The organism is Ruegeria sp. HKCCSP346, from assembly GCF_017872595.1.
GTDB lineage: Bacteria > Pseudomonadota > Alphaproteobacteria > Rhodobacterales > Rhodobacteraceae > Ruegeria.
The window spans coordinates 1,131,381-1,187,071 of the sequence record NZ_JAEDOT010000001.1 but is presented as its reverse complement, the minus strand read 5'-3'; the positions used below and the strand labels follow the sequence as shown (position 1 = coordinate 1,187,071).

General features: G+C 58.7%; 57 protein-coding genes (2 of these 57 cut by a window edge). 30 read left to right on the top strand and 27 right to left on the bottom strand.

Translation table 11 applies throughout. The features are described 5' to 3' along the window. Together ppk2 and I9185_RS05955 are read left to right on the top strand one after the other, a co-directional pair. Positions 1-670, top strand: partial view of a polyphosphate kinase 2 gene (ppk2, locus tag I9185_RS05960; protein ID WP_210092560.1) — the 3' portion only. Its footprint begins 254 nt before the window's first position; only the last 670 of its 924 coding nucleotides appear in the window; its start codon lies off the left edge, out of view; its stop codon occupies positions 668-670. Positions 671-789: 119 nt separating this feature from the next. Then, positions 790-2,148: an MATE family efflux transporter gene (locus I9185_RS05955; RefSeq protein ID WP_348539499.1), complete on the top strand. Its 1,359-nt coding sequence runs from the start codon at positions 790-792 to the stop codon at positions 2,146-2,148. On the opposite strand, the gene I9185_RS05950 is transcribed toward I9185_RS05955, so the two are convergent. Then, positions 2,145-2,546 carry a hypothetical protein gene (locus tag I9185_RS05950; protein WP_171631253.1) on the bottom strand — a complete coding sequence of 134 codons (402 nt, stop codon included), beginning with the start codon at positions 2,544-2,546 and terminating at the stop codon, positions 2,145-2,147. The two genes, I9185_RS05955 and I9185_RS05950, sit on opposite strands and share 4 nt — an antisense overlap. Before the next feature lie 2 nt (positions 2,547-2,548). Further along, positions 2,549-3,751: a pyridoxal phosphate-dependent aminotransferase gene (locus I9185_RS05945; protein WP_210092559.1), complete on the bottom strand. Its 1,203-nt coding sequence runs from the start codon at positions 3,749-3,751 to the stop codon at positions 2,549-2,551. A 92-nt stretch (positions 3,752-3,843) separates the two neighbouring features. On the opposite strand from I9185_RS05945, the gene I9185_RS05940 reads away from it, so the two are divergent. From I9185_RS05940 to I9185_RS05930, 3 genes are all read left to right on the top strand, one after another. Then, a complete protein-coding gene (locus I9185_RS05940) occupies positions 3,844-4,236 on the top strand; it encodes a helix-turn-helix transcriptional regulator (RefSeq protein WP_171631257.1) in 393 nt (130 codons plus the stop codon). Further along, entirely contained in the window at positions 4,233-4,490 is a 258-nt protein-coding gene (locus I9185_RS05935) for a succinate dehydrogenase assembly factor 2 (protein WP_224853117.1), read from the top strand. The genes I9185_RS05940 and I9185_RS05935 overlap by 4 nt, the downstream gene beginning before the upstream one ends. Positions 4,491-4,567: 77 nt before the next feature. Continuing rightward, positions 4,568-5,065, top strand: a complete 498-nt coding sequence (locus I9185_RS05930; RefSeq protein WP_209832653.1) for a winged helix DNA-binding protein — start codon at positions 4,568-4,570, stop codon at positions 5,063-5,065. Positions 5,066-5,182: 117 nt separating this feature from the next. Here the strand turns inward: I9185_RS05930 and I9185_RS05925 are convergent, their stop codons facing one another. Both I9185_RS05925 and I9185_RS05920 read right to left on the bottom strand, forming a co-directional pair. Then, entirely contained in the window at positions 5,183-5,884 is a 702-nt protein-coding gene (locus I9185_RS05925) for a DUF1194 domain-containing protein (protein ID WP_210092558.1), read from the bottom strand. Then, positions 5,881-6,309, bottom strand: coding sequence for a VOC family protein (locus tag I9185_RS05920; protein WP_171631261.1), 429 nt, complete (start codon positions 6,307-6,309; stop codon positions 5,881-5,883). The genes I9185_RS05925 and I9185_RS05920 overlap by 4 nt, the downstream gene beginning before the upstream one ends. Positions 6,310-6,484: 175 nt before the next feature. Between I9185_RS05920 and thyX the strand changes: the two genes are divergently transcribed. Beyond that, on the top strand, positions 6,485-7,393 hold the full coding sequence (thyX, locus tag I9185_RS05915; protein WP_152458489.1) for an FAD-dependent thymidylate synthase: 909 nt from the start codon (positions 6,485-6,487) through the stop codon (positions 7,391-7,393). A 364-nt stretch (positions 7,394-7,757) separates the two neighbouring features. On the opposite strand, the gene I9185_RS05910 is transcribed toward thyX, so the two are convergent. Further along, entirely contained in the window at positions 7,758-7,964 is a 207-nt protein-coding gene (locus tag I9185_RS05910) for a cold-shock protein (protein WP_152458488.1), read from the bottom strand. A gap of 214 nt (positions 7,965-8,178) precedes the next feature. On the opposite strand from I9185_RS05910, the gene I9185_RS05905 reads away from it, so the two are divergent. Then, entirely contained in the window at positions 8,179-8,496 is a 318-nt protein-coding gene (locus tag I9185_RS05905) for an ArsC/Spx/MgsR family protein (RefSeq protein WP_171631264.1), read from the top strand. 40 nt (positions 8,497-8,536) lie between these two features. Next, positions 8,537-8,905 carry a hypothetical protein gene (locus I9185_RS05900; RefSeq protein WP_171631266.1) on the top strand — a complete coding sequence of 123 codons (369 nt, stop codon included), beginning with the start codon at positions 8,537-8,539 and terminating at the stop codon, positions 8,903-8,905. A gap of 1 nt (position 8,906) precedes the next feature. Here I9185_RS05900 and I9185_RS05895 read toward each other — a convergent pair whose 3' ends face one another. From I9185_RS05895 to thrS, 5 genes are all read right to left on the bottom strand, one after another. Beyond that, positions 8,907-9,425 carry a DoxX family membrane protein gene (locus tag I9185_RS05895; protein WP_171631268.1) on the bottom strand — a complete coding sequence of 173 codons (519 nt, stop codon included), beginning with the start codon at positions 9,423-9,425 and terminating at the stop codon, positions 8,907-8,909. Then, a complete protein-coding gene (locus I9185_RS05890; RefSeq protein WP_210092557.1) occupies positions 9,422-10,183 on the bottom strand; it encodes a DNA-binding domain-containing protein in 762 nt (253 codons plus the stop codon). Before I9185_RS05890 ends, I9185_RS05895 begins: the two co-directional genes overlap by 4 nt. Next, positions 10,180-11,037, bottom strand: a complete 858-nt coding sequence (locus I9185_RS05885) for a DUF692 domain-containing protein (RefSeq protein WP_210092556.1) — start codon at positions 11,035-11,037, stop codon at positions 10,180-10,182. Before I9185_RS05885 ends, I9185_RS05890 begins: the two co-directional genes overlap by 4 nt. A gap of 71 nt (positions 11,038-11,108) precedes the next feature. Beyond that, complete coding sequence (locus I9185_RS05880; RefSeq protein ID WP_171631275.1) at positions 11,109-11,411, bottom strand: DUF2282 domain-containing protein; 303 nt, start codon at positions 11,409-11,411, stop codon at positions 11,109-11,111. 221 nt (positions 11,412-11,632) lie between these two features. Beyond that, the gene (gene thrS, locus I9185_RS05875; RefSeq protein ID WP_210092555.1) at positions 11,633-13,591 is read right to left on the bottom strand and encodes a threonine--tRNA ligase; all 1,959 of its coding nucleotides are present in this window, start codon (positions 13,589-13,591) and stop codon (positions 11,633-11,635) included. 211 nt (positions 13,592-13,802) lie between these two features. Here thrS and I9185_RS05870 point away from each other — a divergent pair, with 211 nt between their 5' ends. The 4 genes from I9185_RS05870 (at position 13,803) to I9185_RS05855 (ending at position 16,999) form a co-directional block, all read left to right on the top strand. Then, positions 13,803-14,552 (top strand): alpha/beta hydrolase, encoded by a 750-nt coding sequence (locus I9185_RS05870; protein ID WP_210092554.1) that lies wholly within the window; start codon positions 13,803-13,805, stop codon positions 14,550-14,552. Then, positions 14,552-15,544: an alpha/beta hydrolase gene (locus I9185_RS05865; RefSeq protein WP_210092553.1), complete on the top strand. Its 993-nt coding sequence runs from the start codon at positions 14,552-14,554 to the stop codon at positions 15,542-15,544. Before I9185_RS05870 ends, I9185_RS05865 begins: the two co-directional genes overlap by 1 nt. A gap of 44 nt (positions 15,545-15,588) precedes the next feature. Continuing rightward, positions 15,589-16,203, top strand: coding sequence for a hypothetical protein (locus tag I9185_RS05860; RefSeq protein WP_171633777.1), 615 nt, complete (start codon positions 15,589-15,591; stop codon positions 16,201-16,203). Positions 16,204-16,288: 85 nt separating this feature from the next. Next, positions 16,289-16,999 carry an alpha/beta fold hydrolase gene (locus I9185_RS05855; RefSeq protein ID WP_210092552.1) on the top strand — a complete coding sequence of 237 codons (711 nt, stop codon included), beginning with the start codon at positions 16,289-16,291 and terminating at the stop codon, positions 16,997-16,999. Here I9185_RS05855 and I9185_RS05850 read toward each other — a convergent pair. Both I9185_RS05850 and phaZ read right to left on the bottom strand, forming a co-directional pair. Beyond that, the gene (locus tag I9185_RS05850; RefSeq protein WP_245223417.1) at positions 16,996-17,589 is read right to left on the bottom strand and encodes a DUF6151 family protein; all 594 of its coding nucleotides are present in this window, start codon (positions 17,587-17,589) and stop codon (positions 16,996-16,998) included. The two genes, I9185_RS05855 and I9185_RS05850, sit on opposite strands and share 4 nt — an antisense overlap. After that, positions 17,589-18,860, bottom strand: a complete 1,272-nt coding sequence (phaZ, locus tag I9185_RS05845; RefSeq protein ID WP_171631288.1) for a polyhydroxyalkanoate depolymerase — start codon at positions 18,858-18,860, stop codon at positions 17,589-17,591. Before phaZ ends, I9185_RS05850 begins: the two co-directional genes overlap by 1 nt. A 111-nt stretch (positions 18,861-18,971) precedes the next feature. Here phaZ and phaC point away from each other — a divergent pair, with 111 nt between their 5' ends. The 3 genes from phaC to phaR all read left to right on the top strand — a co-directional run bounded on the left by phaC (position 18,972) and on the right by phaR (position 22,038). Next, entirely contained in the window at positions 18,972-20,774 is a 1,803-nt protein-coding gene (phaC, locus tag I9185_RS05840) for a class I poly(R)-hydroxyalkanoic acid synthase (RefSeq protein WP_210092551.1), read from the top strand. 130 nt (positions 20,775-20,904) lie between these two features. After that, positions 20,905-21,351: a phasin family protein gene (locus tag I9185_RS05835; RefSeq protein ID WP_171228035.1), complete on the top strand. Its 447-nt coding sequence runs from the start codon at positions 20,905-20,907 to the stop codon at positions 21,349-21,351. Positions 21,352-21,486: 135 nt separating this feature from the next. Next, the gene (phaR, locus tag I9185_RS05830; RefSeq protein ID WP_171631294.1) at positions 21,487-22,038 is read left to right on the top strand and encodes a polyhydroxyalkanoate synthesis repressor PhaR; all 552 of its coding nucleotides are present in this window, start codon (positions 21,487-21,489) and stop codon (positions 22,036-22,038) included. A 64-nt stretch (positions 22,039-22,102) separates the two neighbouring features. Here the strand turns inward: phaR and I9185_RS05825 are convergent, their stop codons facing one another. The 7 genes from I9185_RS05825 to I9185_RS05795 all read right to left on the bottom strand — a co-directional run bounded on the left by I9185_RS05825 (position 22,103) and on the right by I9185_RS05795 (position 30,948). Then, positions 22,103-23,317 (bottom strand): aminotransferase class I/II-fold pyridoxal phosphate-dependent enzyme, encoded by a 1,215-nt coding sequence (locus I9185_RS05825; protein WP_210092550.1) that lies wholly within the window; start codon positions 23,315-23,317, stop codon positions 22,103-22,105. Positions 23,318-23,430: 113 nt separating this feature from the next. Further along, complete coding sequence (locus I9185_RS05820) at positions 23,431-24,735, bottom strand: FAD-binding oxidoreductase (RefSeq protein WP_210092549.1); 1,305 nt, start codon at positions 24,733-24,735, stop codon at positions 23,431-23,433. A gap of 8 nt (positions 24,736-24,743) precedes the next feature. Further along, entirely contained in the window at positions 24,744-26,102 is a 1,359-nt protein-coding gene (locus tag I9185_RS05815) for a glutamine synthetase family protein (protein ID WP_152458471.1), read from the bottom strand. Then, entirely contained in the window at positions 26,102-26,782 is a 681-nt protein-coding gene (locus I9185_RS05810; RefSeq protein WP_171723001.1) for a type 1 glutamine amidotransferase, read from the bottom strand. The genes I9185_RS05815 and I9185_RS05810 overlap by 1 nt, the downstream gene beginning before the upstream one ends. A 58-nt stretch (positions 26,783-26,840) precedes the next feature. Continuing rightward, a complete protein-coding gene (locus tag I9185_RS05805; protein ID WP_171631306.1) occupies positions 26,841-28,160 on the bottom strand; it encodes a glutamine synthetase family protein in 1,320 nt (439 codons plus the stop codon). 133 nt (positions 28,161-28,293) lie between these two features. Further along, a complete protein-coding gene (locus tag I9185_RS05800) occupies positions 28,294-30,480 on the bottom strand; it encodes a xanthine dehydrogenase family protein molybdopterin-binding subunit (protein ID WP_210092548.1) in 2,187 nt (728 codons plus the stop codon). A 3-nt stretch (positions 30,481-30,483) separates the two neighbouring features. Next, a complete protein-coding gene (locus I9185_RS05795) occupies positions 30,484-30,948 on the bottom strand; it encodes a (2Fe-2S)-binding protein (RefSeq protein ID WP_210092547.1) in 465 nt (154 codons plus the stop codon). 141 nt (positions 30,949-31,089) lie between these two features. Here I9185_RS05795 and I9185_RS05790 point away from each other — a divergent pair, with 141 nt between their 5' ends. The 5 genes from I9185_RS05790 (at position 31,090) to I9185_RS05770 (ending at position 35,210) form a co-directional block, all read left to right on the top strand. Beyond that, positions 31,090-31,692, top strand: coding sequence for a TetR/AcrR family transcriptional regulator (locus I9185_RS05790; RefSeq protein WP_171723003.1), 603 nt, complete (start codon positions 31,090-31,092; stop codon positions 31,690-31,692). A 138-nt stretch (positions 31,693-31,830) separates the two neighbouring features. Beyond that, on the top strand, positions 31,831-32,826 hold the full coding sequence (dusA, locus tag I9185_RS05785) for a tRNA dihydrouridine(20/20a) synthase DusA (protein WP_348539715.1): 996 nt from the start codon (positions 31,831-31,833) through the stop codon (positions 32,824-32,826). Positions 32,827-32,841: 15 nt separating this feature from the next. After that, positions 32,842-33,666: a sulfite exporter TauE/SafE family protein gene (locus tag I9185_RS05780; protein ID WP_171723005.1), complete on the top strand. Its 825-nt coding sequence runs from the start codon at positions 32,842-32,844 to the stop codon at positions 33,664-33,666. After that, the gene (locus I9185_RS05775) at positions 33,663-34,445 is read left to right on the top strand and encodes a hypothetical protein (protein WP_210092545.1); all 783 of its coding nucleotides are present in this window, start codon (positions 33,663-33,665) and stop codon (positions 34,443-34,445) included. The genes I9185_RS05780 and I9185_RS05775 overlap by 4 nt, the downstream gene beginning before the upstream one ends. Before the next feature lie 36 nt (positions 34,446-34,481). Beyond that, on the top strand, positions 34,482-35,210 hold the full coding sequence (locus tag I9185_RS05770) for an STAS/SEC14 domain-containing protein (protein ID WP_171631323.1): 729 nt from the start codon (positions 34,482-34,484) through the stop codon (positions 35,208-35,210). Between the two features lie 653 nt (positions 35,211-35,863). Here the strand turns inward: I9185_RS05770 and I9185_RS05765 are convergent. From I9185_RS05765 to ccmI, 3 genes are read right to left on the bottom strand one after another with little or no spacing between them, the layout of a single operon-like run. Next, a complete protein-coding gene (locus tag I9185_RS05765) occupies positions 35,864-36,097 on the bottom strand; it encodes a DUF1289 domain-containing protein (protein ID WP_210092544.1) in 234 nt (77 codons plus the stop codon). A 17-nt stretch (positions 36,098-36,114) separates the two neighbouring features. Then, positions 36,115-36,579, bottom strand: coding sequence for a Holliday junction resolvase RuvX (gene ruvX, locus I9185_RS05760; protein WP_210092543.1), 465 nt, complete (start codon positions 36,577-36,579; stop codon positions 36,115-36,117). Beyond that, the gene (ccmI, locus tag I9185_RS05755) at positions 36,576-37,796 is read right to left on the bottom strand and encodes a c-type cytochrome biogenesis protein CcmI (RefSeq protein WP_210092542.1); all 1,221 of its coding nucleotides are present in this window, start codon (positions 37,794-37,796) and stop codon (positions 36,576-36,578) included. The genes ruvX and ccmI overlap by 4 nt, the downstream gene beginning before the upstream one ends. Positions 37,797-37,972: 176 nt before the next feature. Here ccmI and I9185_RS05750 point away from each other — a divergent pair, with 176 nt between their 5' ends. The 4 genes from I9185_RS05750 to I9185_RS05735 all read left to right on the top strand — a co-directional run bounded on the left by I9185_RS05750 (position 37,973) and on the right by I9185_RS05735 (position 43,263). Then, on the top strand, positions 37,973-39,217 hold the full coding sequence (locus tag I9185_RS05750; protein ID WP_171723009.1) for a sarcosine oxidase subunit beta family protein: 1,245 nt from the start codon (positions 37,973-37,975) through the stop codon (positions 39,215-39,217). A gap of 75 nt (positions 39,218-39,292) precedes the next feature. Then, a complete protein-coding gene (locus I9185_RS05745; RefSeq protein WP_171631333.1) occupies positions 39,293-39,622 on the top strand; it encodes a sarcosine oxidase subunit delta in 330 nt (109 codons plus the stop codon). Between the two features lie 67 nt (positions 39,623-39,689). Then, positions 39,690-42,704 (top strand): sarcosine oxidase subunit alpha family protein, encoded by a 3,015-nt coding sequence (locus tag I9185_RS05740; protein WP_210092541.1) that lies wholly within the window; start codon positions 39,690-39,692, stop codon positions 42,702-42,704. Then, positions 42,697-43,263 carry a sarcosine oxidase subunit gamma family protein gene (locus I9185_RS05735; protein ID WP_210092540.1) on the top strand — a complete coding sequence of 189 codons (567 nt, stop codon included), beginning with the start codon at positions 42,697-42,699 and terminating at the stop codon, positions 43,261-43,263. Before I9185_RS05740 ends, I9185_RS05735 begins: the two co-directional genes overlap by 8 nt. Before the next feature lie 34 nt (positions 43,264-43,297). On the opposite strand, the gene I9185_RS05730 is transcribed toward I9185_RS05735, so the two are convergent. After that, positions 43,298-43,729: a hypothetical protein gene (locus I9185_RS05730; RefSeq protein ID WP_210092539.1), complete on the bottom strand. Its 432-nt coding sequence runs from the start codon at positions 43,727-43,729 to the stop codon at positions 43,298-43,300. Positions 43,730-43,792: 63 nt separating this feature from the next. Beyond that, positions 43,793-44,611: an FkbM family methyltransferase gene (locus tag I9185_RS05725; protein ID WP_245223415.1), complete on the bottom strand. Its 819-nt coding sequence runs from the start codon at positions 44,609-44,611 to the stop codon at positions 43,793-43,795. A 43-nt stretch (positions 44,612-44,654) separates the two neighbouring features. On the opposite strand from I9185_RS05725, the gene I9185_RS05720 reads away from it, so the two are divergent. The 3 genes from I9185_RS05720 to I9185_RS05710 all read left to right on the top strand — a co-directional run bounded on the left by I9185_RS05720 (position 44,655) and on the right by I9185_RS05710 (position 46,817). Further along, positions 44,655-45,254, top strand: a complete 600-nt coding sequence (locus tag I9185_RS05720) for a superoxide dismutase (RefSeq protein WP_171228054.1) — start codon at positions 44,655-44,657, stop codon at positions 45,252-45,254. A gap of 4 nt (positions 45,255-45,258) precedes the next feature. Beyond that, a complete protein-coding gene (locus I9185_RS05715; RefSeq protein ID WP_210092538.1) occupies positions 45,259-46,137 on the top strand; it encodes a metallophosphoesterase in 879 nt (292 codons plus the stop codon). A gap of 218 nt (positions 46,138-46,355) precedes the next feature. Then, positions 46,356-46,817 carry a host attachment family protein gene (locus tag I9185_RS05710; RefSeq protein WP_171631353.1) on the top strand — a complete coding sequence of 154 codons (462 nt, stop codon included), beginning with the start codon at positions 46,356-46,358 and terminating at the stop codon, positions 46,815-46,817. 43 nt (positions 46,818-46,860) lie between these two features. On the opposite strand, the gene I9185_RS05705 is transcribed toward I9185_RS05710, so the two are convergent. Then, positions 46,861-47,412 (bottom strand): TIGR00730 family Rossman fold protein, encoded by a 552-nt coding sequence (locus I9185_RS05705; RefSeq protein WP_210092537.1) that lies wholly within the window; start codon positions 47,410-47,412, stop codon positions 46,861-46,863. Between the two features lie 127 nt (positions 47,413-47,539). On the opposite strand from I9185_RS05705, the gene I9185_RS05700 reads away from it, so the two are divergent. From I9185_RS05700 to I9185_RS05690, 3 genes are read left to right on the top strand one after another with little or no spacing between them, the layout of a single operon-like run. Further along, a complete protein-coding gene (locus I9185_RS05700; RefSeq protein ID WP_210092536.1) occupies positions 47,540-48,913 on the top strand; it encodes a LysM peptidoglycan-binding domain-containing protein in 1,374 nt (457 codons plus the stop codon). A 58-nt stretch (positions 48,914-48,971) separates the two neighbouring features. Further along, positions 48,972-50,795 carry an ABC transporter ATP-binding protein/permease gene (locus tag I9185_RS05695; protein ID WP_210092535.1) on the top strand — a complete coding sequence of 608 codons (1,824 nt, stop codon included), beginning with the start codon at positions 48,972-48,974 and terminating at the stop codon, positions 50,793-50,795. Between the two features lie 60 nt (positions 50,796-50,855). Next, complete coding sequence (locus tag I9185_RS05690; RefSeq protein WP_171723017.1) at positions 50,856-51,254, top strand: DUF2147 domain-containing protein; 399 nt, start codon at positions 50,856-50,858, stop codon at positions 51,252-51,254. Positions 51,255-51,298: 44 nt separating this feature from the next. Here the strand turns inward: I9185_RS05690 and I9185_RS05685 are convergent, their stop codons facing one another. Then, complete coding sequence (locus I9185_RS05685) at positions 51,299-55,087, bottom strand: efflux RND transporter permease subunit (protein WP_210092534.1); 3,789 nt, start codon at positions 55,085-55,087, stop codon at positions 51,299-51,301. Continuing rightward, positions 55,084-55,691: the 3' end of an efflux RND transporter periplasmic adaptor subunit gene (locus tag I9185_RS05680; RefSeq protein WP_210092533.1), read on the bottom strand. 619 nt of this gene lie beyond the right edge of the window; the window shows 608 of its 1,227 coding nt (coding positions 620-1,227); its start codon lies beyond the right edge, outside the window; its stop codon occupies positions 55,084-55,086. The genes I9185_RS05685 and I9185_RS05680 overlap by 4 nt, the downstream gene beginning before the upstream one ends.

Below are 55,691 nucleotides of genomic sequence, written 5' to 3'. Positions count from 1 at the left end.
TGCTGCCGGCAAGGGCGGTACGATAAAGCGCTTCATGGAGCACCTCAATCCGCGTCAGGCCAGGGTCGTGGCCTTGAATAAACCCACTTGGGAGGAAAAGGGGCAATGGTATTACCAGCGCTATATTCAGGAACTGCCAACAGTTGGCGAAATGGTGTTCTACGACCGGTCCTGGTACAACCGCGCGGGTGTCGAGCGGGTGATGGGCTTCTGCTCTCCCAATGAATATCTGGAGTTCATGCGGCAGACGCCAGAGTTGGAGCGGATGCTGGTACGTTCGGGCATCCAGCTTTACAAATACTGGTTCTCGGTCACGCAGGAAGAACAGCAGCGTCGTTTCAAAAGTCGCGAGACGGATCCTCTGAAACAGTGGAAATTGTCACCGATTGACAAGGCCAGCCTCACCAAGTGGGACGATTACACCGAAGCTAAAGAGGCCATGTTCTTTTACACCGATACCGCGGACGCGCCGTGGACGATCATCAAGTCGAATGACAAAAAACGCGCGCGGCTGAATTGTATGCGCCATTTCCTGTCGACGCTGGACTATCCGGGCAAGGATCACGACATTGTGGGTGAACCCGATCCGTTGATCGTGGGGCAGGCGCATCACGTGATTCACCGCTCCGAGCATATTCTGGGTACGACACTGCATCCGGACGCTCGTTAATCACGCCGGTGCCCGCCTGGACCGTGCAAGCGGGAACCGAGGTATCATGTTGACATTTTAGCGATCATCTCTTGTCTCGCGCCAAGCCCGCGCATATGGCTGGTGCGATGACAAAAGTGATGACATATCCGGCCCACTTTCGGGCAATTGCCGTGCTTGGCCTGCCGTTGATCGGTGGCCATCTGGCGCAGTTTGCCATCGGCCTGACCGACACCGTCATGCTGGGCTGGTACGGGGTCGAGGCGCTGGCAGCGGTTACCCTGGCCAGCAGCTATTATTTCGTTCTGTTTTTGTTTGGTGCGGGGTTTGGCTGGGCCGTCATGCCGATGGTTGCCACCGCAGCGGCAGAAGGGGACGAAACCAGCATTCGCCGCTCGACCCGCATGGGGCTGTGGTTGTCACTGCTATACGCTGCGGTGGTCATGCCGTTGTTGTGGTGGTCCTATCCGATCCTGATCGCCATGAAACAAGAGCCGCATATCGCCGAAACCGCGTCGGAATATTTGCGCATTGCCGGTTGGGGATTGTTTCCGGCTCTCATCGTTATGGTGTTGAAATCCTACCTTGCGGCCCTGGAGCGAACCCAGATCGTGCTGTGGATCACGGTTACGGCGGCGGTTGTGAACGGGTTTACCAACTATGCGCTGATCTTTGGCAACTGGGGCGCGCCGGAACTGGGTGTGATGGGCGCTGCGATCGCTTCGATCGCGACACAGGTCGTTTCACTGGTCGCGGTTGTCGTCTATGTCGTCCGGACCTTGCCGGAACACAGCCTGTTCCAGCGCTTCTGGCGTCCAGATTGGGAAATGTTCATCAGCGTGTGGAAACTGGGCGTGCCCATTGGCCTGACAACCCTGGCCGAGGTGTCGCTGTTTGCAACATCCGCCGTGATGATGGGCTGGCTGGGTCAGGTCCCGCTAGCCGCGCACGGGATCGCCCTGAATTTGGCGTCGGCCACATTCATGGTGCATCTGGGGCTGTCAAATGCGGCCACCATCCGGGCCGGCAACGCGTTGGGCCGCCGTGACAAGGCGCATCTGGAGAAAGGTGCGATTGCCGTGACAGGCATGTCGCTGGTCATGTCCGTCGTGACCGTCATCCTGTTCCTGACATATGCCGAGCCGCTGATTTCCCTGTTCATGGAGGCCGATGATCCGCAGCGCGGGCAAATTCTGGCTATCGGGACAGGATTGCTGGCCATGGCTGCCCTGTTCCAACTGGTCGACGGTGCGCAGGTGATTGCGCTGGGACTGCTGCGTGGTTTGCAGGATGCCAAGATACCGATGGTTATGGCGGCGCTCAGCTATTGGGTGGTGGGAATTCCGGCGTCCTACTATTTCGGCTTCGTCCGTCAGATGGACGGCATCGGTGTCTGGCTGGGGCTGGTGCTTGGCCTGGCTTTCGCGGCGGTGCTGCTGATGGCCCGGTTCTGGATGCATTCGGTGCGGCAGATGCAGGCGCCGGCGGAACCGGCCTAGTCTTTGCTCAACCGGTCGGCCTTTTTCCGAACCAGAACCGTGCGCAGATCGTGCATCGCCATCAGCAATCTGTCGGTTACATCCTCAAGCTGTTCGTCGCTTGCCTTGGACTGCGCCCATTGCGTTGTCAGGTTCAAATAGTCGACAGCGCGGTGAATGTCGTCAATGTCGCGCTGGGCCAATATGGCCCGGCGCTCGTCCATCCATTGGGCGATCTCTGCCTGATCCCGTTCGGACAAAACCCGTTGCCCGTGTGGCTTGACCTCACCGTTGCGGATGTTGATAACGGCGATCTGGTCCATCTCGATCCGGCGCTGGCGGTTTTCCGTATCGATCCGAAACACCGCGGCCCCGTTTTCACGGATGCGAAAATAGTATTCGGGCAGGTCGGCAGACATGTTTACCTCAGCGATGCACAAAAGCGCTGTATACGAGCGCAGGCTTCGGTCAGGGCTGCGTCGGACGTCGCGTAGCTGACCCGGAAGTTGGGTGACAGGCCGAAGGCCGCGCCAAACACGACGGCGACATCCGCCTCTTCCAGTAGGGCCGTGGCAAAGGCTTCATCGTTTTCGATGACGGTTCCCGCGGGTGTTGTTTTGCCAATCAGCCCGGCGATCGAGGGGTAGACATAAAACGCGCCCTCGGGTGTCGGGCAGGTTATGCCGTCAATCTCGTCCAACATCCGCACCACCAGATCACGGCGGCGTTTGAACGTTTCATTGTTCGGGGCCAGAAAATCCTGTGTTCCGTTCAGCGCTTCCACTGCCGCCCACTGGCTTATCGAGCAGGGGTTCGAGGTGGATTGCGACTGGATCTTGCGCATCGCCGAGATGAGTTCGACCGGACCGGCCGCATAACCGATGCGCCAGCCGGTCATGGCGTAGGCTTTCGAAACACCGTTGCAGGTGAGCGTCCTGTCATACAGGCCGGGCTCCACCTCGGCAGGCGTGCAGAATTCAAACCCATCATAAGCCAGGTGTTCATACATGTCGTCCGACATGATCCAGACATGCGGATGGCGCATCAGAACATCGGTGAGGGCCTTGAGCTCATCCCGGCTGTACCCTGCGCCTGTCGGGTTCGAGGGCGAGTTGAAGATGAACCACTTTGTCCTTGGGGTGATGGCGGCTTCCAGTTGTTCTGCCGTCAGCTTGAAGTTGTTGGCCAGCGTCGTTTCAACAACAACCGGCGTCCCGCCTGCCAGCAAAACCATGTCGGGGTAACTTACCCAATATGGCGCGGGGATGATCACCTCGTCACCGTCATTCATTGTTGCCATCAAGGCGTTGTACAACGTCTGCTTGCCGCCCGTTCCAACCGAGATCTGCGCGGGCGTGTAGTCAAGCCCATGATCGCGCTTCATCTTGGCGCAAACCGCCTGCTTCAGTTCCGGAATGCCGTCCGGTGCGGTGTACTTGGTTTTTCCGGCTGCAATCGCTGCAACAGCGGCGTCCTTGATGTTTTGCGGGGTGTCGAAATCCGGCTCACCCGCGCTCAGGCCGATCACGTCGCGCCCGGCAACTTTCAACTCGGCGGCCTTGGCTGTCATGGCGATCGTGGGCGATGGTTTGACGCGTGACAGTGTCGCAGACAGGAAACTCATGGATGGCCTCGGTTTGTATGTTCAACCCGACTGTCATAGGGTGCGCCGGAATGACGATCAAGCCGTATGGACAAAGTGAATTGGAGACCCCGATGAATGATGAAAATGACTGGTATGGACCTGAGTCTGCGACATTCGGGGACCGTTTGGCAGGCGCGCGCGAAGCGGCCGGAATGACCCAGGCAGAGCTGGCGCGCCGCCTTGGCGTCAAGAAGACGACGATTGTCGATTGGGAAAACGATCTGTCCGAGCCGCGTGCGAACCGGTTGTCGATGATGGCGGGGCTGGTCAATGTCTCGATCATGTGGCTGCTGACCGGTGAGGGCGAAGGCATGGATGCCCCGGTGGAAGAGGGCGAAGGTGGAATGGAACTGTCGACCGCGGTGGCCGAATTGCGCGCCATCCGAGGAGAGATGCGGGTTTGCGCTGAACGTGCGGCGCGACTGGAAAAGAAAATGCGTCTGATGCTGGAGCAGAAGAATTGAGTGAACCCCGGGACGTACGCATCAAGCGAATGAAAATGCGATCCATGCGGCGCGGGATCAAAGAGATGGACATCATCCTTTCCGCTTATGCCGATCGCAACCTGGCCGATATGGATGCCGCCGGGCTGGATGTCTTTGACGCGCTGCTGCACGAAAACGATCAGGACCTGTATCAATGGGTCACAGGTCAGGTGCAGCCGCCGGCGCAGTTTGCCAGTTTGATTTCAAACATCGCGCAGACCTTTCAGAAATAAGACAATACCGGCTTAACCGATTTTTCGGACTTTCAGGTCATCGTGTCTCAAACAGCACGACTGAATCGGAGGGTCGGATGAGTATCGAAATGCAGGTCTCCGGGCTGGGAGCCAAGGGGTTCATGACCAGCTATCTTGAGGCGCTGGCCCTGGTGGAGCGGCTGCACCGGTTGCTGCTGGACGTCATCAAGGATGAATTCGAGCGCGTCGGCGTGCTGGAAATCAACGCGGTACAGGCGTTGCTGCTGTTCAATATCGGCGATCACGAAGTGACGGCGGGTGAGCTGAAAAGCCGCGGCTACTATCAGGGCAGCAATGTCAGCTACAACCTCAAGAAGCTGGTTGAGATGGGGTATATGCACCACCAGAGATGCGAGATTGACCGCCGCTCTGTCCGCGTGCGTCTGACTCCACGAGGCGGGGAAATCCGCAATATCGTGTCCGACCTGTTTGCGCGTCACGCCGAAGGATTGCAAAGCAGAGGCGTGTTGGAGTTGGAAGGTATCGAAGACATCACCACGTCGCTGCGCCGGGTGGAGCGATATTGGACCGACCAGATCCGATACATCTACTGACCGCAGCTGTGCGTCGCGCAGAACCAAATCCGTCCTGCACTGATGCACAGGCCTGGCGGCCTTGTTCAAATGCGGGTCCAGAAAGCAGGCCCGCAAAAGCAGCACTCAGGCGCGGATTTATTGCGGGTCTTCATCAAGCGCACCAATCTGCAAACCGCTCAATTCCCGTTTCAGCTTTTTCCGCATGGCCCGTTCGAAATCTTCGAACCCCTGAGCGACCTCCAAAAAGGCACCGGGACCATGCAGGACGTTGTTTTCAAAAAACGGGATCAGAAAAAGTTCGCCTTCAAAATCCGCCGCGTTGATTACGAGGCCATTGACCACCACATTCTGAAAAGCGAAGTGCCGATAGGCTATCCGTGGTCCGTAGCCATCATTGTTGGAACCATCTCCGGACAGGTCAATCGTTTGAAACAAGCAGTCGGGTGCCTGGTTCATCAAGGTTGACCCGTAAGCCAGGGCATAGCCCATGGCGGTCGCTGATCCGGTATCTGATCTCACAGAGGCACTTATCTGACCGGAGGCGAAAAGCAGGTCGGCAACATCTTCTATCAGCATCCAATTCAAAATGACGTGCTGGGTGGAACGACCGCTCCATTCGTAAACAGCCAAAGCAACCGGCATGGGAGAGGAAAAAAAGGCCTCCTGCACTTCGGGTGCGATCAGCGCAGCCGCCAAACCCTGCCGTTGCAGCACGTCCTCGGCCTCATCGACCGACACTGAAATGTCCATGGCCAATGCAAGGGCCAAACGACACGTTTCGGCCTTGATCGGGCTGGCCAGCGCGGCCAGCCCAAGCGTTATGACCCACCGGATCACCAGTGGCCAACGCTTTCCATGCTGGCCCAGGGTTCCTTCGGCTCCAGAGCATCGCCGTTTTGCAAAAGCTCGATCGAGATATTGTCGGGTGAGCGTACAAATGCCATGCGACCGTCACGCGGAGGGCGATTGATCGTGACGCCATTGTCCTGAAGGTGCTGGCAAACCTCGTAGATGTTGTCGACGCCGTATGCGAGGTGACCGAAATGGCGGCTGTCGCTGGGAAGGCCGTCATCACCGTCCCAGTTGTAGGTCAGCTCGATCGGCGCATCCTCCTGCCCCGGAGGGGCCATGAAAATCAGTGAAAACCGCCCGGCGTCGCTGTCATAGCGGCGTGTTTCCTTCAGTCCCAGAAGCTTGTAAAACGCCATGGATTTTTCCAGATCCTTCACGCGGACCATGGTGTGAAGATATGTCAGCGCCATTTTGGCCATCCTTTTCGACTCAGTTTGCATTGAGCTTAGCGCGCCGACCTAATGTGTCGAGACCGCCGGGTCTGGCGAATTGAAATTTGCGTGGGTTGCGGCATATATCGCGGTTTCGATGTTGCGGCTGGCGAGATATAGTAGGGGGCGACTCATTGCCAGAAAGGAAAACCTGATGCCGCTGTCCGCTGACCAACAGGCCGAGATCGAAGCGCAACGTGCGCAATCGCATCCCACTCGTCGCGTCGTTTCAGCGGGAATGGAAGATCACCTGTACACCGCGCATCAGGTTCTGGATCACGGCTTTGTCCGCGTGATTGATTACATGGGCGATGATGCGGCCATCTGTCAGGCCGCGCGTGTGTCCTACGGCAAAGGAACCAAATCGGTTCAGAATGACGAAGGTCTGATCCGGTACCTGATGCGGCACTGGCATTCGACCCCTTTCGAAATGTGCGAGGTCAAACTGCATGTAAAGCTGCCGGTCTTCGTGGCGCGGCAGTGGATTCGGCACCGTACGGCCAATGTGAATGAATACTCGGCGCGATATTCGATTCTGGATCGTGAATTCTATATTCCCGCACCCGAACATGTGGCCGCCCAATCAGAGGTGAACAATCAAGGCCGTGGCTCTGCTCTGGAAGGTGAAGAGGCCGCGCGTGTTCTGGACATCCTCAAGGCTGACAGCGCCCGGTGCTATGACAATTACGAGTCGATGATCAGCCAGGACGGGCAACAGGGGCTGGCACGAGAATTGGCCCGGATGAACCTGCCCGCAAACATCTATACGCAGTGGTATTGGAAGGTCGACCTGCACAACCTGTTCCATTTTCTGCGGCTGCGCGCTGACCCTCATGCTCAATATGAGATCCGCGTCTACGCTGATACGATGTGCAAGATCGTCGCCGACTGGGTGCCCTTTGCCTATAAAGCCTTCGAGGATTACCGTCTTGGGGCCGTCAACCTGTCGGCTCAGATGGTTGAAAGCCTGCGCCGCATGCTGGCGGGTGAGGACGTCACGCAGGAAAGCTCGGGCATGACGGCTCGGGAGTGGCGTGAGTTCGAAGAGATCATTCGCAAATAGAATTCGAATTACCGGGCGCCTATTTTTTTCGGATTGTCATGCCAAGCGATCCATCGCCTAAGCAGAGTGTGGGCTTTTGCACGCATGCACGATGACCTGAAACCGGAACGAAGGGCGTCGCAACGTGCCAGCGTCGCCCCGAGCGCACAATGAAAGCCTGGGAAATCCGGTTTGCGGGCGGGGCTGGGATCTGGTTGCGGGAAACCGGGGTATCCGACACCACTGCAACGGATATACACCATTGACGCCGCGCAAATGAACAATCCGCGCGCGGGTAATGGAACAGGCCCGGTAGGGGGTGGTTGACGGCCGGAAATTGGCCGCCAACCTTAATGGATTCATCCCGCAATCAGCGGGGATGTCGTTACAACGGCTTCAATTCCGCAGCCATTTGTCGGCCGTCGCGCCCGTCCTGCAACTCGTACGAGACTTTCTGATTGTCTGCGAGTCCGGTGAGGCCGGACCGTTCTACGGCCGAGATATGTACAAACACATCTTTGCCCCCTTCATCAGGGGCAATAAAACCATAACCTTTAGTGGTATTGAACCATTTCACGGTGCCGGTTGGCATGTCCCGTGTCTCCTTCTACTTGCGCATTGTCCCACAAATTGGTGGGGGCTGTGGTCAGCGTCGCCACAAAAAAGACTGTTTGGCACTTTCTGAACAGTCCGTTTCGTGTGTTTCGCCTTTTTCAACATTGCACGGTGAAGTAAAAAATCAAGAATAACCGCCGGAAACTGGCAAGTTTGCCTAAAATGCAATCAAATGCAGGAGCAGTAAAAACATGCGCCTTTATGGATTGAAAACCTGTGACACCTGTCGCAAAGCATTGAAAACGTTACCAGACGCAGAGTTTGTGGATGTCCGCAGTGATGGCGTGCCGGATGCTGTGCTGTCGCAGGCTCTTGCTGGCTTCGGCGAGGCTTTGCTCAACACCAGGTCAACGACATGGCGCGGATTGGATGACAACCAGCGCGCGAAAGCACCTTTAGAGCTTTTGAAACAGCATCCCACCCTGATGAAGCGCCCGTTGATCGAGAAAGACGGAGAGCTGTTTCTTGGCTGGACCGCGGAAACTCGCACGCAGCTTGGTATTTCTTGAGAAATGCTTATGTGCCTGCAAGCAACAGTGAGGACGTTCAATGCGTAATGCCGCCATGATCTTGGGCGTGATTGCCGGGCTGATCGGGATGATCGTCGGTTTTTTCGGGTATGCGAAGGTGGTCGTGATCGATCACGTCGGCGAGATAGACGGCGTTCTGAGGCAGGTAGACAACCCTGATCTGATTCAGGCTGTGTCGATCATTGCGCCTTTGTTGGCCATTGCCGGGGGGGCGATGGCGCCCGCGCGCGCTCTTGTTGCGGGGATCCTGCTGCTGATTTCGGCGGGGGCGATGTATTATGCATTTGGATTCGGTGTGTTCACCATGTTCCCGATCGCGTTTGCCGGGGTTGCCGGGGTGCTTGGGCTGGCAGCAGGTAAACCGGACCAGCCCAAAGCGCATTTCTAGGTCACTTCAGGCGCAGGATCCGATCAAGTGAGATGGGCCCCGCACCGTTGATTACGATCACCAGCATCAGGAACGTCCACATCGTGCGCTGATCCATAATGGATGGCGCCGCGTCGAACAGGCTGCCCAGTTTCACGCCATGGCCGGTGACATCGACCAGGGTCTGCACCCAGATGAAACCGATCATGCCCAAGGCAGCCAGGCGGGTGAACAGACCGACCAGCAGCAGCGCAGGCAGGACGAATTCTGCAACCGTGCCAAAGAAAATGACGACCCGTTGAAAGAGCGTCATTTGGGATACGTCGTAAAGGACGGCTTCGGCTGCTTTGGGGAAAATCTGACCGAAGGCACCGGCCGAAGGTGAAAAGATCGAGCCGTCGATCTTCAGCATCGCCGAGTTCCAGTAATAGACCAGAAGAACCGCGACAAAGACCAGTCGCGCCAGCGTGGGTGTAAGCCAGTTGGACGCCAGGTCCACTTTTCCCAGAACGTTGTTGTGAAGTGAGATCAGGGCAGTCATGTCTCCAGCCTTTCGATAGTCACAGAAGTTATTGCACCGCCCTGCAAAAGCAGTGCCAGAGTGGTTCCAAGGTCAAATTCCGGTTGCGCCGCAGCGGTTTTTTCAAATGCTTCGCCGATCGTGTCGCCGCCTTGCATATTAGCGATCCAATCGGCGCCGCCGGCTGGCAGCAGCTGGGCAACCGGGTCGAATTCCGGGCGTGTGATCAAAACATCCTCAGCTCGCGCATCTGGTTTCGGCGCGTTGGTTTCGGTGTTGAAACGCCAGATCGCGTGAATGGGCCAGTCCGAGCGTACCACCCGCATGGCCGGGGCAAAACGCAGCCGGGTTCGCATGACCTGTTCGGGGTCTACTGCCAGCGCGTCTGCCGGGGCGGGTTGGCTGTCGGCGGCGTGGTACGACTTGCGCAACGCAAGTTCCAGCCGCGCCACATCCGGCAGGTAACCAAGATGGGAAAGCTGCTGCATTTCGGCCAGAAATTCGGGAAAGGCTTCACCGTAGAACATCATCAGCGGTGATGATGGCGGGTGCTGGCGCAGAAATATTCCGGCCAGCCCGTCCATGTTCTGTGGCCCCAGCAACTTGGTGATGACTGGGAACGCCTGATGCATCGCTTCGGTCAAGGACACGGCGACATTGTTGCGATAGACGCTGAACCGACGACCGGCTGGCTGCGCCTGAGCGTCCAGCAAACCTTCGGGGACAGGGGCTGACGCATCCATCATGGCCGCGCGAAATTCGGATTGCGAAACGCTCATGCCGGGATCCGTTCCAGGGCGGTCTGCGCGCGAACGGCTTCTTCCCGCAAAATGGACCAGTCCGGTACGTCGGTATCCCACTCGATCAGGACGGGTTTCGGCCCCGTACGTTCCAGCACGTAATCCAACAGCGCCCAGACCGGATCGACGACTTCACGCCCGTGGCTGTCGATCAGCAGCGGGTGGCCGTGATCGTCTTCATCCTCGTCATGGCCTCCAAGGTGAATTTCCCAAACTTTTTCAAGTGGATAGGCATCGATGTAACCCTGAGGAGAGAAATCCAGATTGGTGGCAGAGACAAAGACGTTATTGACATCCAGCAACAAGCCACATCCGGTGCGACGTGCAATTTCGCGCAGAAAGTCCGGCTCGGACCAGGTGCTTTCGTCAAAAGCCAAATAGCTTGAGGGGTTTTCCAACAGCATCTGCCGTCCGACGGTGTCCTGAACCTGATCGATATGATCGCAAACGCGCGCCAGTGTTGCGTCGGTATAGGGCAAGGGCAGCAGGTCGTTGTAGAAATGGGTGTCATGTGTGGACCAGGCCAGGTGCTCGGAAAAGCTGGCGGGATTCAGCCAGCCCACCAGATGTTTCAGCCGGGCCAGGTGATCAGGGTTCAGCGCGCCTTCGCCGCCGATGGACAGGCCAACGCCATGGACCGAGATCGGGAATTGTTCGGAAAGGTGGCGCAGCTGCGCCAGAGGCCGCCCGCCGTCGCCCATGTAGTTCTCGGCATGGATTTCCAACCATGCGACGGGCTGTGCGTGTTCAAGTATCTGAGCGAAGTGTTGCGGCTTGTAACCAACGCCCGGCGCTGCGGGCAGACGGTTCGACCGGTGGGCATCATCCAGCATGGGTCAGTTCCTTGATCACGAAAGGGAAGGGGCGGGCGATGGTGCCCGCCCCTGAATTCGTCAGGCCGTTCTTATGCGGGCAGATCGCGATCCAGGGCTTCCAGCGAGCCTTTGCGCGGGCTGCCGTCTGCCTGCGCGGGCAATTCGATATCCGCGCAGGTGCCTGCGTCAACCAGGGTCCATGCATTGCCCTGATAATCAACGGTCGAGGTGCCCGCGCAGGTGGTGCCGGGGCCCGCGGCGCAGTCGTTCTGACCGGCCAGCGATACGCCATAGCATTTTTCCTTTGCCTGAGCGGATGCAGTGGTTGCGGCGCCCGATACGGCGGCTGCGACTGCGGTTGCGATAACCAGGGACTTGGCTGTGTTCGACATCTCGGTAATCCTCTTGATGACTGGGTATGTCTGCTTGTGACAATGACAAAGGTAGTAGCTTGGTAGACAGAGTTGAATTCACGAGCCCGTGTCTCACAAGCACGTCAAAGGGCGGCGTGCCCTCTTGCAGCGTAAAGCATTGTTTTTGATGAAGAAAGAGTGAATTGTTTCAATCTGGCCCCAATTCGGGGGCCAGATTCCCAGCAATATGGTGCCGATTGTTACAGCAAATCCGGTGGGGTGGCTGCCTGCGACAGCTCGTTTGTTACAACGTCAAGCGGTTGAACCTGCGTCTGTTTTTCACCCAGACGTCGGACGCTGACGGTGCGCTCTTCAACCTCGCGGTGGCCCACGGCCAGAATGACCGGCACCTTGCCGACCGAATGCTCGCGGACCTTGTAGTTGATCTTCTCGTTGCGGATATCCGCCTCGGCGCGGACACCCGCAGCTTTGAGCGTTTCAACCACTTCCAGAACATACTCATCCGCTTCGGAGGTGATCGAGGCCACGACGACCTGACGCGGGGCCAGCCAGAACGGCAGTTTGCCCGCGTGTTCTTCGATCAGGATACCGATGAACCGTTCGAAGGATCCCAGCGTCGCGCGGTGCAGCATGACGGGGCGGTGTTTGCCGCCGTCGGCGCCAATATAGGTGGCGTCCAGGCGTTCAGGCAGAACGAAGTCCACCTGGAAGGTGCCGCACTGCCAGTCGCGACCGATGGCATCTGTCAGGACGAACTCCAGCTTTGGACCGTAGAAGGCGCCTTCACCCGGGTTCAGTTCGGGTTCGATCCCGGCTGCTCGGGTTGCAGAGAGCAGGGCGGATTCTGCCTTGTCCCAGACCTCATCTGAACCAGCCCGCGTTTCAGGACGGTCCGAGAATTTCACCGCAAACTTTTCGAATCCCAGATCCTTGTAGATCACGCTGAGGAAACGGATGAACTCGGCGGTTTCGGCCTCGATCTGTTCCTCGGTCGAAAAGATGTGGGCGTCGTCTTGCGTAAAACCGCGCACGCGCATGATGCCGTGCAATGCGCCCGAGGGTTCGTACCGGTTGCACGACCCGAATTCGGCCATACGCAACGGCAGATCGCGATAGGATTTCAGGCCCTGTTTGAAGATTTCAACATGGCAGGGGCAGTTCATCGGCTTGAGCGCGTTAACGGCTTTCTCGCGGGCATGTTCTTCGTCCACTTCGACGATGAACATATTCTCCTGATACTTGTCCCAGTGGCCGGACCGTTCCCACAGCTTGCGGTCAACGACCTGCGGCGTGTTCACCTCGACATAACCGCCCTTGCGCTGCTGTCGGCGCATGTAGTCCTGCAGCAGGGTGTAGATGGTCCAGCCGTTGGGATGCCAGAAGATCTGACCGGGCGCTTCCTCCTGCATGTGGAACAGGTCCATCTCGCGGCCCAGCTTGCGGTGGTCGCGTTTGGCGGCTTCTTCCAGCATATGCAGGTAGGCTTTCAACTTTTCCTTGCCGGTAAAGGCCACGCCGTAGATGCGCTGCAACATCGCGCGATCGCTGTCGCCGCGCCAATAGGCACCCGCGATGGACATCAGCTTGAACGCATCCCCCGGAACCTGCCCGGTATGTTGCAGGTGCGGACCTCGGCACAGATCCTGCCAGTGCCCGTGCCAGTACATGCGCAGCGGCTCGTCGCCGGGAATAGCCTCGATCAGCTCGACCTTGTAGGGCTCGTTGTTGGCCTTGTAGAATTCGATCGCGCGCTCGCGGTCCCAGACCTCGGTGGTGACGGGATCACGCTTGTTGATGATCTCTTTCATCTTTTTCTCGATGAGGCCGAGATCTTCCGGCGTGAACGGCTCTTCGCGGTCGAAGTCATAATACCAGCCGTTTTCGATGACGGGGCCGATGGTGACCTTGGTGGCGGGCCAGATCTCCTGAACCGCGCGCGCCATGATATGGGCCAGATCGTGGCGGATCAGCTCATTGGCCTGGGCCTCATCCTTCATGGTGTGGATGGCGATCTGCGCGTCGGATTCGATGGGCCATTGCAGGTCCCAGTGCTGGCCGTCAACGGTGGCCGAGATGGCCTTTTTGGCCAGCGAGGTTGAGATGTCGGCAGCCACCTGCGCGGGCGTGACGCCTGCGGCATAGGTGCGTGCATTGCCATCGGGAAAGGTGAGAGAGACGGATTGAGAATCCAAGGCCATATCGGCTCTCCTCGTCGGTTTGGCGCCCACTGAACGCCCGGTTGCGGGTTATGTGTGTTCGGCCCATGTGGCAGGTGGATGGGCCTGTGTCAAGAGTGGGGGCGAGGGGCCAGCCCCTCGCGCTCCCCGGAGTATTTGGAAAAAGATGAAGTGGGCGGAATTGCACTCGGGGGTGGGGCGTGCATGATGCAGGAAAAGGAAAGAGGGTTTCATGGCAGCGACGGATTTTCTGGAGACGCCGCAGGGGCGGCGACTGGCTTATCACAAGACCGAAGGGGCAGGACCGACCATCGTTTTTCTGGGCGGGCTCAAATCGGACATGGAAGGCACCAAGGCCGTGCATCTGGAAGCCTGGGCACAGGCGCGGGGGCAATCGTTCTTGCGGTTCGATTATTCCGGCCACGGCGAAAGCTCGGGCGCGTTCACCGAGGGCTGTATCGGTGACTGGCATCAGGACACATTGGCTGCGGTAAAGGCATTGACGGACGGACCTTTGATCGTGGTTGGCTCATCAATGGGAGGATGGCAGGCATTGCTGCTGGCCAAGGTCATGCCCGAGCGAATTGCGGGCATGGTCACAATCGCCGCCGCGCCGGATTTCACCGAGGACGGGTACTGGGCTTCGTTCAGCGACGAACAAAAAGCTGCGCTGGACACTGTCGGCCATGTCGAGCTGCCGTCCGACTATATGGAACCCTATATCATCACCAAGCGCATGATCGAAGACGGACGCCAGAATTTGGTTCTGCGGGGCGCTCTGGATCTGCCGTTCCCGGTTCGGTTTCTGCAAGGCACCGCAGACACGGCGGTTTCGACCGAAACAGCCGTGCGGCTGCTGGAACATGCTGCGGGTCCTGACATGCGGCTGCTGTTGGTCAAGGGGGCTGATCATCGCTTCTCGGACGAGAAGTGCCTGGGTTTGATCGAGACCGCGGTACTTGATGTGTTGGGAGAAGCCTGATGCGGCGCTTTGGTTGGTTTCTGGGGCGCGCTCTTCTGGCGCTGGTTGTTCTTGGCGGCCTGGTCTACTGGTTCGGCCCGCGCGAGGAAGTGAACCTGCACCCGACTTTTGATTCTCGGAAATTTGGTGAAGGTGTTCAGGTTTATTTTGAAAGCACCGAGTCTGCCTATGATGACATCGTTCCGGGTGTCGAAAAGCGCGTGATCTGGCAGGACGGGTTCAAGGAACAGCGCACGCCGTATTCTGTTCTGTACATCCACGGTTTTTCAGCAAGTTCCGAGGAAATCCGCCCTGTTCCTGATCTGGTGGCTGACGCTTTGGGCGCCAATCTGGTCTACACGCGGTTGCAAGGTCACGGTCGGGATGGGCCGGCGATGGCCGAGGGTACGGCCTCGGGCTGGATGCAGGACACCTCCGAAGGGCTGGCAGCGGCGCGTGCGGTCGGGGAAAAGGTGATCGTCATTTCCACCTCGACCGGAGGAACGCTGGCGGCGGCCGCTGCGTTGGATGCCGACCTCAGCCAGGATGTGGTCGGCATGGTTTTTGTCTCGCCGAACTTTGGTGTGAATACCGTCGCGGCGTGGGTGCCTTCGTTGCCTTGGGCCAGAAGTTGGTTGCCCGTTCTCATGGGGCAAGAACGCGATGTGTCAGGGCCGGACCCCGAGAAGAACAGGTACTGGACGTCGGTCTACCCGTGGGAAGCCGTCGTGCCGATGTCCGTGCTGGTGGATGCGGTCTATGCGCTGGATTTCTCTGAGGCCATGATACCTGCGTTGTTCTGGTTTTCGGATGATGATCAGGTTGTGCGGCCGGACCGGACGCACAAAGTGGCCGAGGCCTGGGGCGCTCCGGCAACGGTCGAGCTGGTGACGATGGGGCCGGGTGACGATCCGTCTTCACATGTTGTCGCGGGGCGGTTGATGTCGCCGGGTCAAACCGATGCCACCGTTGCTGGTATTCTGGAGTGGCTCAAGGGCTTGGGGGTGGAATAAACCCTGATCGGAAAAAAGGATGCAAGATGCGTAAGCCGGGCAGTATGTGGAGCCTAGAGACCTTGGGTCGTGTCCGCTTGTCCCGGCACTTCTTCATGCGCGATTTTCTGTATTCGGAAATCGGCAACTTCCACCAAAAGCAGAATATTCCGGACAACCCGGATCTGGCGATCGAAACAGGCCGCGCCTTTTGCGAAACTCTTCTTGACCCTTTGGAGGAGACATTTGGCCGGGTCGCGGTCAGGTCGGGTTATCGTTCATCGTCCTTGAACCGGTTTGGCAATGAAAACAAGCTGAACTGCGCCCGAAACGATCACCCGCTGGAATGCCACATCTGGGATCGCGGGGAAGGGGATGCGCGGATCGCCGGGGCATCCATCGTCATCCCGTGGTTCGCGGATCAATATGCGCAGGGCAGGGACTGGCGGGATCTGGCGTGGTGGATGCACGATTATCTGGAGTATTCCGAAATCTGGTTCTTTCCCAAGCTCTGTGCGTTCAACCTTGTGTGGCGGCCCAGGCCGCAACGCCGGATCGACAGCTATATTGCTCCGCGTGGGTGTCTGTTGAGGCCCGGCGCTGAGCCCGGTGAAGACCTTGCGGCCCGGCAATCCCGTTACGCCGATTTCCCGGCGTTTCGGGCCATCGCCTACCCGTGAAGTTTTCCTTGCCCGGCTTTGGCAAAACTCTCATCCTGACAACAACTGGAAGGACTCGGAAAACCGAGCAGATGGAGACCCCCGCGTGATCGAGCCGCTGGTGTTGTTGCCTGGGTTGATGTGTGATGCCCGGCTGTTTCGACCTCAGATCGAGGTGTTGTCACGGTCACGGCCTGTCACTGTTGCACCTGTTTCCGGAGGCGAGCGCATTGAAGAGATCGCCTCGGGGCTGTTGGATCAGCTTCCGCATCGGTTTGCATTGGCGGGCCTGAGCATGGGCGGTGTTGTGGGGCTGGAACTGATCCGGCGGGCACCGGAACGGGTAACGCGCCTGTGCCTGATGTCGACGGACGCACTGGCGGATACACCTCAAATCGCGGCCAGTCGCGAGGACCTGATCATTGGGGCCTTGGGCGGGCGGCTGGAAGAGGTCATGCGCCAACTGGTTGGCACCGATACTTTGGCGCCGGGGCCCCGGCGAATCCCCATTCTGAATGATCTTTTGGCAATGGCGAATGATCTGGGCGCCGAGACATTCGTGCGTCAAATGCGTGCCTTGCAGCGCCGCCCAGACCAACAGGGTTCGTTGCGCCGCATCAAAGTCCCAACTTTGATCATGGGCGGTGCCCATGACACGCTTACCCCGGTCAAACGGCACTCTTTCATGTCTGACCTGATACCAGAGGCCGCATTGGAGATCGTCGAAAATGCCGGACATCTGCTGCCGCTTGAAGCGCCCGATGCCGTCAACAAAGCCTTAGAAACCTGGCTGAATACCCCGCAAAAGTTTGTCTAGGGGTAAAGCGCCGCCCGCGCGTCTTTCGAAATGACATTCGGTACGACCGCAGGATCGCCGGTCTCGGGGTCGAAAAACGGCGTATTCTTCCAGCGTCCTGACAGGCGCGATTGCAGGGCGCGGCGCAAAAGGCCAAACGCCGCAAACCTGACCTTTTCGTGTTTTTGTTTTCCATCGGGTCGAGGGACAAACCCACGGGTCGTCACCGGCCCCAATGCGGAAACATCACCGGTAATCCTGCCGACGATAAACCCTGCAAAGGGCAAACGTGCAGTCTGTGGCGTTGTCGCCAGCGGGGCGTTGCAGCAGCTGGCATACCATCGCAGCATACCATTTGGGCTGAGTTTCATGGCCGAAAGGAATTGGCTCCCGGCGGTGATTTCGATTTCATCCGGTGCCATCTGGAAAATGTCCACCGGGCCGGGCGCCGGGTCGGGCTGCCCGAAATACAGTTGCGCCGCACGGCAGTCATGACAAAAACACTCGACATGGGTTCCAAGCCGAACGCCCCGGTCCGAGATTTGACCCTTCAACTGGCCGCAACAGCAGGAAAAGGCGAGGCCACCATGTAATGGCCCGTCCATGTTCATCAGGCGACCTTGTTGGTGTTCGCAGCGCGGCGACGTTTCTTGCGGCTGTTTTCGTTCATGAAATCAATCACAAGCGGCCGAATGTTGTCGCGCCAGCTGCGGCCCGCGAAAATGCCGTAATGGCCCGCGCCGGGTTCTACGTGGCTGGCCTTTTTGCTGTCTGGCAAACCGGTGCACAGGTCCAGTGCAGCAATACATTGTCCGGGCGCCGAGATATCGTCATTCGCACCTTCGACCGATTTCACGGCAACATCGGTGATTTTGCCGATATCTACCTTGTGGCCGGCGACAACAAATTCGTTTCGTGCGATCTCGCGGTTCTTGAACACGCGTTCGACAGTTGACAGATAGAACTCGGCCGTCATGTCCATCACCGCAAGATATTCGTCATAGAAACGGTTATGGGCATCCAGGTCCGAGGCTTCGTTGCGGATAACACGCTGAATCTGATCGGAAAACGCCTTGGAGTGGCGATCGGCGTTCATCGACATGAACGACGCCAGTTGCAGCAGGCCGGGATAGACCATACGCCCGACACCTTTGTACTTGAATCCGACCCGTTGAATCATGGTTTCTTCCAGCTGACCCATCGTAACACGTCGTCCAAAGTCGGTGACGTCGGTCGGGGTCGCGTCCGGGTCCACCGGCCCGCCAATCAGTGTCAGAGTGCTGGGTTGAGCCTTGGGTTCGACTTCGGCCAGATAGGCGGTCGCTGCCAATGTCAGCGGGGCCGGCTGACAAACCGCCACGACATGCGTGTCCGGCCCCAGTTCCTTCATGAAATCTACAAGGTAGAGCGTGTAGTCTTCGACATCGAACTTGCCGGCAGACACAGGAATATCGCGCGCATTATGCCAATCGGTGATGTAAACTTCGCAATTGACCAGCAGGCTTTTGACAGTCGAACGCAGCAGCGTGGCGTAATGGCCGGACATGGGCGCAACCAGCAAGACCTTGCGCGGTTGTTCTTCCCGGCCGTTGACACGGAAATGAACCAGATCGCCGAAGGGGCGTTCCAGAACGGTCGTAATCTCGACCAGATGGTCTTTGCCGTCCTCGCAGGTGAAGGTTCGAATGCCCCAGTCAGGTTTGACGACCATTCGCTGGAAGGTCCGTTCGGTGACTTCACCCCATGCGGCCATCCAGCTGAACGCCGGGTTAGGTGTCATGGAAAACAGGGGGTAGGACGCCATCGCGCTTGCGGTTGCACCAAGCCATTGGTTGGTGTTACGCATGGACTCCATAAGGTCGTAGGTCATCATGTAGCGCATAAATGGGGCCTCCTGAGTGTCAGCCTGAGAGTTCGGACCATTCGCCGCTTTGCCCCCCAGCACCCACGACGTTATTCTGCATGGCAGCGAGGTTAGGGTGGAATTGTTAAAATGACAACAAGTGAAGACCAAATGCCGGACGTGTCCGAAGAACATATTGAACGCATTAAAGAAAATATGGAAAGGGTCGAGCAGCTCGCGAAGCGCCTGGTCGAGATCATGGCGTCAAAAAAGTCGCACACGCCCGCGCTGGACGGCCCGAATCAAGAGCTTTTTGCACGAGCAGCAACAGCCTATTGGGCCGAGGCATGGCAAAATCCCGCCAAGTTGTTGGAGCAACAGATAGAATTCTGGGGCAAGTCGGTTCTCAACTTTGCCGAAGCGCAGAAAGCGCTGACGACCGGAGAGGTGGAAACCGAGGAAACCAAGCCCGGTGACAAGCGTTTTTCCAATCCCCTTTGGGAGACAAACCCTTATTTCCGACTGATCCGGCAGCAATACCTGACGAACGCGGAAGCGATTGCGCAGGCTGTCTCGTCGGTTGATGATCTGGATGCCAAAGACAAACGACGCCTACAGTATTTCTCGCAGCAGATCATCGACATGATGGCGCCCACGAATTTTCTGGCGACTAACCCGGATGCCCTGCAAAAGGCGGTCGAGACCGAAGGTCAGTCGCTGATAAAAGGGTTGGAGAACCTTGTTTCAGACCTCGAAGCCAATGATGGCGAGTTGGTCGTCAAACTGGCGGATGAAAGCGCGTTCGAGGTTGGTGGAAACCTGGCGACAACGCCGGGCGAGGTCATATATCGCAACCGGATGATGGAGCTGATCCAATACAAGCCGGTGACTGAAACGGTTTATGAGACGCCCATCGTTCTGTACCCGCCCTGGATCAACAAGTTCTATATTCTGGATCTGAAAGCCCAGAACAGCATGATCAAATGGATCACCGAACAGGGCTATACCCTGTTTGTCGTAAGCTGGGTGAACCCGGATGAAAGCTATGCCGAAACCGGCATGGAAGACTATATTCAGGACGGTTTCCTGACCGCAATCGAAACGGCCAAGAAGATCTGCAAGGTCAAACAGGTCAACGCTGTGGGTTATTGCATCGCGGGCACGACGCTGAGCCTGACCCTGTCCTTGCTGAAACAGCGTGGCGACAAATCGGTCAAATCCGCAACGCTGTTCACGGCACTGACGGATTTTTCCGATCAGGGTGAGTTTACGCCATTCCTGCAAAACGACTTCATCGACGGAATCGAAGAGGAAGTAAAAAAGGAAGGCGTTCTGCGATCGTGGATCATGGCGCGCACCATGTCGTTCCTGCGATCACGCGACCTGATTTATGGTCCGGCCATTCGCAGCTATATGATGGGGGAAGTGCCTCCGGCCTTTGATCTGCTCTACTGGAACGGCGATGGTGCAAACCTGCCAGCAAAAATGGCCGTGGAATATCTGCGAGGCCTCTGCCAGCGCAACGAGTTCGCGACCGACGGTTTCGAGTTGATGGGGCACAAGCTGAAACTTGAAGACGTGGATGTGCCGCTGATGGCCATAACCTGCGAAACCGACCACATCGCGGCTTGGAAAGACTGTTACCGCGGCGTGCAGAAAATGGGCTCGCGGTCCAAAACCTTCGTGGTTTCAGAATCGGGTCATATTGCGGGCATCGTGAACCCGCCCAGCAAGAAGAAATATGGCCACTACACCAGCCCGGATATGAAGTCGGACGCCAGCACCTGGCTGAAAGAAGCTGATTTTCACGAAGGATCCTGGTGGCCCTTGTGGGACGCGTGGTTGAAGAAGCGGTCTGGCAAGCAGGTTCCGGCCCGTGAGCCAGGTGATTCGAAGCACCCGAGCCTTGCATCCGCACCCGGGACTTATGTTGTGGCGAAACCAAACGACTGATTTCATTTTGAAACTTAAAAATTCTGCGCCGCAGCAAGAAAAAACTTGCAATGCTGCGGTGCAGCAATCATATTGTCCTCAAGCTGATGAAACCCGGGGTGGGCCCGGACCGGCTAAAAGGATTAGGACAATGGCAAAGACCCAAGACTTTACCGCGATCATGAAAGACATGATGGGTGCATTTCCGGTGGACACCACCGCGATGGAAGGCGCATTCAAATCGACCGCTTCGCTGAACGAGAAGCTGTCGGGCGTTGCTCTGGACGCTGCTGAGAAATCGGCCGAGATCTCGAACAAATGGACCAAGGACACCCTGGCCAAGCTGAGCGAGATGTCGAAAGCCAAGGCAGAGCCTGCTGACTACGCAAAAGCCGCAACCGACTTCGCAAGCGCGTCGGCTGAAGTTGCAGCCGAAAACCTGGCCGCTTTCGCTGAAATCGCGAAAAAAGTTCAGACCGAAACCGTCGAGCTGCTGATGGCTGCCGGCAAAGACGCCGCGGAAGAAGCAACCGCTGCCGTCAAAAAGGCGACCAACGAGGTCACCACCGCAGCCAAGAAAGCTGCAACTGCAAAGTAAGAAACGTCCGCGAAGCGCACCCAACCCTCCCATTAGGTGCAATCGCGTTGGGCAGGTCCATTGACCTGCCCTTTCTTTTTGTGCTGCACTCGCATAACCTGTGCTGCAACGCATCATCCTTGGGGAGGGAACCCGGTGTCGGACCAAGAAAAACCGCTGCTTATCAAGCGCTATGCCAGCCGTCGACTATACAATACCGAGACCAGCGATTACGTGACGCTCGAAGATATCGCGGGCTTCATCCGCGACGGGCGAGAAGTGCAGATCATTGATCTGAAAACCGGCGATGACCTGACTCGCCAGTATCTTCTGCAAATCATTGCCGAACATGAAAGCCGGGGTGAAAATGTGCTGCCGGTGAATGTACTGAATGATCTGGTGCGCAGTTACATGCTGCCGGGCGGGGGGGTGATGCCCCAGTTTCTGCAAAGCTCGTTCGAGATGCTGCGCGAAAGCCAAAACAAGATGATGGAAAACATGAGCGCGATGAATCCGATGTCTCAGATGCCGGGTTTTGACGCGTTGCAGGCGCAGCAACAGGCTTTCCTGAAGGCGATGACCAGCGGGCTGTCCAGCGGATGGTCCAGCCCGGAAAAGGAAGAGGACAAGTCCGAACCGAAAGAGGATCTGGACGACATCAAGAAACAGCTGGCCGAGTTGCAGCAAAAACTGTCCAAGCTGAACTGATCCGTTCCGAACAAAGAATCAGGCCCGCATCGTGCGGGCCTTTCTTGTTCAAAGTGCCGCTGTCTTAAGTGCCATAAACCGGCATCGGACCGGTCACTTCGCCAACCGATGCCAGCAGGATGTCTGCAATCACGTCCAGCTCTTCGCGGGTCAGGCGGACGGGCAGGCGCACGTCACAGGCCTTCATCAGCATGTCGCGCGTCTTGGGCAGGTCGAAAGTTTCCGGAAGGAATTGCCAGTTCCAGAAAGCGCGGGCGTTGTCTTCGCTCAGACCAAAAACCTGAACCTTGACGCCGCGTGCTTCGGACGCTGCGGCAAAGGCGCGGATCTCATGTTCCTGCATTCCGACAAGATTGAACTGGATTGAATCCGGCGCACGCTGCTCGGGGGGCAGGGGGGCGGGAACTTCGATATGAGACGAGGTGTTCAGGCGACCGGCCACGTAATCGTGGTTTGCCAGGCCATCGCGGACACGGCGTGCCAGTTCCGGAAGTTGAGGGCGGATCACGGCGGCGCTGAGGTTGCTTAGGCGAAGGTTGTACAGCGGCAGCTTGTTCTGCCAGCGGGCAAAGGCCTCTTCCAGTTCGGGTGAGTTGTCGCCCTGCGGACCTTTGTGCTTCTTCCAATTGTGTTCATACGCGCCCGACATGATGACGGCACGCGCGACAAGATCTGCATCATTCGTGATCAGGATGCCACCTTCGCCGGCATTGATCATCTTGTAGGATTGGAACGAGAAACATCCGACCTTTCCGATCGTACCGATATTGCGGCCATGCCATGTGGTGCCCAGCGAATGCGCGGCATCCTCGATCACCGGAATGTTTCGTGCGTCGCACAAGGCCATGATCGCATCCATGTCGGATGTATGCCCGCGCATGTGGCTGATGATGACTGCCTGAACGCTGTCCAGCTTGGCCTCGAAATCGGCCATGTCGATGCGATAGTTTTCACCCACTTCGCACAGAACCGGAATGCAGTCGGCGTGGACGACCGATGACGGCACGGCCGCGAAGGTGAAGCCGGGGATCAGAACACGCGCATCGCGGGGCAGGCCCAGTGCTTTGAGCGACAGAAACAGCGCGGCCGAGCAGGACGATACCGCCAAGGCGTATTTCGTGCCCAACAGTTCCGCGAACTCGGCTTCCAGCAGGGCCACCGGGGCATCCTGCGGTGCGGTATAGCGGAACAGGTCACCTGATTGCATCAGGGCCTCGATCGCGTCCTTGGCGGCGGCAGGGATGGGTTCGGCGTCGTGAACGTTGGGGGGCAGCGTCATATTTGGAATTCCCGAATTCTATCTTTGGGAAAGATAAAGATAATCGGGAGGCAATCCAAGCCCCCAATCGCCGGGCAGGCGAAAATTCACCAATCTGTCGCAATTTACGTGGATCAGACCCCAAGCCGGTCGCGCAGTGCGAACCATGTCATGGCCAGCATCAGAAGCGGGCTGCGCAGGGCAGGGCCGCCTGGAAAAGACAGCGCGGGCACCCGTGCCATCGTGTCAAACCCTTCGGCCTGACCCTGAATCGCCATCGCCATGAGTTGTCCGGCATGGGTCGCAGTGCCGACACCGTGACCGGAATATCCCGAAGCCGAAAGAATATTGGGTGCGACACGGGCCAGATACGGCATCCGCCGCATGGTGATGGCCAGCGTTCCGCCCCAGGCATAATCGATCTTCACATCCCGCAAATGCGGGAAAATCTCGGTCATCGGTTTGCGGACCTTGGCGGCGACATCTGATGGAAAGCGATAGCCATAGCTTTCGCCGCCTCCGAACAAGAGGCGGCCATCGGCGCTGAGGCGAAAATAGTTCACCACGAATTTCGTATCCGCAACCGCCACATCCCGGGTCAAAACCCGGGCGGCGTCCTCTCCAAGGGGTTCGGTGGCCGCAATGAAATTGTTGATGGGCATGACCCTGGCGGCGACGGAACGATTGAGGTCGCCCAGATACCCGTTGCAGGCCAGAATGACGTGCTCGGCCCGAACGTTGCCGTGTGCAGTTCGGATCACTGCCGTCTGGCCCTCGTCGATCCCGGTCACTTCGGTGCTTTCATGGATGCGAACGCCCGCTTTGGCCGCAGCTTGCGCCAATCCCAACGCAAAGTTCAAAGGGTGCAGATGCGCCGCACCCATATCCAGATACCCCCCGTGATAGGCGGGCGACGGGCACAGCGAATGACCCGCGTTTTCGTCCAACAGCTCGATCTGGTCGTATCCGTACCGCTCGGAAAGATGGCCGGCATGGTCATGCAGTTCTTTTTGTTCGGATTTGCTCAGGCCCAGAACGGCGACACCGGGTTTCAAGTCACAGGCGATCTTGTGTTTTGCAATCAGGGATTTGACCAGATCCTTGGCGTCTTCGGCCAACTCCCACAGCTTGGCGGCGTCAGCGTCGCCTACAAGACGCTCGAGGTCTTCCTGGTCCATCCGCTGCGCGCTGCCCAACTGGCCGCCGTTTCGGCCCGACGCGCCAAAGCCGACGCGGTGCGCTTCAAGCAGCACGACGTCGAATCCGGCTTCGGCCAGATGAAGGGCCGCGGACAGCCCCGTATAACCGCCACCGACAACGCATACATCCGCCTTGGTGTCTTCTGACAACGCGGGAAAGCGATCCATCGGATGTGCCGTCGCGGCATACCAGCTGTCAGGGTACTGGCCCTTGCGGTCATTGGAATAGAGCAGGTTCACGGAAGGTCTCAGACGTTGATCAGCAGATGTTCACGTTCCCACGGAGAGATGACCTGTAGGAACTCCTCGTACTCGGCCCGTTTGACGATGCCGTAAACGCGGGCGAATTCGGGGCCCAGAACTTCGTGCAGGGCAGTGGCCTCGTCGAACAGGTCCAGCGCTTCGCCCATGACCTGCGGGATATCGCCCTCGCCTTCATAAGCGTCGCCATAGAACTGACGACGTGGGCGTTCCTGCTCGACCAGGCCAAGATAGCCGCAGGCAAGCGACAGAGCGATGCCCAGATACGGGTTGCAGTCCATCCCGGCGATGCGGTTCTCGACGCGCCGCGATTCAGGGCCGGACAGGGGCACGCGAATACCGGTGGTGCGGTTGTCACGGGCCCATTCCAGATTGATCGGTGCCGCGTGATCCTTCACATAGCGCCGGTAGGAATTCACATAGGGTGCCATAACCGCCAGACCAGCGGGCAGGTGGTTCTGCAGACCGGCGATGAAGTGGTAAAACGCGTCCGTCTCACCCCCTTGAGGACCAGAAAAGATGTTCTGGCCGGTTTCCATATCGATGATCGAGTGATGGATATGCATGGCCGAACCCGGCTCTTCCTCGATCGGTTTGGCCATGAAGGTGGCAAAACAATTGTGGCGCAGCGCGGCCTCGCGGATCAGGCGTTTGAAATAGAAGACTTCATCGGCCAGTTTCACCGGATTGCCGTGACGCAGGTTGATTTCCAACTGCCCGGCGCCGCCTTCCTGCGTGATGCCGTCGATCTCGAACCCCTGATGCTCGGCGAAATCATAGATGTCGTCGATCACCGGGCCAAACTCGTCCACGGCCGTCATGGAATAGGCCTGCCGCGCCGCGGCCGGGCGGCCGGAACGCCCCATCATGGGTTTGATGCCCTGCGCCGGATCCACGTTGGGGGCAACCAGAAAGAACTCCATCTCTGGTGCAACAACCGGCTTCCACCCCTTGTCATGATAAAGCTGGACAACACGCTTGAGCACGTTGCGCGGGCTGTAAGGGATCGGATTGTCATCCCGGTCGTAGGCGTCGTGGATCACCTGCAATGTCCAATCCCCCGTCCACGGCGCAGCGGAAGTGGTCGAGAAATCGGGCTTCAGGATCATATCCTTTTCGATGAACCCGTCATCGCCGGCAGCTTCGCCCCAGCCCCCTGTGATGGTCTGGTAGAAGATGCTGTCGGGCAGGTGGAAATAGGATTGCTTTGCGAATTTTGATGCAGGCACCGCCTTGCCGCGCGCAATACCCGGCAGGTCCGAAATGATGCATTCAACTTCGTCCAGTCGTTGCCCATGGAAATATGCCTTTGCGGCTTCCGGCAGTTTATCAGTCCAATCAGCCATCAGGCTCTCTCTTTCTTTAGAAACTCGGCCATGTGGCGCGCAATTTTGGCGTTGTCGTCCGGGGCCGTCTCGCGATTTGCGGCTTCGCGCATCAGGTCTTCGGGTACCACGCCCTTGCCCCGTGTCCGCATCAGGCCTGCCACGAATCCGTTGTTGAATTCCGGGTGGGCCTGAACTGTCCAGATTGTATCCCCATAAGCCAGCATCGCGTTTTTGCAGAAGGCATTCCGGCCCAGAACCCGCGCTTCTTTCGGCAATTCGACAACCTGATCCTGGTGCCAGGCATTCAGCCATAGTCTGTTGCCGTCATATTCGTATTCCGTACGACCTACGGCCCATCCTTTCGAGAATTTCTCGACCTTGCCACCCAGTGCCTGAGCAATGATCTGATGGCCAAAGCAAACGCCGATCAGGGGTTTTCCACTTTCCCAGATCTCGCGCACCAACGCTTCCAGCGGGGCGATCCAGGGAAGGTCCTCGTAAACCCCGTGGCGCGATCCGGTAATGATCCATCCATCCGCATCATCCGCACCATCGGGGAAGGTGCCGTCCACGACGGCGAAGGTCACGAACTCGAACCCGTTGTCACGCAGCAACGCGGGGAAAAGTTCGTTATAATCCCCGAATTCTTCCTGTAGCACTTCGGGGGTGTGGCCGGTTTGTAGGATACCGATTTTCATGTGTCACCAAATTTGATCAAATTAATCCTAGCCGAGACTGGTTGACGCGGCAAGGGGGTCAAACCGTCTCGAGATAGCTCAACCAGTGATCCTCGGGCGGGATGTTCGCAAATCGGGTGATCTCTTGTCGTTTGGTCATGGTCAGATAGCGGATCAGGTCAGCGGGGAACAGCCGGGCCACCAAAGGATCCGTGGAGAACCTGTCAATCGCGCTCGACCAATCCGGCATCAGTTGAGGCAGGTCCGCGATGTCATAGGCGTTCCCCGTAATCGGGGCAGGGGGGATCAAGCCGTCCTCGATGCCGACAAGTGCCGCGCCCAGAACCGCGGTCAACATCAGATACGGGTTTATGTCCCCGCCGGCGACACGGTGTTCGATGCGCCGTGCGGCCGGGGCCCCGCCCGGGATGCGAATGGCAGCGGTTCGGTTTTCATAGGCCCAGCAGGCGCCCGTGGGCGCATGTGCACCCGGTATAAGCCGTGTGTAGGAGTTGCCGTGGGGTGCAAATATCAGCGAGCTGCCCGGCATGGCTGCGACACAGCCAGCTACGGCAGACCGCAATATCTCGGTGCCTTCCGGCCCGTTGTTGTCGAACACATTGTGCCCGTTCTGGTCCACCACCGAGAAATGCACATGCATTCCGTTGCCTGCGTCATCGGCATAAGGTTTGGACATGAAGGTGGCCGCAAATCCGTGCCTGCGCGCCAACCCACGCGTCAATGCCTTGAAAAACCACGTATCATCGGCACAGCGCATGGCGTCCTGATGGTTCAGGTTGATCTCGAACTGGCCGATGCCGCTTTCGGAAATCGCCGTCTGCGCGGGGATGCCCATTGCGGCGCAGCCATCGTACAGGTCGGTAAAGAACGCCTCGAACGCGTCCATTTCGGCAACCGACAGAACGGCCTCATCCGCAAGGCGCCGCCCTGTGATCGGATTCACCGGTGGTTGCGGCTGCGCGCCAGAAGCGTCAACGAGTGTGAACTCCAACTCTGTCGCGGCAACAACGGACCAGCCGCGTTGCGCATAGCGGTCGAGTATGGCGGACAGGGCATGCCGCGGGTCGCCCGGGAAGGGCACGCCGTCATCATCATACAGACACATCGGAACCAGCGCTGTTTCCGTATCCAGCCAGGGCACGGGGACCGGACCGCGTTCGGTCGGGCGCAGCACCCCATCTGCGTCGCCGGTTTCAAAGACCAGCGGGCTTCCTTCGATATCAGCGCCCCACAAGTCTACGTTCAGTGCCGAAAACGGCATTCGCACGGCGCCTTTTCCCAGTTTGTCGGCATAGCCAGGGGGCACGCGTTTGCCACGCATTTGACCGTTCAGGTCACATGCGGCGACGCGAAAATTGTGCAGGGCTCTCAGATCCATTGGGGGCTCCGTCGGTGAAACTCCCCAGTGATTTACTTCAATGGATGTGCTTTGTCACCAAATTTGATCAAATTTTGGCTTGGGTTTTCAAGGAACGCCCCGCGCCGGTATAGACCGGCGCGGAGAGCTGTTTTCAGGCAAAGCTTACGCCATGTTCTTCCATGGGCAATTGCGCCACATGCAAACCTGACAGGGCTTTGATCGCATTGGCCAAAGCCGGTGCTGACGGTGGCGTGCCGGGTTCTCCGACGCCGGTCGGTGCTTCGGCCGATGGCACGACATGCACGTCGATTGCGGCAATATCCCCGATGCGCAGCGGTTCGTAATCCGGGAAGTTGTATTGATCCACCGCCCCACTTGTCAGGGTGATCTGGTCACGCATCACATGGCCAATGCCATAGCCGATGCCGCCTTCCATCTGGGCCCGCACGATATCGGGGTTCACGGCGATACCGCAATCCACGGCACACGTGACCTTTTCAATCCTGATGCCATTTTCCGGATCGCCCGAGATTTCGACCACTTCAGCCGCGTAAGACCCAAAGGACTTGTGAACGGCAATCCCCTGCGACCGGCCCTCTGGCGCATTGCCCCAGTTTGCCTTTTCGGCCGCCAGCTTCAAAACAGCTGCTTTGCGCTGCTGGTCCAGGTTGCTGCTGTCGGAAAGATGGGCCAGACGGAATTCCACCGGATCACGACCGGCGGCCTCGGCCACCAGATCCATCATGGTTTCCATCGTATAGGCGGTGTGGGTGTGCCCGACCGAGCGCCACCACAGAACCGTCGTCGCCTTTGGCGTGTCGGTCAGACCCACCGCCATGCCGGGGATGCTGTAGGGGCTGTCCGAAACGCCTTCGACCGAGCTGTGGTCGATGCCGTCATGAACCAGAACAGCCTCGAACGGGGTGCCCTTGATCACGGATTGGCCGGCAATCTGGTGCTGCCACCCGACGATGTTGCCTTCGGCGTCCAGACCCACACGAACCTTGTGGCCAAAGGCCGGTCGGTAATACCCGCTGCGAATGTCGTCTTCGCGCGTCCAGACCAGTTTCACCGGGCGAGAGCGGTCAGTGACGACAAAGGCCAGGGCGGCCTCGACCTGATAATCCGCATCCGGGGTGGCGCGGCGCCCGAAAGACCCGCCTGCCAGCATGGTTTTGATGTGGATCTTCTCGGCGGGCAGGCCAAAGATTTGCTGGTAGGCCATATGAGGACCCGTCGGCATCTGTGCCCCGTCATGCAGAACGATGTCTCCGTCTGCGGTCTGCTCGATGGTGCAGTTCAGCGGTTCCATAGGGGCATGGGCCAGCAGTGGGAAGTAGAACGTTTTTTCGACGACCTTGTCCGCTCCGTCGATGGCGGCTGCCACAGCGGCAAAATCCGCCTTGTTGACATTATACGTGGGCTCAGCCTCCAGCGCGTCCATGATCTCGGCCTTGATCTGGTCCGAGTTGCGGGTTTCCGCGCCGGACATGTCCCATTCGACCTCAAGCGCATCGCGTGCCTGAATCGCGGCCCAGGTGTTCTCGGCGTACACCGCGACGCCCGCCTGATTGGGCAGAACAGCGGCGCTGATATAGCCTTTGACCTCTTTCGATGCGCTGTCATCAAAGCCCAGCGCGATGCCGCCCTTCGCTTCGGGGCGTTTGATCATGGCGATCATCTGGTTGGGCAGGTGAACGTCCATGGCAAACATCGCCTGGCCGTTGCTTTTGATTGCCGTATCCTTGCGGCGCACCGTTTCATTTCCGATCAGACGGAATTCGGACGGGTCCTTCAGGCGTGGCTCTGATGGAGCGTCCAGTTGCGACGCAGCAGACACAAATTCAGCGATCGGAGCCGACTTGTCGCCTGCCTTCACGATGCCGTCTTCGATGGTGATGCCAGATGAATCCACGCCCCAGCTTTGCGCGGCGGCGTTGATCAGCATTTCGCGCGCGGCAGCACCGGCCTGACGGTATTGCAGCCACGAATTCGCCATCGCGGTCGAACCGCCGGTGCCCTGGAACGGGCCGAACAGCAGGTTGTTGTAGACATTCGGATCCGAGGGGGCGAACTCGTACTCGATCTGATCCATGGTCAGGCCGATTTCTTCGGCAATCAGCGTCGGCAGTCCGGTCGCCGGGCCCTGACCTTTTTCAAAATGTTTGACAATGGCGGTTACGGTGCCATCGGCATCGATCTTCACAAATGGATTGAACTGCGCGGTCTCGGACGAGGCCGCGGCCAGCGCACCGTCCGGACGGGCGCCAACCAGCAGGACGGCACCGGCAGCGGCGGCGCCTTTCAGAAATCCACGGCGAGAGGTGTTGATGGTCATGGATCAGGCCTCCAGAATTTCAGACGCGCGTTGGATGCCGGCGCGGATGCGTTGATAGGTGGCGCAGCGGCAGGCATTGCCGGACATGTACTCGTCAATCTCCTGGACCGACGGCTTCGGGTTCTCGGACAACAGCCCGACAGCCGACATCACCTGACCCGACTGGCAATAGCCGCACTGGACGACATCCAGTTCTACCCAGGCCTGTTGTACGGCAGCACCGATCTTGTCGTCACCGACAGCTTCGATAGTCGTGACTTTGGCGTCTTCGACGTCTTCAATGAATGTCTGACAGGAACGGACGGGCTCACCATTCACGTGCACGGTGCAGGCCCCGCAGGATGCCACGCCGCAGCCGAATTTTGTGCCGGTCAGTTTCAGTTCGTCTCGGATCACCCAGAGAAGAGGCGTTCCGGGTTCGGCATCAACGTCGAGGGTCGTGCCGTTCAGGTTCAATTTAAGAGCCATGATGAGGGGGTCTCCTGTTGGTGCTGGTTTCCGTAACTGGTAAACTCGCAGGTTTACTTATGGCATATGGTTTTGCCTCTGTAAACTCCTGCGTTTACCTAGTGTTTGACCAGGGCACGTCAATAGGTCTATAGCTCTGACATGAACGAATGCAGCGCACAGAATGCGTCCAAGCGCGCACAGATCATCGAAGCTGCCGTGGCCGAGTTCCAGGAAAAGGGCTTTGCCGCGGCCAGTATGGATCGCATTTCAGCAAGGGCCGAAGTGTCCAAGCGTACGCTGTACAAGTACTTTGAAAGTAAAGAAAACCTGTTCCGCTCCATCGTGGTCGAATTGTCCAGCCGCTTTGCTGAAGTGCTGGAAATTCGGTATGAAAAAGGTCGCGATATTCGTACGCAACTGACTGAACTGGCCTGGGCCGAAGGGCGCATTCTGATGCGGCCCGATGTTATCGCGATGGCCCGGATGGTGATCAGCGAAACCTTGCGCAACCCGACGCTTGCGGCGGAAGCGCAGGGCAAGCTGGACAAGACAGCGACATTCATTGCCATGCTCAAAGATGCGGCAGAGGATGGGCAGCTTCGGATCGATGATCCGGAACGGGCCGGGCGCGAATTCATCGGCCTGATCAAGGCGCGCGCCTTCTGGCCACTGCTGTTTACGGGTGGGGCGCTCAGCGAAGCCGAGATGACGGAAACGATCGAAAGCAGTGTCCAGATGGTGATGAGCCGATATGGTGTCTAATCGATAGCAACTCACTGATGATGGTCGCAGTCGGGACGTCGTCAGAGGAATGTGTTAGGGCTTTTCGACTTGATTCGGGTGGGCAAAGCCACTGACAGTCCATCGGATTTCGAAGCATAGCAGGACGGAGGCGTTGCTGTGACATGCAAGGCAACACAGGCTGCGCGTTTAAGCGTGGCACCCATGATGGATTGGACAGACCGCCACTGCCGCTATTTTCATCGGCTCCTCAGCGCGGAAACGTTGCTGTATACCGAGATGGTGACGGCGCCGGCGCTCGTGCGGGGCGGGGCGTTGCATCTGTTGGACTACTCTCCCGAGGAACACCCGGTTGCTTTGCAACTCGGCGGCTCCGACCCGGAAGAACTGGCGCAGGCCGCGAGACTGGGGGCTGAGGCCGGGTATGATGAGATCAATCTGAACTGCGGCTGTCCGTCGGATCGAGTGCAATCCGGCACTTTTGGCGCGGTCTTGATGAAAGACCCGGCCCGCGTTGCCGACTGCGTGACTGCCATGCGCGAAGCGGCGAATGTGGATGTCACCGTTAAATGCCGCATCGGAGTCGATGATCAGGAGCCCGAAGATGTATTGCCCGCGTTTCTTGAGCACATCAGCGCGGCAGGTTGCCAAAGGGTGACAATCCATGCCCGCAAGGCGTGGCTGCAAGGGCTGAGCCCAAAGGAAAACCGGGATATCCCACCTTTGGACTATGACCTTGTGCATCGGATGAAGGATGAGTTTTCGGATCTTCACATATCGATCAATGGCGGCATCAACACTCTGGACGAGGCAGCCGCACATCTGGAAGCCGGTCTGGATGGGGTGATGATCGGCCGGGCCGCTTATCATCAGCCGGGCGATGTCCTGTCGGATGCTGACCGACGCATCTTTGGTACCGGAACGACGCGTGATCCGTTCGCGATCGTTCAACATATGGTACCTTATGTGGAACGGCACCTTGCCAATGGCGGGCGTCTGCACCAGATCACGCGTCATATGTTGGGCCTTTTCGCAGGTCGTCCCGGAGCCCGCGCATGGCGGCGCGCCTTGTCGGAAGGGGCTGTGCAGGATGGGGCCGGACCCGAGGTGATGCTGCGGGCGCTGGATCATGTGGCGCCCATGGCAGAAGTTTAAGCGGCAGGGGGAACTATGCCCGAGACGATGTTGCTGGCCCAGATGCTGGGCCTTTTGCTTGCGATCGGAGCGCTGGCCGGCGTGCTTGCCGGATTGCTGGGGGTCGGCGGTGGAATCGTCTTGGTGCCTGCCTTTTTCTATGCGTTTCAAACTCTTGGCTATGGCGGCCCACAGTTGATGCAGCTGTGTCTGGCCACGTCGCTGGCCACGATCATCGTGACATCGGTCCGATCCGTTCTGGCGCACAATAAAAAGGGTGCGGTGGATTGGGGTATTCTGCGCGGTTGGGGGCCGGGGATCGTCGTCGGTGCGATCATCGGAGTTCTGGTTGCCTCGGCCCTGCGGACCGAAGCCTTGCAGGCGCTGTTCGGCATATTGGGAATGGTGATCGGGGCCTATCTGGGGCTGGGTCGTTCGGAATGGCGGCTGGGTGATGTCATGCCCGGTGGAATAAAGCGGGCCATCCTGTCTCCTGCGGTCGGGTTTCTTTCGGTTCTGATGGGAATCGGCGGCGGCAGTTTTGGTGTGCCGCTGATGAGCCTCTACAACACGCCGATCCATCGTGCCGTCGCAACCGCCGCCGGGTTTGGTGTGATTATCGCCGTGCCCTCGGTCATCGGGTTTTTGTTTCTGGATATCGCACCGGAACACCGGCCTCCGCTGACCATTGGGGCGGTCAATCTGGTGGCCTTCGGTATCGTCGTGGCAATGACGATGATCACCGCGCCCTGGGGGGTGAAGCTGGCCCATGCGATGGATCCGAAACCCTTGAAGCGCGTATTCGCAGTGTTCCTTACGCTGGTGGCGCTCAATATGCTGCGCAAGGCGGTGGGTTTGTGAAGGATTTTGACGTCAGGGGGTGGGTGAAATTCCCGTATGATCCAGTGCTTGCGGCCTGGGTGGGACATGCGCTGCCTGCCGCACGGGCCGCGGTAACGGACCCGGCCCATGCTGACTGGCTGGATTGTGACGGGACGTGGTTCATCGGTGTTGACGCGTTGCCCAATGACGCGCAGGGCAGGGTTGGCCAATCGGGGCCTTTGGCCGGAACCGCCATGTCATTCATTGCAGGGCGTTACGGGCAGTTGCCGCTTCACAAAGGCCAAGTCTCGGTCACGCATCCTGGGTATCCACGCCCGCGCCGGGGGGAAAACGAAGCCGCCGCGCGGTATCGCAGAAATCGGGACGCGGCCCATGTGGACGGTTTGCGCCCGATGGGGCCGGATCGTCGCCGCCGGGTGGATGAACCGCATGCGTGGGTTTTGGGCATACCGCTGACCGAGGCCAGCCCGGATGCGTCGCCCATGGTGTTGTGGGAAGGCAGCCATCATATCCTGGGTGCGGCTTTCAGGCGCGCCCTTGCGGGGACGCCACAAGAGCGCCTGCATGAAGTCGATGTTACGGATATCTACCAATCTGTCCGTCGCGAGGTTTTCGAAACCTGCCCGCGAATCGAATTGCCTGCAAAACCGGGCGAGGCTTACGTGCTGCACCGCCACTGCCTGCACGGGGTTGCCCCCTGGGCGGAAACGGCAAGCGCAGGGCCGGATGGACGGATGATCGCCTATTTCCGCCCGGAATGCGCCGGGGGTGTGGCGGAATGGATCGAATCCACTTAACCTCCTGTCATTGTTTGGCTTTGGAGGTTTTGACCGATGATTACGGTCCATACGAATTCTGATGGTGCGTTGATAGAAGTGGAGTTGTCGGGGCAAGTCACCAGCGCCGACTATGCCGATGTCCTGGTTCCTGCAATCGAAGCAGCGCTGACCGAACATGATTCCGTTCGGCTTTTGGCCATCGTGCAGCCCGAGTTCAAGGGGTATGATTTGGGCGCGGCCTGGTCCGACACCAAGCTGGGGCTCAGCCACTGGCGGGGGTTTGACCGGATCGCGGTTGTTGCCGATCAGGGCTGGGTGCAAACCAGCATCCGATTGGCCGCCCCGATCCTGCCATGCCCCGTTCAGGTCTTTGAATTGGCCGAGCTTGAGGCCGCCCGGCGCTGGATGCGCGAGTCGCTGGGATCCATTCACGTGACCGATCTTGAGGGCCCATGTGTGCAGATCAGCCTTTTGGGAAAACTGGACCCCGAGGAGTACAAGCAAGCCGAACGCGACCTGGACGCTTTGTTGCATGATCGATCCGGATTTCGGTTGCTGATCGACCTGCGGGAATTCGACGGCTGGCAGGGGTTGTCCGCTCTTGCTGCACATTTTCGTCTGGCCAGCCGCCACATCGGACAACTGGATCGCGCGGCCATCGTCGGGGACAAAAGCTGGCAGCACATGGCACAACGTGTCGCCAGTCATGTATTGGGCACACGGACTCAGTTCTTTCCGTCCGAGGAAATCGAAAACGCCAAAACTTGGCTGGCTGCCGGGTAAGGATCTGCTCTGCGTGCCAACCTGCATCTTGTGATCTTGCTGCCAACAGGCGGCTTGCGTGCTTTGTTCTCTGGTCAGAACAAAGCACCCTTGAGCATGAATTGACCAAACCTGATTGGCTTATTTCGCGGAACGACACGCACCACATGTCTTGAAACCGGTCTTGATACCGTGCCGGTCAAGAATTGTGACGTAAGGGAACTGGTGGGTTTTTCCGTGGAATTTCTGACCTTAAGGTCAACACGGACCAAAAACCGCGTGTTTTCCCCCTAAATTTGACCGGAAATGCCCTTACCTACGCCGTGTCGCTGCGGGCCTCCACTCACGTTGAACAGATGCGTTCATGAGCTGGCCCCTTTTAGGAGCTCGAACTCGGCCCGCGGCGGCACAGTTATTGGAAGCGGGAAGTTTGCGATGACACTTAGGTTATTGATGGAAAGATTTGCGGCACGCAAGACGCCAGTATTCAAGGCGGACAAGACCGGAACGAAGCGTGTCCGACGTGCAGCGAAAAAATACGGGACTGCAAAAACAAGCAGATCCGAAATCGCAGCTCTGTTCGAGTCAGAGCTGCGCGGGCAAGACACAAACAGGTCGGCCCGCGACGAATCCAATGACCACAGGGATACGTCCCCAAAGCAGGCTGGCTGACTTCAGGAACCTTTTATGCGCGCTGCACGCCCGCCTCGGCGTTTGCTGAGGCGCGGCTTTCTGGTTGGTAGATCTTCCATGATTTCGGCGCGTTCGCTGCTGTCCATCTTGGACCAACGGGTGATTTCGTCAATCGTGCGATAGCAGCCGGTACAGATGCGTTCAGTCGGGTGAACGACACAGATCTGGACACAAGGGCTTTCGACCTCATTCCTTTTCCAAACCATATTCGTCATCACTGGTCTCCGACCCGTTACAAAAAGCGCAGCCTGTCCAGCGCGCCTTGCAAGATATAGCTGGCCGCAACGTGATCAATAACCTGTCCGCGACGTTTTCGTGTCGTATCCGCCTCAAGTAGTGCTTTTTCTGCCGCAACGGTACTAAGCCGTTCGTCCCAAAACCCGATGGGCAGATCGGTCAGGCGGGACAAATTGCGCGCAAATGCCCGCGTTGACTGGCATCTTGGCCCTTCGCTGCCATCCATGTTCTTGGGCAGGCCCAGCAAGATGCCCCCGATCTCGCGATCGGTGACAATTTCGATCAGGCGCGCGGAATCGAGCGTGAATTTCTTGCGCCGTACCGTTTCCAGCGGGCTGGCGACACCGCGCATCCGGTCGGACACGGCGACGCCGATTGTCTTTTCCCCAAGGTCCAGCCCCATCAGGGCACTCATAGGTTGCAGCGCGGCTGCAAATTCTTCGATAGTGTCATGGATCATTGAGCGATCCCGGCTTGAAGGGCCGCCGCATCGATGATCTGCAACGCCTCTGAATTGCCGGCAAAGACTTCCATGGCCTCATCGCGAATATCGATGGCGCGCTGACCCTGGCCAAGAACGCCCAAGGCCGCGATCAGGCGGGCCCATTCCTCGGGGGATCCGCCCTCTGCCGCCAGCCGATCAGACAGCTGGTCCACCATGCCCTGAATCATCTGCTGCCGCTCTTCGGGGCTCAGCTCTGCGGCGGCGGCCATGTCTTCCTGGCTGGGGCCGGGTGCGGTGCTCAGATCCGGTGCATTGAAAACGCCGGCCCTAAAGGCCAGTTCATCGATCTGAGCCCGAATTGCTTCGGCCCAGGGCGCACCTGTGGGGGAATCCTGCAACGTTTCGACCCACATGCGATAGGCAAGGTCCGGCCGCCCGATCTGGGCCAGCATCTGCCCCCAATAATAGCGCGCCGGGCCGTGACGGGGGTCACGGTTCAGCGCTTCGATCAGCGCCTGTTCCGCTTCGGGTGAGACATACCCACCTGCGGCCAGAATCATCATTTCCGCTAGGTCCGCATAGGTATCAGCCGTGGCGCTGTCTTCGGACAGCTCGATCACCTTTTGCTGCGCGGTGTACCCATCCTTGAAGTTGCCCGCATTCGTCTCGTGTTGCGCCAGCAACATCTGACCCTGCAAATCGTCCGGCCGGCTCGCAACGGTTTCCCGCAACTGCTTCAGCAGGTTGGCATAGCTTTCTTCCAGCTGCGCAGGTCGAGGTGGGGTCGCCAGTTCTTCCGCGGCGCTTTGGGATGGCCGGTTGGCGCGCACTTCCTTGGCCAGTTCAAGCCGTGCGGTCAGCGGCATGTCAGGCAAACCCACGGCCCCGGTGCGATGATACATCGCCAACGCTCCACCGATCAGAAGCAACGATATTGCCAGGATCGACAACCCCGAAACCGCACGAGATGGCCCGGCGCCGGCACCCTCTTTCTTCATTTGGTCATCTGCGGCCAGAATGCGACGGGAAATTTCCGTGCGCACCCGTTCGGCGTCGGCCTCGCCAATGACACCGCGCGCCAGATCCCGGTCCACACCGGCCAACTGTTCGCGATAAACCCGCAGATCGTATGCCGCCGCGGGTTCATCCCCACGGCGTTTGCGCAGCAGGGTAAAGCTGAGAAAAGCTGCGATCAGCAGCGCGACAAGAAAAATCAGAACCCAGAACGTCATGGTCCCTCCGAGGATGCTGCCCTGACTTAGACCTGTGAGGCGTCCGACAAAAGGGACAAATGGCCGCGAATGAGCGACATGTCGCAATAGTGCGATATTGCGGCGTTGCACGGCAGGGTTAAAATGCCGTCACACGGCATATCTGCGCCCAATCACCGAACCGGATGGATTCGCACATGAAACACTATTCAGCCTTTGCTGTGGCGCGGGAAGCTCTGCGCTATCACACCGGATGGGAGCGCGCCTGGCGCTCACCCGAACCCAAGAAGCGCTATGACGTCATCATCGTTGGTGCTGGCGGTCATGGTCTGGCGACCGCGTATTACCTTGGCAAGAACTATGGCATCCAGAATGTCGCGGTTATCGAAAAAGGCTGGCTGGGCGGCGGCAATACCGGTCGCAACACGACGATCATCCGTTCGAACTATCTGCAAGATCCGTCGGCGGCGATCTACGAGAAAGCGCGCAGCCTCTACGAGGACCTGAGCCAGGAATTGAACTACAACATCATGTTCAGCCCGCGCGGTGTCATCATGCTGGCGCAGACCCAGCACGAGATCCGCGGCTATCAGCGCACGGCCCATGCCAACGCTTTGCAGGGCGTGAAAACCGAATGGATTACGCCTGAGCGTGTCAAGCAACTGGTGCCAATCATCAATCTGGATGGCCCCCGGTATCCGGTTCTGGGCGGCCTTTGGCAGGAACGCGGGGGCACTGCGCGCCATGATGCGGTGGCGTGGGGCTATGCGCGTGCCTGTTCGGCGATGGGTATGGATATCATCCAGCAATGCGAAGTCACCGGTGTGCGCTCGGACAACGGGCGCGTTGTCGGGGTCGATACCACCAAGGGTGCCATTGATTGTGACAAGCTGGGCATCGTCGTCGCCGGCCATTCGGGTCAGTTGGCCGAGATGGCGGGCTTCCGCTTGCCGCTGGAAGCCGTCGCGTTGCAGGCGCTGGTGTCCGAGCCCATCAAACCCTGCATGGATGTGGTCGTGATGGCGAACACAGTCCACGGCTATATGTCGCAATCCGACAAGGGCGAAATGGTGATCGGCGGGGGAACCGACGGGTTCAACAACTTCACGCAGCGCGGGTCTTTCCATCATATCGAGGAAACGGTGCGGGCGCTGGTCGAAACCTTCCCGATGATTTCGCGCCTGAAAATGCTGCGCCAGTGGGGCGGGATCGTGGACATGACCGGTGACCGCTCGCCCATCCTGTCGAAAACACCGTTGCAGGGCTGCTTTATCAATGGCGGCTGGGGCACCGGTGGTTTCAAGGCGATTCCGGGCTCGGGCTGGGGGATGGCGCAGTTGATGGCGACGGGCCATTCACCGCTGACCGAAGCCTTCTCGATGGACCGCTTTAAAGAAGGCCGCTTCATAGACGAAAGCGTGGCCGCCGGGGTGGCGCACTAGGGAGATTCCCGAAGGTGCCAGAAAACAGAATTCAGGTCGGCCCCCGCGCTGACCGACCGCCAAAAGGATGACAACATGCTAATCCTGAATTGCCCCTATTGCGGCGTAGACGCCGAAGAATCCGAACTGGCCGCCGGTGGCGAAGCGCATCTGAAGCGTTTCGGCCCGGGCTCGTCCGATGACGAATTCCACGACTATCTGTTCATGCGTGAAAACCCGAAAGGTGTTCATTTCGAGCGCTGGCGGCACGCCAATGGTTGCGGCAAGTGGTTCCACGCCGCGCGCTGCACGCAGACACTCGAAGTGTTCGGAACCTACACGGCTCAGACCTCCGAACCGCCGCAAGACATCAAGGATGCCATCACTGCCAAACGGCCCGGCTGGACGTGGAGAGAGTTCTCCTGATGTTTCATTTTTTCAATAATACTCCCGCCGGAGGCTTTGACGCCTCCACATGCGAAAGGTCCGCACAATGAGCACCCGTCTCGCAAAACAAGGCCGGCTGATTGACCGGTCGAAAAAGGTCACATTCACCTTCAACGGAACCTCGATGCAGGGCTATGAGGGGGATACGCTTGCCTCGGCCCTGTTGGCCAATGACCAGATGATGGTTGGCCGGTCGTTCAAATACCACCGTCCCCGCGGCGTTGTCGCCAGCGGTGCGGAAGAGCCGAACGCGCTTGTCGGTCTGGGGCAGGGCAACCGGTTCGAGCCGAACCAGCGCGCCACGACGACCGAGGTGTTCAACGGCTTGACCGCGATTTCACAGAACCATTGGCCAAGCCTTGAATATGATATCGGTGCGGTGAACACGGCCTTTGCCCGGTTTCTGCCGGCCGGCTTCTACTACAAGACGTTCATCCACCCCAAACCCTTCTGGAAACACGTCTACGAACCGTTCATCCGGCAGTCGGCGGGATTGGGCAAGGCGCCCGACAAAGACAACCGGGATGCCGACACTTATGAACATTTCTACGCCTTTACCGATGTTCTGGTGATCGGCGGCGGTGTGGCTGGTTTGCAGGCAGCCAAGGCGGCGGCACAATCCGGTGCCAGGGTTCTGCTGATCGAGCAGACCGCGCATTGGGGAGGTCGCGCGCCGGTTGACGGCGGCACCGTGGATGGTGAGCCTGTGGATAAGTTCGTGGAACAATTGGTTTCCGAACTCGAAACAATGGACAACGTCATCATGCGCACGCGCTGCATGGGAGCGGGTGTTTATGACCATGGTTATGTGCTGGGATACGAACGTCTGACGGACCACACGCCGGGCGTGCAGGGCCCGCGCCATCGTTTGTGGCGCATTCGCGCCAAGCAAATTGTAACGGCAACGGGTGCAATTGAAAGACCATTGTCCTTTGCTGGCAACGATGTTCCGGGTGTGATGCTGGCATCGGCCATGCGCGACTATGTCGTGAACTGGGGGGTTACCCCGGGCGAACGTGTCATCGTCGCCACCAACAATGACGACGCCTATCGTACCGCGATTATCCTGAAACAGGCAGGTGTGGATGTTTTGCGCATTGTTGACGCCCGGGCAACGGCCGGACCTTTGGCGGAAGAAGCCCGCCAGTTGGGTATCCGCGTCGATCCGGGCAAAGCCATTGCCAAGGTCAAAGGCGGCAAGCGCGTCAAAAAGGTAGCCATCTGCAATCAAGAGGGCGTCGGCGGCGCGCGTGAAGAGGTTGAGGCGGATGCAGTCGCCATGTCCGGCGGCTGGTCTCCGGTCGTGCACATGTGGTCCCATTGCGGGGGCAAGCTGATCTGGGATGAGGCGAACGCGCATTTCCGGCCGGATCCCGAGCGTCCGCCGCTGGGGGTGGACGGCAAAGGGTTCGTTGTTGCTGCTGGCGCGTCCAACGGCCCTCTGGCGTTGCAGGATGTTCTGACAGACGCCCATGCGGCCGGTAAGGCGGCCGCCAAGGCGGCTGGCTTCAAGCCCAAGAACACCAAGGCGCCCGCAGGGGACACAACCGCCGAAGCGCCGATGGAAGCGGTCTGGCTGATGCCGGCAAATGCAGAAGTCCAATTGCGTATGAAATCCTGGCTGGATTTCCAGAACGACGTCAAGGTTTCAGACGTCCAACTGGCCGCGCGCGAAGGGTATGAAAGCGTCGAACACACCAAGCGCTATACCACGTTGGGCATGGCGACCGATCAGGGTAAGTTGAGCAACATCAACGGATTGGCGATCCTTGCTGATGCTCTGGAATCCGAAATTCCCAAGGTTGGGACAACCACTTTCCGCCCGCCCTATACGCCCATCTCGATGGGTGCGATCGGTGGTGAGGCACGGGGTGAGGTCTTTCAGCCGATCCGTCGGACACCGATGCACAACTGGCACGACAGGAACGGCGCCGATTGGGAGCCGGTCGGCCACTGGCGCCGGACCTATGCCTATGTCCGCCCCGGCGAATCCGTGCATGACGCGGTGAATCGCGAGGTGAAAAACACCCGCGAGAACCTCGGCCTGCTGGATGCATCGACGCTGGGCAAGTTGATCGTCAAAGGCCCGGATGCCGGCAAGTTTCTGGACATGTTGTACACCAACATGATGTCCACGCTGAAGGTCGGCAAATGCCGCTATGGCCTGATGTGTTCGGAAAACGGCTTTCTGATCGACGACGGCGTTGTCGCCCGCATCGATGAAGACACCTGGCTGTGCCACACCACCACCGGCGGGGCCGAGCGTATCCATGGTCACATGGAAGAATGGCTTCAGACCGAATGGTGGGACTGGAAAGTCTATGTCGCCAACGTGACCGAGCAATACGCGCAGGTCGCCGTGGTCGGCCCCAATGCCCGCAAGGTGCTTGAAAAGCTGGGCGGCATGGATGTCAGCAAAGAGGCGCTGCCCTTCATGGAATGGCGCGATGGCAAGATCGGAGGCTTCGATTGCCGGGCCTACCGCATTTCGTTCTCAGGCGAGCTGTCTTATGAAATCGCCGTTCCGGCCAGCCAGGGGCAGGCGTTCTGGGATGCCTTGATGGAAGCAGGCAAAGAGTTCGGCGTGATGCCTTACGGAACCGAATGTCTGCACATCCTGCGGGCCGAGAAGGGCTTTATCATGATCGGGGACGAGACCGACGGCACCGTGATCCCGCAGGATCTGGGGCTGCACTGGGCACTGTCCAAGAAGAAAGAGGATTATCTGGGCAAACGCGCCCATTCGCGGACCCACATGGCGGATCCCGAGCGCTGGAAACTGGTCGGTCTCGAGACTGTGGACGGATCGGTTCTGCCGGATGGTGCTTACGCGGTGGGCGATGGCGTCAATGCCAACGGTCAGCGCAACATGATCGGCCGTGTGACGTCGACATATTACTCGGCCAATCTGGGCAAAGGGATCGCCATGGGGCTGATCAAACACGGCCCCGACCGCATGGGCGAGATCGTCGAGTTCCCGGGCACGGACGGCAAAACCTACAAAGCCAAGATCGTGGACCCGATCTTTTATGACAAGGACGGGGAGAAGCAGAATGTCTGAACCCATCAGCGCATTGAACCACGCCAGCTATGACGGCATCGCCAAGGTCCAGGAATGCGGCCTGCAAGGCATGATAACCCTGCGCGGCGACCTGTCCGACAAGGTGCTGGCCAAGGCTGTCAAGGATGCAACCGGTCAGAAAGTGCCGGGTCAGCGCGAGGTGCTTCTGACCGGCGATACCGGCGTGGCTTGGATGTCGACCGACGAGTTGCTGGTTCTGGTGCCTTATGCCGAGGTCGAAGCCAAACTGGCCGACATGGTCGGTGCCCTGAGCGGCACCCATGCTTTGGCGGTCAATGTCTCGGATGCCCGCGCCGTCTTCAGCGTCTCTGGTGCCAGCGCAAGAGAGGTGCTGGGCAAGGTCGCGCCCGTCGATCTGTCAGCGGATGCTTTCCAGCCCGGCCAGATTCGCCGCACGCGTCTGGCGCAGGTGGCCGGTGCTTTCTGGATGGATGATGAACAGACCTTCCGCGTGGTCTGCTTCCGTTCCGCTGCGGATTACGTGTTCAAACTGCTCAAGGTGGCAGCACAGCCCGGCAGTGAGGTTGGGATCTACTGAACAAAAAAAGCCCCGGTTCATCCGGGGCTTTTTCTTACTTGACTGTCGAACAGGTCCCGACTCCGAAAGGTTTGTTCGCGAAATTTCCCTGAACGAATGCCATGCGGACGGCGACCGTATTGTCGGTTGTTTTCAGGTTCGCCTGATATCGAACGCGGACATTGCCGCCGGCAACCATTTTCTGATCGAGTTTCCAGATAATACGATATCCCTTGGCGCCGCGGTCTTTGAATTTTGCCTTGGCCCAATCCTGGTACGAAGTGGCGGCCATCGCCGAAGATGCGGCGGGGTCGATCCGGAACGCATACTCTGGCGCAATCCAGCCATGGGCGTCCTGTTTGGTCATCTTGCAATGATAGGTAACCGTTTCTGCCGCAGCGGTATGTGCAAGAAATGCGGCGACTGCAATTGGTAAAAGTCTTTTCATTTTATCCACTTGGGCATGATTCTTGGTGTGTGCAATCAAACTGATACACCTCAATGCCGCAAGCGGGACCTCGCGTGAACGAAGAAAAAAATGCCAGACGTTCTACCCATGCAAGAGAACGGTGTGAAAACGGCTCAGGCCATCTTCGGTCAGCAAGTCCGAAATCTCTACAGGCTGTGACTTGTCATCCGACAGGTTTGCGTAATAACCCAGTTCATCCATCAATGCGCTGACACGTTCGTGCCTCTGGTCTTCCGGAAGCAGAGGTGCGTGAAGAGACAGAAGAAGGGCGGGGCGGCGTTCCTTCAGCCACGCGGACAAAGTGGGGGCAACAATGAATTCCGCGCCCTCGATGTCCATTTTGACCAGCGAAACCCGTGACAGGTCGTTTGTTTTTTCGAATTGGTCCCAGGCGATCGTCAGCGCATCAGACCCATGCGCCCCGTCGTGCAGAAGCGAACTGGTGGAATCCCCGGGTTCACCGCGCACAGAGGCCATGCGTGCCACGCCAAATCGATCTGACAGGGCGACCCCGAATGCCGAAACGTTCTGAATGCCGTTCAGATCAAGATTCCATGCCAGATGCCGAAACGCGGTCGGGTCAGGCTCAAAACACCAGACATGCCGTGCCCTTCGCGCACCGTACAGCACCGTCGGGCCAATCCACGCGCCGATGTCCAGATAGTCGCTTTGAGGGGACAGGAACCGGTCAAGAACTGCAAATGTTTCAGGCTCCCAAGCGCCCGCAGTGGCCTTGCGCCAGAATTTCGAATGGTACGGGTCCAGACGAAACGGCTCGCCGTTCAGATTGCCCGCATAATATCCGCGGGCGCGATAGAACATCTTGCGCGCCTGTGTCAGCATCGCCTGCCTCCGGGTTTTCTTGCCACGCCCCTTGACCTGCGGCGGTTGCCAAAGCATTTAACCTTGGGAACCGCAACTTACATTTAAACAGGGGGCCGACATGGCTTTTGAACTTCCTGATCTTCCTTATGCACATGACGCGCTGGCAGCCAAGGGTATGTCCGCGGAAACGTTGGAATATCACCACGACCTGCACCACAAGGCCTATGTCGACAACGGCAACAAGCTGATCGCCGGCACCGAATGGGACGGCAAGTCGCTGGAAGAGATCATCGTTGGTACATACGACGCAAACGCCGTGGCACAAAACGGTATTTTCAACAACATCAGCCAGTTGTGGAACCACAACCAGTTCTGGGAAATGATGGGGCCGGGCGAGTCCAAGATGCCGGGCGAGCTGGAAAAGGCGCTGACCGAAAGCTTCGGTTCGGTGGATGAATTCAAGTCGCAATTCAGTGCCGCCGGTGCGGGTCAGTTCGGTTCGGGCTGGGCGTGGCTGGTCAAGAACGCCGATGGCTCGCTGGCCGTCACAAAAACCGAGAATGGCGTGAACCCACTGTGCTTTGGTCAAACCGCGCTGCTGGGTTGCGATGTTTGGGAGCACTCCTACTACATCGATTTCCGCAACAAGCGCCCGGCCTACCTGTCGAACTTCCTCGACAATCTGGTGAACTGGGAAAACGTCGCATCGCGGATGTAACGTATTGAACCGACGTCGGTTCATAAAGGGCCTGCTGGCGGCGACGCTGGCAGGCCTTGTCACGGCCGCCTACGGGTTCATCATTGAACCCGCGGTTCGGCTGCGCGTGCGCAAATGGCGCATTCAGCGGGACGACTGGACAGCGCCGCCGCTCAGAATCGCCGTACTGTCCGATATGCATGTGGGCGAGCCCTATGTCGGCCTGAACCGCGTAAGGCAGGTGGTCCGCCGAACCAATGCGCTGGCTCCGGACGTGATCCTGCTGTTGGGTGATTTCTTTGCAAGCCACAAAGGTGTCTCGGACACGGTCAAGATGCAGGACCTGGCCCCTGTGCTTGCCGGGCTTGAGGCGAAGAATGGTGTCTTTGCCGTTCTGGGCAATCACGACTGGTGGGATGACAGGTCGGCACAGCGGCGCGGGTCCGGGCCCAATCGCTATGCCGAAATTCTGGAACAGAACGGCATTTCGGTGTTGTCCAATGCCGCAATCAAACTCGAAGCTCAGGGCATCTGGCTTGCCGGGCTCGAGGATCAGCTGGCGATCTGGCGCAACGGCAAGCCGCAAGGATTGGACGATCTGGAAGGTACTCTGGCGCAGATCACCGATGACGCTCCGGTTGTGATGATGGCGCATGAGCCCGATGTGTTTCCCACTGTGCCCGGGCGGGTGGCCTTGACCCTTTCAGGGCACACACATGGTGGCCAAGTGCGCCTGTTCGGCTGGTCGCCCGTGGTGCCATCGAAATTCGGCAATCGCTATGCCTATGGCCATGTACGCGAAAATGGGCGCGATCTGGTCGTTTCGGGCGGTATCGGCTGTTCGATCCTGCCGGTTCGTCTGGGCGTGACGCCCGAAATCACCGTTGTCGAGATGTCCGCCTAAAGGGTTGATGACCAGCCGGTGAAAACCCGCCGATACGTGCCCTTTCTGCGTGACGGTATCTTGTTTGCTGTTTTCCAGTGCACATCTCTGTAGGGTAGAGGGAGAAACTGCATATCAATTCAAACAATGATCGGGCTGCGCACTGTTCGTGCGTCAACGAACCCGCATGTCCAGCAGGTCGAGGGATACCCAGAACACAACCTAATCAGGAGATCGCAATGGTCGCACTTACACAGGGAACTTGGGTTATTGTTGCAGATGGAGAGAAAGCGCTGGTGATGGAGAATATCACCGATGCCGACGATCCCAATTTTGTCGTCGTCGCTGTCGAAGAACAAGACGGCCCGACCGGAAAACCGACGGACCGCGCAGGTCGTCGCAACGACGGCGGACCAAAACAGAAATCGGCAATTGAAGAACCCACGTGGAAGGCGCACGCAAAATCTCTGTTCGTGCAGGATCTGGCGAACCTGTTGAATCGCAAGGGGCTGAAAGGCGCCTATGATCGGCTGGTTCTGGTGGCCAGCCCCCATGTTCTGGGTCTGTTGCGGCGTCGGTTACACAGCGAGGTGCTGGGAAAGGTCGTGGCCGAGGTCAACAAGACCCTGACCAATCATCCTTTGCACAAGGTCGAGCAGGTGGTGCGCCTCAGTCTGCAACCCAAAGCCAGACTTGCCTGATGAATACGGCGGGCGGTTCAACCGCCCGCACGGTTTCCCATCCTCAGGTCAGCTTGTCCCGCAGGGCGATCATGGCTGTATCGGCGTCTTCGACCCAGGTGATGAAATCCGCCAAAAACGTGTCGGCAAAGCCTTGCCCGATCACCTGATCCAACAATGTGTGCAACGCGTCCCAATAGCCGTTCACATTGACCACGACGATTGGCTTGTCATGCAGGCCAAGCTGGCGCCATGTCAGCGCTTCGAACAGCTCGTCCAGCGACCCCGGACCGCCCGGCAGGACCACGACGGCGTCGGCGTTCATGATCATGACTTTCTTGCGCTCGTGCATTGTCTCGGTGATCACGAAGTGGGTCAGATCCGTTTTTCCGACCTCGCGCTTGACCAGATGCACCGGAATGACGCCGAAGGTTTCACCACCGGCATTCTGCGCGGCGCGGGCCACTTCACCCATCAAACCGACATCTCCGGCTCCGTAGACCAGCCGCCAGCCTTCCTGCGCCAGCAGGCTGCCAAACTGCCGTGCAGTTTCAGAATAAGCCTTCTCGGCTCCATTGCGTGACCCGCAGTACACACAGACTGATTTCTGAGACATCAAAGGGGGGCTCCGGGGTTGTGTCAGGGGTTTTGACCCGTGATAGCGGGATTGATAGATTGGCTCAACTGTCCGTCGGAAAGCTTTTCAACGCACAGCTTTTACCCGGCGGAGTGAAAGGAAAATAATGGACGCCAAATCGGGAAACGGAAGCTCGGGCAATTTCATCTGGGGGGTGATTGCGGGTCTTGTTGCGATATTGGGCGCGGGTGGATTGTATCTGTCTGGCGTCTTCACCAAAACGCCCGAGCCGAGCGCCCCGCAGGAAACCGCCTCTGCCGTAGCCCCGGAACCTGTAGGGCAGGATGCGCAGGTCTCGGAACCGGAAGTGGCTGAACAGGCGGCTCCCGCGGATGAAGGGCCCACGACCGAGCCTGCCGAGGACACTAGTGAAACGGCTGACGCCTCTGACGCGGACACCGCCGTTGCCAAGACGAAAGATATCGCGCCCCAGCCAGCGGCCCCTCCGGCCCTGGATCAGATTTTTGTTGAGCCAGATGGCACGGCGCTGTTGTCCGGCGATGCCGAGCCCGGCAGCCGGATCGAGGTGCTGCTGAACGGCGAAACCCTGCACAGCTTTACCGTGGACGGCAGCGGCCAGTTTGCCGAATTTGTTTCGATCCCGTTCAGCGACGCGGCTCAGGGGTTGGTCCTGCAAAGCAAGGATGGCGAACGGATCACACAGTCCGACGACTATCTGATTGCGGCATTGCCAAAGCCGGTCGAAGAAGCGCCTGTAACTGAAGAATCGCCAGCATCCGATCCGGACACGACGGCCGACGCCGAAGACGCCACGATCGCGACAGCCGATGCAGACGTTGAGCCCGAAACGGCGACCGAAGTTCCAGCGCCAGAAACTGATGTGACCGGAACCGAAACCACCGTGCCGGAGGCCGAGGAAACGCAAACCGCCGACTCGCCGCCGCAGACACCCGAACCGGATCAGCAGATTGCGGTGCTGCGGTCCGGCGAAGAAGGGGTTGAACTGGTGCAGCCGCCTGTGGTGCGGGATACGCCCCCTGATCAGATCGCACTGGATACCATCGGGTACTCTGATACCGGCAATGTCCAGCTGACGGGGCGTGTGCAGGACGGTGCAGCCGTTCGACTGTACCTGAACAATCGCCTGATCGCCGATCTCGACCCGAAAGAGGATGGATCCTGGCGCAGCGATCTGGAGGGGATTGATCCGGGTGTCTACACGCTGCGCGTGGACGCGGTGAATACGGACGGGACGGTGCTCAGCCGGGTCGAAACCCCGTTCAAGCGAGAGCCGGTTGAAGTACTGGATGCCGCCGTCGCGGCCACTCAGGCCAACGCGCAGGGCGAAGCAGCTGCCATCCGTTCGGTTACGGTTCAACGGGGCGACACGCTGTGGGCCATCTCGCGCGACCGGTTTGGCGACGGGGTCCTGTATGTACGGCTGTTCGAGGCCAATCGCGACCTGATCCGCGATCCGGATCTGATCTATCCGGGGCAGGTCTTCACCATACCTGAATAAGCATCGCCTCTGGCCCAAGCGGGCCGGGGTCAATCTCTGACCGCAGTTAAGGTACGTGATGAGACGAACACCTACTACGACCCCGGACGATACGGTGCCGCGTGACGAGCGAAGCTCGGGCTGGCGCACGATCCGCGAAGTGGCACCCTATCTTTGGCCACAGGATGAACCATGGGTAAAGCGCCGCGTGGTGATTGCCATGGTCATGCTGGTTCTGGCCAAGCTGATCGCGGTCTATACGCCAATCCTTTACAAAGGTGCCGTTGACGCGCTGGCAGGTGAGGGCGTGCCGCCGGTGGCGCTGGGCGCGGTCGGGCTGACGGTCGCCTATGGCGTGGCGCGGATGCTGACCGTGGGATTCCAACAACTGAGGGATGCGGCCTTTGCGCCCGTAGGGCAAAGGGCTCTGCGGGCGTTGGCGCTTGAGACCTTTCGGCACATTCACAACCTCTCGATGCGTTACCACGTGTCCCGCCGTACCGGAGGGCTGAGCCGCATCATCGAACGGGGTGTCAAGGGCGTCGAGTTCCTGTTGCGCTTTCTGCTGTTCTCGATCGGGCCGCTGATCCTGGAACTGCTGCTGGTGGCGATCATCCTGATGTGGCTGTTCGATGTCTGGTATCTGGTGGTCGTCGCCGTCACAATCGGTCTGTATATCTGGTTCACATTTGCCGTGACCGAATGGCGGGTGAAGCTTCGGCGCGAGATGAACGATCAGGACACCGAAGCCAATCAGCGCGCCATCGACAGCCTGCTGAATTTTGAAACTGTCAAGTATTTCAATGCCGAAGCGCGCGAAGCTGAGCGATATGATGTGTCGATGAAAGCCTATGCCGGGGCGGCGCTGAAAACGGCATATTCGCTGGCATTTCTGAATTTTGGCCAGTCATTCCTGATCACTTGTGGTTTGATCGGTGTGATGGTTCTGGCTGCCATCGGGGTTCAGAGCGGAAACCTTACAGTGGGCGATTTCGTCATGGTCAACGCTTACATGATTCAGATCACCGTACCGCTGAACTTTCTGGGGACGGTCTACCGGGAAATCCGGCAATCGTTGGTCGATATGGGCCAGATGTTCGATCTGCTTGAACAGCCCGCCGAAGTCACCGACAAACCCTGTGCGCCCAACCTCAAGGTGAATGGCGGCGAAGTCACGCTGGACGATGTGCATTTCGGCTATGACCCTGAAAGGGAGATCCTCAAAGGTGTTTCGTTGACCGTTCCTGCCGGGCAGACCGTGGCCATCGTGGGGGCAACCGGGTCTGGCAAATCAACCATCGGGCGGCTGCTGTTCCGGTTCTACGATGTGACCAAAGGATCCTTGAAGATCGATGGACAGGATGTGCGGGATGTGACGCAGTCCAGCTTGCACGCGGCCATCGGCGTTGTGCCGCAGGACACGGTATTGTTCAACGACAGCATCCGGTACAACATTGCCTATGGCCGTGACGACGCCACCCCGGAGGAGGTCGAGGCCGCAGCCCGAGCTGCGCAAATTCACGATTTCATCACCTCGCTGCCCGAAGGCTATGACACTATGGTCGGTGAACGGGGGCTCAAACTGTCAGGTGGTGAAAAACAAAGAGTCGGCATCGCGCGGACTTTGCTCAAGAACCCGCCGATCCTGTTGCTGGACGAGGCGACCTCGGCCCTGGACACAGATACCGAGCAGGACATCAAGGATGCGCTGGCGCGCGCAGGAGAGGGTCGTACGGTTATCACCATTGCCCATCGCCTCAGCACCATTGCCGAAGCTGATCGGATCGTGGTTCTGGAAGCAGGCGAGGTCATCGAACAGGGCACGCATGACGAGTTGCTGGCGCGGTCGGGGCGGTATGCCCAATTGTGGAACCGGCAGCAATCGGACGGGGAAGCGGCCTGAAGATCCAAACATGGAGCGAAACAGGGTAGAATACAAAAAAAAACCAGAAGGGTGCCTGTCATGATGAAGCGATTGAAGTCACGACTATCGTCTATTGCGATCGCGATTAGTCTGCCGGTCATTGTGGCGGCCGATCCCATCGTGGGTGTCTGGAAGACTGAACCTGATCGCAAGAACCTGATTTCGCACATCAAAATCACGGCGTGTGGGGATAAGTTCTGCGGTCGGATCCTTTCGGCCTATGACTCTTCAGGCAAGGAAGTCCAAACACCGAATATCGGTAAGAAACTGTTCTGGGACGTGGCCGGTGAAGGCGGAGGAAAATACGGCGGCGGCGAATTCTGGGTCCCGTTGATCAACGTGGATGCGGTGCCACAGATGACGTTGCAGGGGGACAAGCTGCTGGTCAAAGGATGCGAACATGCGATTTGCGCGCATCAGACGTGGTCCCGGTTGTGATGATGGCCAAATGAATAAGGACCGGGAGTTCCGGTCCTTTTCGTTTATTCAGCAGCTTTCAGCGGCGGGCCAGAGGGGCGACCAGACTGATCTGATCGACTGTCCTGTTCTGATCCTTCAAAACGCGAGTCGTCCTCCCACACAATTTCAGTGGCCTGCATCTGCCGGGCAGAGCGCCCTATCGCCATGTCCTGCGCGATCTGGCTGGACCGGCCTGCCGTTACACGGGCCAGAACTCGGCTGAGCCAGATCGCATAGGTTGTCACCCAGACCCGCAAGGCCAGAAGCGATGGGGTGACGATCAGCGTCAGAACAGTTGCAATGCCCAGGCCAAAGACCACCGCTGTGGCCAGCTGTTTCCACCACAGTGCGGTGGGGCTGTCGATGGAATAGCCGCCATTGATGAAGTCCAGCGACAGGCCGAACATCATCGGCGTCAGACCGGCCATCGTTGTCAGCGTGGTCAGCAGAACCGGGCGGATACGGGATTCCGCGGTGCGGATGATCGCCTCGATTCTCGGCATATAGCTGCTGTATTCCTGATAGGTGTCGATCAGAACGATATTGTTGTTCACCACGATACCGGCCAGGGCCACGATGCCGGTCCCGGTCATGATGATCGAGAAGGGCTGTTCCATCACGATCATGCCGATCAGAACCCCGGTGGTGGACAGAACCACCGCCAGCAGCACGAGAACTGAATTGTAGAACGAGTTGAACTGCGCCAGCAGGATCACGAACATAAGCCCCAGGGCGCCCATGAACGCGTTCACCAGGAAGGCGCCGGATTCTTCCTGCTCTTCCTGATCACCAGTCCATTCCCAGCTGATCGCGTTGGCGAACGGGCCGGTTTCCAGCCATTCCGTCAGCACCGCAATACGCTCGTTCGGGTTAATCAGCGCAAACTGAGCATCCCCGTCTTCGATTGCGCTGCGCAGCTGGTCGACACTTTCTGCGCCGGTCAGTTGAACCAGTTCATACGACTTTCCACCCGTACCATTCAGAACGGTGTCGGTCGGTGTGTAGCCTTCCGTCACTTCACGCATGACGGCCAGCCGCACCTGTTTTCCATCGGGGCCTTCGGTCACAACCTTGCTCAGCCCCGGTTCGACATCCGCTTTGACGTCGTAGTATCGCTGCTGGTCGACGCGGTTGATCTCGGCCAGCTTGGCCACGGGTTTGCGCGTTACGAAGTTCGACAAGGGCACCAAACCGTCCGGGGTACGGACCTTGAGTGTATCCAGTGTCGACAAAACGCGGTCTTCTTCGGGCAGGCGAACGCGAATTTCGATCTCTTCGTCATTGCTGTCCGGGCGCATCTCGCCCAGCAATATACCGCGCGTGACCAACTGGACCATGGCGCCGACGGTTGCCACGTCGGCTCCGAACCGACCGGCCTTGGCGACATCCACGTCAATCTGCCAGTCGATGCCGGGCAGGGGCAGGGTATCTTCGGTCTTGATCAGGCCCGGCGTGGTGTCGAAAACCTCGCGGGCGGTGATCGCTGCCGAGGTCAGGTCTTCCCACCCGTCACCCTTGATGCGCAGATGCACAGGCTTGGCCGAAGCAGGGCCTTGCTCCAACGGCAAAATCTCGACGATGATGCCGGGGATCGTTGCAAGTTGGGCATTCAGCTCATCAATCACGAAGTCGCCATCATATTCGGGCGCCACGAAGTGCCGTTCGAACAGGCCCCACAGGGCCGATTCCGAAACGTTGGGGCGGTCTTCCCAGGGGATGATCTCGAACTGAACCCGGCCCACTGTATCGGCCGGCGCTTGAGCGCCACCGTTGTTCTGGTTCAGGCCACCTTCGCCCGCAAAGGCAAAGACGTTGATGACCGCAGGGTGAGTTCCAATGATTTCTTCGGCGGCAAGAACCATCGCGTCTTTTTCCGCCAGGGAAAGGTTCCCGCGGGCACGCACATATGCGGTGGCCTGTTCAGGTTCGCTTTCCACGAAGAATTCAACCCCGCGGGATTCCTGAGGAAACCAGACGAAGGCCACGAAATACACCGCCGTGAAAACCGTCAGCAGGGAAACGATCGGCATGATCGGATTGCCGACAAGGAACCGAACGACGTGGCCAAAAAACGTGTGTTCGTCCGCTGTATGAACGTGGTCCTCTTCGGCGCGTACCATTTTGGCCGCGCTCAGCGTTACGGACCCGGCAAACGCCCCGAACAGGAACAGCAGCGCCCCGGCGATCGAGCCACCGGGCAGCAGGTAGTTGGGGTTCAGAACCTGCATCGCACCCAGAAAGATCATGTACAGCGACGGCGGCACCATCAGCACCCGGACCCACCATGGCGTGCGCGCCCGCAACCAGGTCGAAGACCGATCGAAGAGGCGGCTCAGGCGGCCGGACACACCGCCCATGACCGGCAGATAGATCAGCGCAACTATCAGCGACGCCGACAGAACGAAGATCAGCGTGACCGGCAGCATTCCCATGAACTCGCCGGGAATACCGGGCCAGAACAGCATGGGCAGGAACGCGCAGAGTGTCGTTGCGGTCGAGGACACGATGGGCCAGAACATGCGCTGGGCGGCCTCGACATAGGCGTGCATCGGGCCCACGCCTTCCTTGATGCGTTTGTCGGCGTATTCCACCACGACGATGGCGCCATCCACCAGCATCCCCACCGCCAGGATGAGGCCGAACATCACGATGTTCGAGATGCTGACACCCATGACCGCCAGAAACGCAAAACACAGCAGGAACGAGGTCGGGATCGCAAAACCGACCAGCAGGGCGGCCCGCGTACCCAACGAGGCAAGAACCACGATCATCACCAGCGCAATCGCGGTCAATACCGAGCCTTCAAGCTGGCTGACCATCGAGCCGACGATGCGGCTCTGGTCGTTCGATGTACCCAGATCAACCGCCGCCTGAAGCTCGGGCGGCCACTTGGTCTTTGCATGCGCAATGGTTTCCTTCACCTGCGCGACGGTGTCGATCAGGTTATAGCCCTTGCGCTTGACAACCTGCAACGCGACGGTCGGTTCACCGTTGAAACGGGCCGTCCCTTCGCGGTCTTCGAAAGTGTAGTTGATCTGTGCCAGTTCCCCCAAGGTGACGACCCGATCACCGTTGACCTTGATAGGCAGGCCGTAAACATCCTGTGCGGTTTTGAACGACGACGGTATCTTGACCGAGAAGGTGCCCTGCGCGGTTTCAACTTCACCGGCTGCAATCAACTGGTTGTTGTTCCGTACCACGTTGATCAGCTCGTCCGCCGTCACGTTGTAGGCTTCAAGCCGCAGCGGGTCGATCACGACCTCGAGCATCTCGTCGCGATTGCCTGCGATACCGGCTTCGAGAACGGAATCCAGAGCCTCAAGATCGTCCTGTAGATCCTTGGCGACACGGGCCATCGTGCGTTCGGGAACGGGACCGGTCAGGTTCACGATGACGATCGGGAATTCGGAAAAGTTGATCTCGGTCAGGGAATATTGTTCTGCGCCTTCGGGAAAGTCCGCCTGAGCTGTGTTCATCGCGTCACGCACATCGGCCATGATCGCGGTCTTGTCCCAGCCGAAGTCAAATTCCAGCGCGACCCCCGCATAGTTTTCGGCAGCGGTCGATGTCATTTCCTTGAGCCCGTCGAGATCCGCCAGTTCGGTCTCCATCGGCTTGATGAGCAGGTTTTCGGAATCCTCTGCGGAAATCCCGGGAAACTGCACGGATACAAACAGGGCAGGGATTTCGATATCCGGCTCGCCTTCTTTCGGAAGCGAGACATAGGCAAATCCGCCGATAACCAGCGAAATCGCGATAAATGCCAACACCATGCGGGCTCGATCAGCGGCCCATGCGACAACACCGGTCATTGTGACGCTTCCCGATAAGTCGGCGCTACGGTCACACCGCGTGTCACGAACTCTTGTCCGACAATGATTATGTCGGCTGTTTCGGGGAGACCGTCGACCCAGACACCCTCTGCCGTGTCACGCAGAATGCGGACAGGCAGGAAATCCACCACATTGCCGGTGCCGACAGTACGGACACCCAATTGACCCTCGTTGCTTAGGGTCAGGGCGGATTGCGGCAGCAGATGTGCCTTTGTGCCTTCGGCTGCGATGCTGATGGTCGCGGTCTGACCGTCGCGAATGGTCAGATCCGGGTTCGGAACCGTGATTTCAACTTCGAACGTGCGCGTTGTTTCATCAGCCGACCGGCTGAGGAACGTGACGCGGCCGCCAAGCTGCCGACCGGTGACCAGCGTTGCCGATGCCTCGGACCCCACCTGAACACGGTTGACTTCGGTTTCCGGCACGAACCCGACCAGTTTGATCGGATCAAGCTGAATCACGGTTGCGCACAGCGATCCGGGCTGCATCAGGCTGCCCAATTCTGCGGTGTCGCTTTCCAGCAGGCCCTTGAACGGGGCTTTGATGGTCAGGCGTCCGACCTCTCGCTGCGCGGCTTCAACTG

What these genes read in the sequence shown, in the direction of transcription:
- I9185_RS05825 (WP_210092550.1), bottom strand. Translation starts at nt 23,317, where the DNA reads ATGACGCTGCCCCCCAACGTTCACGACGCCGAACCCATCCCTGCCGCC.
- I9185_RS05700 (WP_210092536.1), top strand. Translation starts at nt 47,540, where the DNA reads ATGGACGCCAAATCGGGAAACGGAAGCTCGGGCAATTTCATCTGGGGG.
- I9185_RS05880 (WP_171631275.1), bottom strand. Translation starts at nt 11,411, where the DNA reads ATGTCGAACACAGCCAAGTCCCTGGTTATCGCAACCGCAGTCGCAGCC.
- I9185_RS05735 (WP_210092540.1), top strand. Translation starts at nt 42,697, where the DNA reads ATGTCTGAACCCATCAGCGCATTGAACCACGCCAGCTATGACGGCATC.
- I9185_RS05740 (WP_210092541.1), top strand. Translation starts at nt 39,690, where the DNA reads ATGAGCACCCGTCTCGCAAAACAAGGCCGGCTGATTGACCGGTCGAAA.
- phaZ (WP_171631288.1), bottom strand. Translation starts at nt 18,860, where the DNA reads ATGCGCTACATGATGACCTACGACCTTATGGAGTCCATGCGTAACACC.
- I9185_RS05705 (WP_210092537.1), bottom strand. Translation starts at nt 47,412, where the DNA reads ATGTCTCAGAAATCAGTCTGTGTGTACTGCGGGTCACGCAATGGAGCC.
- I9185_RS05815 (WP_152458471.1), bottom strand. Translation starts at nt 26,102, where the DNA reads ATGGCTGATTGGACTGATAAACTGCCGGAAGCCGCAAAGGCATATTTC.
- I9185_RS05770 (WP_171631323.1), top strand. Translation starts at nt 34,482, where the DNA reads ATGATTACGGTCCATACGAATTCTGATGGTGCGTTGATAGAAGTGGAG.
- I9185_RS05890 (WP_210092557.1), bottom strand. Translation starts at nt 10,183, where the DNA reads ATGAGCGTTTCGCAATCCGAATTTCGCGCGGCCATGATGGATGCGTCA.
- I9185_RS05955 (WP_348539499.1), top strand. Translation starts at nt 790, where the DNA reads ATGACATATCCGGCCCACTTTCGGGCAATTGCCGTGCTTGGCCTGCCG.
- I9185_RS05835 (WP_171228035.1), top strand. Translation starts at nt 20,905, where the DNA reads ATGGCAAAGACCCAAGACTTTACCGCGATCATGAAAGACATGATGGGT.
- I9185_RS05860 (WP_171633777.1), top strand. Translation starts at nt 15,589, where the DNA reads ATGTGGAGCCTAGAGACCTTGGGTCGTGTCCGCTTGTCCCGGCACTTC.
- I9185_RS05745 (WP_171631333.1), top strand. Translation starts at nt 39,293, where the DNA reads ATGCTAATCCTGAATTGCCCCTATTGCGGCGTAGACGCCGAAGAATCC.
- I9185_RS05920 (WP_171631261.1), bottom strand. Translation starts at nt 6,309, where the DNA reads ATGGCGCTGACATATCTTCACACCATGGTCCGCGTGAAGGATCTGGAA.
- I9185_RS05950 (WP_171631253.1), bottom strand. Translation starts at nt 2,546, where the DNA reads ATGTCTGCCGACCTGCCCGAATACTATTTTCGCATCCGTGAAAACGGG.
- I9185_RS05725 (WP_245223415.1), bottom strand. Translation starts at nt 44,611, where the DNA reads ATGCTTTGGCAACCGCCGCAGGTCAAGGGGCGTGGCAAGAAAACCCGG.
- I9185_RS05750 (WP_171723009.1), top strand. Translation starts at nt 37,973, where the DNA reads ATGAAACACTATTCAGCCTTTGCTGTGGCGCGGGAAGCTCTGCGCTAT.
- I9185_RS05810 (WP_171723001.1), bottom strand. Translation starts at nt 26,782, where the DNA reads ATGAAAATCGGTATCCTACAAACCGGCCACACCCCCGAAGTGCTACAG.
- I9185_RS05895 (WP_171631268.1), bottom strand. Translation starts at nt 9,425, where the DNA reads ATGACTGCCCTGATCTCACTTCACAACAACGTTCTGGGAAAAGTGGAC.
- I9185_RS05870 (WP_210092554.1), top strand. Translation starts at nt 13,803, where the DNA reads ATGGCAGCGACGGATTTTCTGGAGACGCCGCAGGGGCGGCGACTGGCT.
- ruvX (WP_210092543.1), bottom strand. Translation starts at nt 36,579, where the DNA reads ATGATCCATGACACTATCGAAGAATTTGCAGCCGCGCTGCAACCTATG.
- phaC (WP_210092551.1), top strand. Translation starts at nt 18,972, where the DNA reads ATGACAACAAGTGAAGACCAAATGCCGGACGTGTCCGAAGAACATATT.
- I9185_RS05800 (WP_210092548.1), bottom strand. Translation starts at nt 30,480, where the DNA reads ATGACCATCAACACCTCTCGCCGTGGATTTCTGAAAGGCGCCGCCGCT.
- thrS (WP_210092555.1), bottom strand. Translation starts at nt 13,591, where the DNA reads ATGGCCTTGGATTCTCAATCCGTCTCTCTCACCTTTCCCGATGGCAAT.
- I9185_RS05695 (WP_210092535.1), top strand. Translation starts at nt 48,972, where the DNA reads ATGAGACGAACACCTACTACGACCCCGGACGATACGGTGCCGCGTGAC.
- I9185_RS05930 (WP_209832653.1), top strand. Translation starts at nt 4,568, where the DNA reads ATGAGTATCGAAATGCAGGTCTCCGGGCTGGGAGCCAAGGGGTTCATG.
- I9185_RS05905 (WP_171631264.1), top strand. Translation starts at nt 8,179, where the DNA reads ATGCGCCTTTATGGATTGAAAACCTGTGACACCTGTCGCAAAGCATTG.
- I9185_RS05865 (WP_210092553.1), top strand. Translation starts at nt 14,552, where the DNA reads ATGCGGCGCTTTGGTTGGTTTCTGGGGCGCGCTCTTCTGGCGCTGGTT.
- I9185_RS05900 (WP_171631266.1), top strand. Translation starts at nt 8,537, where the DNA reads ATGCGTAATGCCGCCATGATCTTGGGCGTGATTGCCGGGCTGATCGGG.
- I9185_RS05910 (WP_152458488.1), bottom strand. Translation starts at nt 7,964, where the DNA reads ATGCCAACCGGCACCGTGAAATGGTTCAATACCACTAAAGGTTATGGT.
- I9185_RS05780 (WP_171723005.1), top strand. Translation starts at nt 32,842, where the DNA reads ATGCCCGAGACGATGTTGCTGGCCCAGATGCTGGGCCTTTTGCTTGCG.
- I9185_RS05790 (WP_171723003.1), top strand. Translation starts at nt 31,090, where the DNA reads ATGAACGAATGCAGCGCACAGAATGCGTCCAAGCGCGCACAGATCATC.
- I9185_RS05765 (WP_210092544.1), bottom strand. Translation starts at nt 36,097, where the DNA reads ATGACGAATATGGTTTGGAAAAGGAATGAGGTCGAAAGCCCTTGTGTC.
- I9185_RS05690 (WP_171723017.1), top strand. Translation starts at nt 50,856, where the DNA reads ATGATGAAGCGATTGAAGTCACGACTATCGTCTATTGCGATCGCGATT.
- I9185_RS05710 (WP_171631353.1), top strand. Translation starts at nt 46,356, where the DNA reads ATGGTCGCACTTACACAGGGAACTTGGGTTATTGTTGCAGATGGAGAG.
- I9185_RS05685 (WP_210092534.1), bottom strand. Translation starts at nt 55,087, where the DNA reads ATGACCGGTGTTGTCGCATGGGCCGCTGATCGAGCCCGCATGGTGTTG.
- thyX (WP_152458489.1), top strand. Translation starts at nt 6,485, where the DNA reads ATGCCGCTGTCCGCTGACCAACAGGCCGAGATCGAAGCGCAACGTGCG.
- I9185_RS05940 (WP_171631257.1), top strand. Translation starts at nt 3,844, where the DNA reads ATGAATGATGAAAATGACTGGTATGGACCTGAGTCTGCGACATTCGGG.
- I9185_RS05850 (WP_245223417.1), bottom strand. Translation starts at nt 17,589, where the DNA reads ATGAACATGGACGGGCCATTACATGGTGGCCTCGCCTTTTCCTGCTGT.
- ccmI (WP_210092542.1), bottom strand. Translation starts at nt 37,796, where the DNA reads ATGACGTTCTGGGTTCTGATTTTTCTTGTCGCGCTGCTGATCGCAGCT.
- I9185_RS05720 (WP_171228054.1), top strand. Translation starts at nt 44,655, where the DNA reads ATGGCTTTTGAACTTCCTGATCTTCCTTATGCACATGACGCGCTGGCA.
- I9185_RS05795 (WP_210092547.1), bottom strand. Translation starts at nt 30,948, where the DNA reads ATGGCTCTTAAATTGAACCTGAACGGCACGACCCTCGACGTTGATGCC.
- I9185_RS05945 (WP_210092559.1), bottom strand. Translation starts at nt 3,751, where the DNA reads ATGAGTTTCCTGTCTGCGACACTGTCACGCGTCAAACCATCGCCCACG.
- I9185_RS05885 (WP_210092556.1), bottom strand. Translation starts at nt 11,037, where the DNA reads ATGCTGGATGATGCCCACCGGTCGAACCGTCTGCCCGCAGCGCCGGGC.
- I9185_RS05805 (WP_171631306.1), bottom strand. Translation starts at nt 28,160, where the DNA reads ATGGATCTGAGAGCCCTGCACAATTTTCGCGTCGCCGCATGTGACCTG.